The sequence below is a fragment of the Microcoleus sp. S13_C3 genome, from assembly GCF_036700905.1.
GTDB lineage: Bacteria > Cyanobacteriota > Cyanobacteriia > Cyanobacteriales > Microcoleaceae > Microcoleus.
In genome coordinates this window covers 1-41,285 of the sequence record NZ_JAUBPT010000031.1, presented here as the reverse complement: position 1 = coordinate 41,285, position 41,285 = coordinate 1, and the positions used below count along the sequence as shown (strand labels likewise).

Annotated in this window: 31 protein-coding genes and 1 pseudogene; 10 read left to right on the top strand and 22 right to left on the bottom strand. The window is 47.1% G+C overall.

What is annotated here, in order from left to right; all coding sequences use genetic code 11:
* Positions 1–62: 62 nt before the first annotated feature.
* Entirely contained in the window at positions 63–491 is a 429-nt protein-coding gene (locus tag QUA16_RS11455; RefSeq protein ID WP_333102906.1) for an NUDIX hydrolase, read from the bottom strand.
* Between the two features lie 145 nt (positions 492–636).
* The gene (locus QUA16_RS11450) at positions 637–1,848 is read right to left on the bottom strand and encodes a transposase (protein WP_333102907.1); all 1,212 of its coding nucleotides are present in this window, start codon (positions 1,846–1,848) and stop codon (positions 637–639) included.
* 249 nt (positions 1,849–2,097) lie between these two features.
* On the opposite strand from QUA16_RS11450, the gene QUA16_RS11445 reads away from it, so the two are divergent.
* Both QUA16_RS11445 and QUA16_RS11440 read left to right on the top strand, forming a co-directional pair.
* On the top strand, positions 2,098–3,018 hold the full coding sequence (locus QUA16_RS11445; protein WP_333102908.1) for an alpha/beta hydrolase-fold protein: 921 nt from the start codon (positions 2,098–2,100) through the stop codon (positions 3,016–3,018).
* An 11-nt stretch (positions 3,019–3,029) separates the two neighbouring features.
* Entirely contained in the window at positions 3,030–4,709 is a 1,680-nt protein-coding gene (locus QUA16_RS11440; RefSeq protein ID WP_333102909.1) for a phosphatidylglycerol lysyltransferase domain-containing protein, read from the top strand.
* A 235-nt stretch (positions 4,710–4,944) separates the two neighbouring features.
* Here the strand turns inward: QUA16_RS11440 and QUA16_RS11435 are convergent, their stop codons facing one another.
* The 8 genes from QUA16_RS11435 to QUA16_RS36905 all read right to left on the bottom strand — a co-directional run bounded on the left by QUA16_RS11435 (position 4,945) and on the right by QUA16_RS36905 (position 14,696).
* Positions 4,945–6,171 carry a glycosyltransferase family 4 protein gene (locus QUA16_RS11435; RefSeq protein WP_333102910.1) on the bottom strand — a complete coding sequence of 409 codons (1,227 nt, stop codon included), beginning with the start codon at positions 6,169–6,171 and terminating at the stop codon, positions 4,945–4,947.
* Between the two features lie 26 nt (positions 6,172–6,197).
* Entirely contained in the window at positions 6,198–7,769 is a 1,572-nt protein-coding gene (locus QUA16_RS11430) for an MFS transporter (RefSeq protein WP_333102911.1), read from the bottom strand.
* A 228-nt stretch (positions 7,770–7,997) separates the two neighbouring features.
* On the bottom strand, positions 7,998–8,873 hold the full coding sequence (gene recO / locus QUA16_RS11425) for a DNA repair protein RecO (RefSeq protein ID WP_333102912.1): 876 nt from the start codon (positions 8,871–8,873) through the stop codon (positions 7,998–8,000).
* Positions 8,874–9,574: 701 nt separating this feature from the next.
* The gene (gene deoC, locus QUA16_RS11420) at positions 9,575–10,252 is read right to left on the bottom strand and encodes a deoxyribose-phosphate aldolase (RefSeq protein ID WP_333102913.1); all 678 of its coding nucleotides are present in this window, start codon (positions 10,250–10,252) and stop codon (positions 9,575–9,577) included.
* A 267-nt stretch (positions 10,253–10,519) separates the two neighbouring features.
* Entirely contained in the window at positions 10,520–10,669 is a 150-nt protein-coding gene (locus tag QUA16_RS11415) for a hypothetical protein (protein ID WP_333102915.1), read from the bottom strand.
* Positions 10,670–10,691: 22 nt separating this feature from the next.
* On the bottom strand, positions 10,692–11,738 hold the full coding sequence (locus QUA16_RS11410; RefSeq protein ID WP_333102916.1) for a chemotaxis response regulator protein-glutamate methylesterase: 1,047 nt from the start codon (positions 11,736–11,738) through the stop codon (positions 10,692–10,694).
* Positions 11,739–12,060: 322 nt separating this feature from the next.
* Complete coding sequence (locus tag QUA16_RS11405) at positions 12,061–14,304, bottom strand: hybrid sensor histidine kinase/response regulator (RefSeq protein ID WP_333102917.1); 2,244 nt, start codon at positions 14,302–14,304, stop codon at positions 12,061–12,063.
* 2 nt (positions 14,305–14,306) lie between these two features.
* The gene (locus QUA16_RS36905; RefSeq protein ID WP_445252171.1) at positions 14,307–14,696 is read right to left on the bottom strand and encodes a chemotaxis protein CheW; all 390 of its coding nucleotides are present in this window, start codon (positions 14,694–14,696) and stop codon (positions 14,307–14,309) included.
* A gap of 601 nt (positions 14,697–15,297) precedes the next feature.
* On the opposite strand from QUA16_RS36905, the gene QUA16_RS11395 reads away from it, so the two are divergent.
* Entirely contained in the window at positions 15,298–16,548 is a 1,251-nt protein-coding gene (locus tag QUA16_RS11395; RefSeq protein ID WP_333102919.1) for a transposase, read from the top strand.
* A gap of 37 nt (positions 16,549–16,585) precedes the next feature.
* Here QUA16_RS11395 and QUA16_RS11390 read toward each other — a convergent pair whose 3' ends face one another.
* The 6 genes from QUA16_RS11390 to QUA16_RS11365 all read right to left on the bottom strand — a co-directional run bounded on the left by QUA16_RS11390 (position 16,586) and on the right by QUA16_RS11365 (position 23,339).
* Positions 16,586–18,292, bottom strand: coding sequence for a methyl-accepting chemotaxis protein (locus tag QUA16_RS11390; protein WP_333102920.1), 1,707 nt, complete (start codon positions 18,290–18,292; stop codon positions 16,586–16,588).
* Positions 18,293–18,307: 15 nt separating this feature from the next.
* A complete protein-coding gene (locus tag QUA16_RS11385) occupies positions 18,308–19,603 on the bottom strand; it encodes a CheR family methyltransferase (protein ID WP_333102921.1) in 1,296 nt (431 codons plus the stop codon).
* A gap of 8 nt (positions 19,604–19,611) precedes the next feature.
* Entirely contained in the window at positions 19,612–21,210 is a 1,599-nt protein-coding gene (locus tag QUA16_RS11380; protein WP_333102922.1) for a methyl-accepting chemotaxis protein, read from the bottom strand.
* An 80-nt stretch (positions 21,211–21,290) separates the two neighbouring features.
* Complete coding sequence (locus QUA16_RS11375) at positions 21,291–21,749, bottom strand: chemotaxis protein CheW (RefSeq protein WP_333102924.1); 459 nt, start codon at positions 21,747–21,749, stop codon at positions 21,291–21,293.
* Between the two features lie 131 nt (positions 21,750–21,880).
* Entirely contained in the window at positions 21,881–22,933 is a 1,053-nt protein-coding gene (locus tag QUA16_RS11370) for a hypothetical protein (RefSeq protein WP_333102925.1), read from the bottom strand.
* Between the two features lie 79 nt (positions 22,934–23,012).
* Positions 23,013–23,339, bottom strand: a complete 327-nt coding sequence (locus tag QUA16_RS11365; RefSeq protein WP_333181139.1) for a hypothetical protein — start codon at positions 23,337–23,339, stop codon at positions 23,013–23,015.
* 354 nt (positions 23,340–23,693) lie between these two features.
* Between QUA16_RS11365 and QUA16_RS11360 the strand changes: the two genes are divergently transcribed.
* Both QUA16_RS11360 and QUA16_RS11355 read left to right on the top strand, forming a co-directional pair.
* Positions 23,694–24,056 (top strand): hypothetical protein, encoded by a 363-nt coding sequence (locus QUA16_RS11360; RefSeq protein WP_333102927.1) that lies wholly within the window; start codon positions 23,694–23,696, stop codon positions 24,054–24,056.
* Between the two features lie 352 nt (positions 24,057–24,408).
* Positions 24,409–25,431 (top strand): tetratricopeptide repeat protein, encoded by a 1,023-nt coding sequence (locus QUA16_RS11355; RefSeq protein ID WP_333102928.1) that lies wholly within the window; start codon positions 24,409–24,411, stop codon positions 25,429–25,431.
* An 88-nt stretch (positions 25,432–25,519) separates the two neighbouring features.
* Here QUA16_RS11355 and QUA16_RS11350 read toward each other — a convergent pair whose 3' ends face one another.
* The 4 genes from QUA16_RS11350 to QUA16_RS36900 form a co-directional block, all read right to left on the bottom strand.
* Complete coding sequence (locus QUA16_RS11350; protein ID WP_333102929.1) at positions 25,520–26,266, bottom strand: hypothetical protein; 747 nt, start codon at positions 26,264–26,266, stop codon at positions 25,520–25,522.
* 722 nt (positions 26,267–26,988) lie between these two features.
* Positions 26,989–27,711 (bottom strand): pyridoxine 5'-phosphate synthase, encoded by a 723-nt coding sequence (locus tag QUA16_RS11345; RefSeq protein ID WP_333102930.1) that lies wholly within the window; start codon positions 27,709–27,711, stop codon positions 26,989–26,991.
* A 190-nt stretch (positions 27,712–27,901) separates the two neighbouring features.
* Positions 27,902–28,687, bottom strand: coding sequence for a nucleotidyltransferase domain-containing protein (locus QUA16_RS11340; protein ID WP_333102931.1), 786 nt, complete (start codon positions 28,685–28,687; stop codon positions 27,902–27,904).
* 4 nt (positions 28,688–28,691) lie between these two features.
* Positions 28,692–28,844, bottom strand: coding sequence for a DUF1272 domain-containing protein (locus tag QUA16_RS36900; protein ID WP_445252172.1), 153 nt, complete (start codon positions 28,842–28,844; stop codon positions 28,692–28,694).
* A gap of 270 nt (positions 28,845–29,114) precedes the next feature.
* Here QUA16_RS36900 and QUA16_RS11335 point away from each other — a divergent pair, with 270 nt between their 5' ends.
* The 4 genes from QUA16_RS11335 to QUA16_RS11315 all read left to right on the top strand — a co-directional run bounded on the left by QUA16_RS11335 (position 29,115) and on the right by QUA16_RS11315 (position 32,668).
* Positions 29,115–29,975: a Tab2/Atab2 family RNA-binding protein gene (locus QUA16_RS11335; RefSeq protein WP_333102933.1), complete on the top strand. Its 861-nt coding sequence runs from the start codon at positions 29,115–29,117 to the stop codon at positions 29,973–29,975.
* Positions 29,976–30,161: 186 nt separating this feature from the next.
* Positions 30,162–31,457 carry a TldD/PmbA family protein gene (locus QUA16_RS11325; protein WP_333102934.1) on the top strand — a complete coding sequence of 432 codons (1,296 nt, stop codon included), beginning with the start codon at positions 30,162–30,164 and terminating at the stop codon, positions 31,455–31,457.
* Positions 31,458–31,575: 118 nt separating this feature from the next.
* Positions 31,576–31,710, top strand: coding sequence for a hypothetical protein (locus tag QUA16_RS11320; protein ID WP_333102935.1), 135 nt, complete (start codon positions 31,576–31,578; stop codon positions 31,708–31,710).
* 1 nt (position 31,711) lies between these two features.
* Positions 31,712–32,668 carry a GDSL-type esterase/lipase family protein gene (locus QUA16_RS11315; RefSeq protein ID WP_333102936.1) on the top strand — a complete coding sequence of 319 codons (957 nt, stop codon included), beginning with the start codon at positions 31,712–31,714 and terminating at the stop codon, positions 32,666–32,668.
* A 165-nt stretch (positions 32,669–32,833) separates the two neighbouring features.
* On the opposite strand, the gene QUA16_RS11310 is transcribed toward QUA16_RS11315, so the two are convergent.
* On the bottom strand, positions 32,834–38,302 hold the full coding sequence (locus QUA16_RS11310; protein WP_333102937.1) for a S8 family serine peptidase: 5,469 nt from the start codon (positions 38,300–38,302) through the stop codon (positions 32,834–32,836).
* Positions 38,303–38,960: 658 nt separating this feature from the next.
* Between QUA16_RS11310 and QUA16_RS11305 the strand changes: the two are divergent.
* Positions 38,961–39,398, top strand: a pseudogene (locus QUA16_RS11305) (chloride channel protein); the annotation flags it as partial.
* A gap of 184 nt (positions 39,399–39,582) precedes the next feature.
* On the opposite strand, the gene QUA16_RS11300 reads toward QUA16_RS11305, so the two are convergent.
* Positions 39,583–41,285, bottom strand: a 1,703-nt coding sequence (locus QUA16_RS11300) for a calcium-binding protein (RefSeq protein ID WP_333181138.1), incomplete at its 5' end; no start/stop codon positions are given.

Sequence of the window (41,285 nt, the reverse complement as noted above, 5' to 3'; positions counted from 1 at the left end):
TCTTGCCTGTTGCTGACATTATTGCAAGATGTGAAATGAACAAAGAAACAAAAACTCCCCTCCTACAAACGCGGCCGCAATCCATAATGACGGTAACGCCAATAATCTCGTAAAATGCGATCGTGATCGAAACACAATTGATCGGGAATCTGCCAAGATTCAAAAAATTGTAAATTTTTAGCATCGTCGGCGGCTTGAGGTTCACCCGTTGCAGAAGCCAAGAATACAATACTGATAGTGTGTTCGCGGGCGTCGCGATTGGGATCAGAATAAACGTAAAATTGCTCAATTAATTCTACATTCAAGCTCGTTTCTTCTAAAGCTTCGCGTTTTGCCGCCGTTTCTACCGATTCGCCGTAATCGACAAAGCCGCCGGGAAGTGCCCAGCCGTAGGGAATATTGCGGCGTTCGATGAGTACGATCGGCCGGTGCGGGCGATCGGCTAATTCGATGATAATATCAACTGTAGGAGCGGGATTTTTGTAAGTCATACCTTTTTAGATTAAAGAATTGAATAATGTATCGTTGCAGTTTAACTGTGGAACGGGCATCTTGCCCGTTACTGAGAATGCTGCACAATGTGCGATCGACCTCACCTACAGTTCTACAATATACTTGCATTTGACACTCCCCTGGCTAAAGCCGAGGGGATTCTTGATTCGCAGAATCAACTTGCCGATGCAGAATTACTTCAACATCGGTAGCGGTCAACTCTCCACAAGCGTTCGGATCTCTGATCCAAGTTCCGACGTGCCCCGCCGTACTCAATCCCCGACTTAGGATTACTTTAGCTGCGTTGTGATCGCGATCTAATACACATCCACACCGACAAGCGTGAGTTCGCGTTGATAGACTTTTCTTAACAATGGTTCCGCAGCTAGAGCATTCTTGACTCGTCCCGTGGGCTGGCACGGCAATCGTAATCCTTCCGAATACTTTACCGAAATATTCCATCCACACTCGAAACATATACCAAGATGCGTCGTTAATCGATTTAGCTAAGCAGTGATTCTTCACCATGTTTTTGATTCTCAAATCTTCATAGACTACACAGTCGTTGGACTGGATAACACATCTTGCCAATTTCACAGCAAAATCTTTACGCTGTCTACTTATTTTGAGGTGGCGTTTTCCTAGAATCCCTCTAGCTTTTTTTCTATTTTTTGAGCCTTTGACTCGCTTTGAAAGCCGCCTTTGGGCTTTCTTTAGTCTGCGCTCTCCTTTGCCCAGAAAACGCGGATTTTCGACTGTAACACCATTAGAGTCTGTGTAGAACTCTTTGAGCCCCACATCTAATCCAATAGCATTACCTGTAACTTCAATCTTCTCGGAACGGTCAACTTGAACGCAAAACTGGATGTAGTATCCATCGGCTCGTTTGACTAAGCGCACTCGCTTAATTTGGCTAAGCTGATAGAAATGTAAGTCTCGCGTTCCTTTCAGCTTGAGTTTTCCGATGCCTTTTTTATCGGTAAAAGTGATAGATTTTCGGTCAGTTGCCATCCGCCACCCGGTCGTTTTATATTCGACCGACCGATTGTCTTTCTGAAACTGCGGAAAACCCTTTTTCCCGGAAATTTTCTTTTTACAGTTGTCGTAGAATCGGGCGATTGCCGACCACGCTCTTTCTGCGCTTGATTGTCGAGCCATGCTGTTGAGTTCATCGCAAAACGTCCATTCTTTAGCTAAAACAGCACTGTACTTATTCAAGTCATACTTGTTGACTTTTGGGTTTTCCATCCAAAAGCGCAATGCTTTGTTACGGATGAATTGTACTGTTCTAATTGCTTCGTCTACAGCGGCAAATTGCTGCTTTTTTCCGTATGCTTTGAATTCAAAAACTAGCATGACTTCGACCTCATCACGATATCCTTATGCTAACAACATCGGTTTAATATCGCTTGAGTTGTTCACAAAGCTTTACACGTAAGTTTCGTATACTATAAAGTTAGTCGTAAAAACTGGGTTCTCACAAAGGAACTGGGAGGCTAAACCCTCCTTCTGCCTTTCATCCCAGGACTAAAGTCACGGGGTTTTCATGCTTGATTGTTATAATGTACGGATTGCGATCGCAGACAAAAAAGAGAGATTGAAAGTATGCCTAAGTGGCTGGGAAAAGTTTTAGGTATGGGTGCGGGTACAATCCTCCTCCTCGGTGCGACTGGATACTGGTACGTTTTTATTGCCGGAGCACCTCAGTTAGACCCTCCGAAAGTAGTGGCTGATGCTGACTTAAATTTTCAACTCAAAACATACAAAAGTGCAGCTATGAATTCAGAGCGCACCTACGGCTTAATTTTGCCCCCTGGGTACGCAAAAAATCCCCAACAGCGCTATCCAGTGATTTTTTTGCTGCACGGCGGCCACGGAGACGCCCGCGCTTATCAGGACAAAGCTGCTGTTACTTCTGTGCTTCACGATTTATATAAAAGCAAAAGATTGCCGCCATCAATTGTAATTACTCCTGACGGGAACGACAAGCGGGGAACGAGTCCTTTGTGGGACCCGCAGTATTTTGACGGGCCCAACGGTAAGGTGGGAAGCGCGATCGGCTCCGAGTTAGTGTCGATCGTAAAATCGCGCTACAGAACGCTGGAAGACCCCAAATTCTGGGCAATGGGAGGACAATCTTCGGGGGGTTGGGGAGCTTTTAATATCGGTTTGCGCTACTTGAATAATTTTAATATTCTGTTCAGCCACAGCGGTTATTTTACAGATCAAAGCGGCAAGGCTAACAGTCCTAAATATTTAGTGGAAAAACTTTCTGTTAAAGATAAGCAGCAGTTGCGCGCTTATTTGGATGCGGGGGAAGGAGACGAAAATTTTCTGATTTCCACTCAAAAGTTTCACGAACAATTAAACGGTTTGGGTATAGCCAACGAGTTTAACAAATTTCCGGGAGGGCACGGGATTGTTGGCCCGGATGTCGGTTGGAATTATTGGCACAAGCATCTAGCCGATTCTTTGAGCTATGTTGGAAAACAGTTTAAAATATCACTGGCAACACAGAAAAATTAGAAAGGTCAACAGTGTTACCCCAAAAAACTAGGATTGGACTCTGGACTGCATCATTTTTAACCGGATTGGTAGGAGTTATTAACCTGCTGTCTGCTGTAACTCCCACTTTACCCGATCGCCGAAGTTGGCTAGAACCATTTTTTCCTTTTCCCGTGCGTGCGGGAGGGCATTTTTTTGCAGCAGTTATCGGATTTATGCTGCTAACTCTGGCAACTAATTTGTTGCGGCGCAAGCGGATTGCTTGGTTGCTGACTGTGGGATTGTTAATCGTTTCTATTGCAATTCATTTAGTCAAGGGATTGGATGTTGAAGAAAGCTTGCTTTCTGGGGTGCTGCTGTTTCAGTTGTTGGTGATGCGAAAGACGTTTACGGCTAAATCAGATCGCCCTTCAATCGCTCAAGGAATCCGGGTTTTGCTGGGGGCTTTGCTGTTTACGCTGGCTTACGGAACGGCGGGTTTTTACATTCTGGATCGGAGTTTTCAAGTTAACGGACAAGCGGTTAATTTCGATTGGGACGATGCTATATTCCAGACTTTTGCCATGTTTTTTACGGCGGACAATGCGGGGTTGGTTCCGCAAAACCGGTTTGCTAACTTTTTTGCCGATTCGATTTATGCTGTGGGTACGGTAACGCTTGGTTACGCACTTTTGATGCTGCTGCGGCCGGTGCTGCTGCGAGATTCGGCAAGTATTTCGGAACGAAATAAAGCTCAAGAAGTTGTAGCAAAATACGGGCGGACAACGCTAGCGAGACTGGCATTGCTTCAGGATAAATCTTATTATTTTAGTCCTTCGGGAAAAACTACGATCGCCTATGTGCCCAAAGGTAGAGGTGCGATTGCTTTGGGAGACCCCATCGGACCTGCTGAAGACCGCAAAGAAGCAATTCTAGGATTTCAAGAATTTTGCGATCGCAATGATTGGTATCCAGCATTTTATCAAACTTTGCCCCAGGATCTAGAAATGTATTCTACTCTCGGTTTTCGAGTGGTGCAAATTGGCGAAGAAGCTATTGTCAATCTCAAAAGTTTTACTCTCAAAGGCAAGAGCAATCAAAACTTGAGAACTGCTATCAACAGACTTACAAAAGCAGGCCATCAAATCGAATTTTACGAACCTCCTTTAAGTCCCGAATTGATGCGACAAATGAAACTCGTGAGCGACGAGTGGCTGCAAATGGTTCAGGGTGCGGAAAAAAAGTTTTCTGTGGGTTGGTTTGACGAGGTATATTTGCGGGAAACTCGCGCCGTAGCTATCCACACTCCCGACGGTAGAATTAGTGCTTTTGCTAATATGATATCGGCGGGAGATGGGGTAGTTGGAGTGGATTTAATGCGGCGTCGCACTGAGGTGGAAAATGGCACGATGGAGTGTTTGTTTGCTTCGATGTTGCAGCATTGTCAAGAATTGGGATATGAAGAATTTGATTTGGGTTTGTCGGCTTTGGCGGGAGTGGGAGAAGCTGAGAAATGTGGGCGGTTGGAAAGGGTTTTGATTTATCTTTCGGATCACTTGAGCAAGTTTTATAATTTTAAGGGACTGCACAGTTTTAAAGAGAAGTTTGGACCCCGGTGGGAACCGCGTTATTTTGTTTATCCGAGTTTGGGAAGTTTGCCGGATGTTGTGGTGGCTTTGATTCGGGCCGATTCGGGCGATCGACTTTTGGATTATTTGCGCCCGGGAGGGTAGGCAACGAGCAATGTTGACTGGTTCCCAGGATATGCCTGGGAACCCATATAAGCGAGGCTCTGCCTCGACTGGAAAATGGAGGCAGAGCCTCCGGATCTGCGTTACCTGGCTGGAGCCTGGTAACGAGTAAACGAGTAAAAGTCATTTGCAAAGGAAGAAGGAAGGCACGAGACGAATTTTGACACGGATACACGGATTAATTTCAACGGGTTCGGAGTTCCTTCTTCCTGCTGAATTATGCTAAACCGCGAAGTGGCACCCGCTGCTTTTGCAAAACCTCAGAGTACAGCTTTTCCAACTCAGTAATATTCTGACTGAGAGTGTATCGCTCCATCGCCCGTTGGCGTGCTTTTTGACCAAGCAGCATTCCCAACTCAGGATGATCGCAAAACAGTGGCAGCAAGGTTTGCAACTGACTTCGTACCCGCTGAGTGTTCAAAACTATCCCCGCGCCTTCCTCCAATGCCTCGCCGTCAGCACCGGCATCGGTTGCCAAACAAGCTAAACCGCAGGCCATCGCTTCCAGCAGCGACAGCGACAGTCCCTCCACCAAAGAAGGCAAAATAAATACGTCAGCACCCCGGAGGATTTCGATCCGGCGTTCCTCCTCGGCAACAAATCCGAGCCACACAATGCCATCATCTTCGCCGTAAAACAGTTGCAGCGAGGCGGCAAGGGGCCCGTCGCCTACGATCGCCAATACGTTCCCAGGGCCAAAATTACAGTGTTTCCAGGCCTTGAGCATCGACTCGACATTTTTCTCCTGGGCAATGCGGCCTTGGTAAACAAAAACTCGATCGGCCTTTAATTCCGACTTCAAGCCCGAAGGCCCTGGAGAATATTTAACAGCATCCACACCGTTGGGAATCACAGCCACTCGTTCCTGTGGCACTCCCAACTTCACCAATATATCCCGCTGAATCTGAGAAAAAACGATCGTCGAGTCGTAGTTGGCCAAAAACGGAGCGTACAGTTGATACATCAGGTGTTGGGTTCCCGATGTCAAATTCCGCAATTTGCGATCGAACGGCGGGTGAAAAGTCGCCACCAGAGGCAAATTCAATTCTTGACAAATTTCCGGCAGCAGAAAGTCTAGAGGCGAAAGCGTCAGGGAAGCGTGAACCACATCGGGTTTCAGCCGCCGCAGAGATTTCATCAGCACTGTGCGGGACTTGAGAGTCGGAATCGTATAAATTTGGGATTTGTAGTGACAGGGTAAAGAGACTTCGTTGCAACTGGCGGACGAAAGCGAAGTGGTATATGAGGTTTGAGTAATTCCCTTTCCCCATGAACCATTTGCCATGTTCCACCCCGTACTGTTCCTGTCCAGTGAGTCCGCCTCTTGGGCAAAGTGCAGGAAACTGACCTGGTATCCCCGGTCTAATAGTGCGTTGGTGACTTCCCTGGAGTAAGTGACGTTACCGCAAAAAGGTGATTTTTTTCCTAGCCAAGCGATGTGCATTCCAGTAAATCAGAGTTTGTTATTTTTTAGATTCGATCGACTTTGCTATTACTGCTACGGAAAATATACCAGGTTAAGACACCCCCACCCATCGCTAATCCTGCTAAAGCCAAAAATACTGTCGGCAAACCCAGAAATGTTTCCGCTACCCCGGCCAAAGCCAACGGTAAACTCAAAGCGATATTAGTGGCATTGTTTTGCAGCCCGAAGACTTTTCCCCGCATTTCTTCTGGGGTTTCTGCTTGAATTGTAGTCTGCATCGGCACTCCCACCAATGAGGCAAATAAACCCAACAGGGTAATGAACAGCACCGACAGCCACAAATGGTCTGTAAATGCAGAAAGGCCCATCAAAGCAAGTGCCATGCCAACAGATCCGATTAAACTCAGTTGGGAGTGAGAAAATTTATGGCCGAGATAGCCGACTGTCGTCGCCCCAGCAGCCATGCCAACGCCCACCGCCGCCAGCAAAAAGCCAAATTGTGATGCTTTCATACCGGGGAGGATTTCTGCCAGCCGAACTGCTAGAACTGCCAAGGCTGCAAAAATGGAAAATAGAATAATTAGTTGAATTAAAGCATTGCGAACTTTGGGTTGATCGTTGATGTAACGCAGGCCATCTCGCAAATCTGCTAGGGGGTGCGGCGGTTCGTGTTCGACTTCGTTTTTTTCGCCTGTTTTCATCGACAGCAAGAGCACTCCGGCGAAGGCGTAACTTCCCCCTACTACTAATTCTTTGCCGATGCCGAGTCCGCCGCCGAGGTTGGAAAATAGGGTGTCGGCTAAAGCTAGTAAGGGTTCTCCCACTGCGAAGCCAATAATCACCGAACCCATCATGGTTGTGGTGTAGAGGGAGTTTGCCGATAGCAGGTGGCGGCGTTCCACAATTAGGGGAATCACTGACTGTTCTGCTGGGGCGAAAAATTGAGTTAGAGTCGAGACTAGGAATGTCACTAGCAGCAGCAAGCAGAATCCCAGCGGCAGTTGACCGAGTTCCCACCCGTCAGAAAGCCACAGCAGCACGGGCAATGTTAAAACAAAGCCTCCCCGCAGCAGGTTTGTGGCGACGAGCACTGCTTTTTTCGACCACCGATCGACATACACGCCTGCAGCCGCCCCGAACAGCACTGCGGGAATGGTAAAGGCGATCATGATTGCCGATACCCACCTACTGATAGTTTGATCTGGCGCTTGAAAGCGGCTGGCCACGAGGGCGATCGTCAGTACGAGATAAACTTTATCTGCTAGTTGCGAAAAAACTTGCCCACTCCACAATGCTAGAAAATTGGGGTTTTTGAGCACTGGCAGAAATCCCGTTTGTTTTTCGGGAATTTCGGCTACTGCCTCGGAGAGTTCTGCTGCTGGCTCTGGTGTGGGAACCGGTGAGATTGCTTCGGGTTGTGGGCTTTTGCCGTTGCTTGACTCTGTTTCGGGAGTTGTGGGATATTTACCCATTTCTGGGTCTGGGACGTTGCTCCATTGTCGATCGGCCAAGACCGGCTCGGAGCGAAAATCGGGAAAATTTTCTCGTTCTTCCATTTTGTGGTGGGTCACAGCTAATACAGATATTCTCAAATCAGAATCAGACAGTCGCATCATAGGATTTGGGGTGGATGGCCTGGGATGGTGCAGGTTGGGGGGATGGGAATTTGAAATTGAGGTGTTAACCCCTAAGTTTATTAATCTCGTAACTTTATCTTTATCTATTATCTGATGTCGCAACAACCTTGAGAATTTACCTGAAAAGACCCGCAGGTTCGGGTATCCGGCAGGCTGGGGGTGCGATGTTCGATCGCCCCTTCACCTATTTAAATCCACACTCTAAATTTAAAACTCAAAACTCTCTAGGTAGGTGTCTATCGAGCTTCCCGATCGAATCGTGCAACCTAAATGATACTGGGCATATTGTCGCAAAATATTTTCTACTGATACCCAAGTTGTTCGATCGGCAATCCCCTCTCCTAGTTCTGGACTAGCCAACTGTTGCAACGCTGCTAATTCCTTAGCATTTATCTCAAAATTTGTCAAGTGTTTGCTGCCATTCGTTTGCCGGGAACGGGAAGCGGATTTGTATAAGCTACCGATTTCTGAAGAGAGTTCTGCTTCTAGGTTAGCTAGCTCGGACAAGCTGAAGGTTCCCCCAGAGGGTATACTAAACCCGGTTTGCCAGTTCGGATCGGTGAAATTGGGGATGAGCGGCCCTCTGGTGGCGCAGCAGACTTGGACTTGCGGCGCGAGGCCGGCTAAGGCTAGCAAGTGAAAAATGCCGTGGGTGAGGTGAGCAATCAGCACGGCGGCAGATTGGATTTCTGTGCGATCGGACAAACGCTCCAAACGGCTCAAATGTTCGCCCAGCAACCAAAAGAGTTCTTCTTGGGGCTCATCGGAAAGGGCGCTGGCGATCGCCAATTCGGCCAGATATTGCGCGGCTGCGAGTTTCCCTAGGTTGCGGCTCAAACCCGGATGGGATTGTACCGTGTCGGCTTGGGTAATTTTGTCGAGCGATCGGCCTTTGGCAATTAGCAATTCGTTAACGACAAATAATTCGCTTCTACCGCCAATGGTCGATCGTTGTTTGCGAACACCCGGTGCTACGGCTCGAATTAAGCCGAATTCCCGTGTCAAAATTGTCAGCACTCGATCGGATTCGCCGATGGGCGCACTCTTAAGATTGATTCCAGTTGCTTTGTAAGTTCTAATCATTTGTTAGTTGACTGTTGACTGTTGACTGTTAACTGTTGGCTGTTAACCGTTAACTGTTGGCTGTTGGCTGTTAACCTTTAGCTTTTTGTTTTAGTGACTTAAGATAGGCATTAAGTTTTGATAAAACTTCCTTCAATAACGGATGCACTCCATCGCTATTTTTTTGACTTAAAAGATTACGCTCGTAGGCAATTCTTAACCAGTGTCTTATTTAGTTTAATGAACCTATGGTCATTTTTACGGAACGCTGATTCTCTTGATAACTAGGGATTCCATGTCCTTCGCTAATATTAGCACCAACCTTATCAGCCGATCTCACGATTTATTGATCCATCGTATCCCTCGTAAAGTAGTCCCATCTTTTAACAATAAACCATATTTCTTTTGAGATTACTTTTGCTAATTGATAAACTTGTAGCTGGGGAACTTGTCCCTATTAACTCCTTGAAACAATTGATGATAAACAATTGATTAATTGCCCATGAATACCCATCATATCATTTCCGGTAACACTCATACATGATGTTGACGGTTGACTGTTGACGCCGTGAACAGTGAACAGTGAACAGTGAACAGGAATTTACTATTCCGATGAAGAGTGGATTTGATATCAACAGTTAACAGCCAACAGTTAACAGTCAACAGTCAACAGTCAACAGTCAACAGTCAACAGCCAACTGTCAACAGCCAACTGTCAACTGTCAACGATTATCTAAATTATCGCGCTGGCGGAGTAATTCAGGGCCACGAGAAGTCCCCAAACGAGTTGCCCCAGCTATTACCAAATCTAGAGCTTGTTCATGAGTACGAATTCCGCCGGCAGCTTTAATCCCAATCCGTCCCTTCGTAACTTCCTTCAGCAGTCGCACATCGTCAACTTTCGCCGGGCCAAAAAAGCCAGTGTTGGTTTTGATGTAGGCGGCACCAGCTTCCATACAAATCTCAGCCGCTAATTGTTTTTCGGCATCGGAAAGAAGCGAACTTTCGATAATTGCTTTAATGGTGAGATTAGTTTCTTCGCAAATTTGGGCTAATTCCCGGTGGAATTCGTCGATTCTTCCAGCTTTCAACAATCCTAAGTTAACGGAGACATCTAACTCTACGGCTCCATTATCTGCTGCTTCTAGAGCTTCGTAAACTTTCACCGTTGAAGTCGAAGCACCGGTGGGAAAACCTATAACTGTACAGACTTTGGGACGTTTGCCGTGCAGCAGCTCAACTGCTTGTCGGACGTAGGCGGGATACACGCAAACTGTGACAAAGCCAAATCTCTCTGCTTGTTGGCAACAGTGTTCTACTTGCTCTGGCGTGGCGGTGGGGTCGATCAGGCCGTAGTCGATCAAGGGGGCAATATCGATGTCTGCCTGGTTTGCAGCCATTGCTGTTTTTTCTCCAAAGTAACTACTTTATTTATTATTATACAAAATAAACGGGATGCGGAAAACTTACGTTTCTTTCCGGCTGGAATTTAAGCGACTAGGAGGGCTTCAGTAAGCGAGTGTTCTTTGATATTTTATTTAAGCGATGATCTAATAAAACTCTTGAGAAAAAACCTATGGTCGTTTTTGGTAAAAAAAACTGGTGACTTTACAGTGGATTGTCTAGTCTACCAAATTTGTATCACTCATCTACTTCTTGGGAGCATCTCATATTTGTAAAAACACTTCTTCTGGCTCCTTCCTTCTTCCTTCTTCCTCTTTTCTCCTGGCTCCTGACTCCTGGCTCCTAACTCCAATTTTTAGCGGAGGGCTGCTTTCATTGAGATGCTCCCTACTTCTTTCTCTTGGCTTAATCATTGTTTACATTGAGAATACCGAGTTATTTGAACAAAACTCGCTGAATTAACCGATCGGCGATCGCTTCAGGAGGCAGAACTTCAACCGCTGCATTTAGCTGAACTGCCGCTTTGGGCATTCCATATACAACACAACTTTTCTCATCCTGAGCAATCGTGTGCCATCCGCGCGATCGCAAAAGGCTCATTCCGTCAGCACCGTCTTGTCCCATCCCAGTCAGTAACACAGCGGTTTCCTTGTGGTTACAGTATTGGGCAAGACTCTTAAAGAACACATTTACTGATGGGCGGTAGGGATAGTCAATCGGTTCTTTTGTGTAGTGCAGAGTGAAATCAGAACGAAGACTGAGGTGATCGTTAGTACCTGCAACTAAAACAATACCTTTCTCCAGCCGATCGCCTATTTTAGCTACTTTCACTGTCAAGGGTGTTTGTTGATTGAGCCAATCCACCAGCCCCGCCGAAAACTGCAGATCGACATGTTGAATAATCGCAATAGCCGCACCAAAGTTTGCTGGTAGGCGGGAGAGAATGGTGGCTAGAGCTTTGGGGCCACCTGTTGAGGAACCGATCGCCACTAGCGGAGGGAGTAGGCTCGAAGGTGTGGAGAATGAAGTAAATTTTGAAGTTTGGGATTTTGGAGTTGAGGATTGAGATGATTTGCCAATTAGCTTACTAAGAGTCGCAATTTTTGTCAGTAACGGTTGGGCAAACTCTGGATTTCCTGGGATTCCTAAGACGGGAGTGTTCACTGCATCACGGGCACCATGCCCCATTGCCTCAAAAACCTTCCCGGCATTCTTTCCGACGCTTGCAGTCACAATCAGAATCATACAGGGAGACTGTTTCATGATCTGGCTGGTGGCTTCCACACCGTCCATGATTGGCATGAATAGATCCATCAAAATTAAGTCGGGGGTGTCTTTGGCGCAGTGGGCAACCGCATCTGCACCATCCCGTGCAATCCATGCCACTTCATAACCTGGAACGGTTAGCAGCACTCGCTTGAGGGCTTCCACTGCCATAGCCATATCATTGACAATCGCAATTCTCATTATAACTACAGGCATTATTTGACCGTGGATGTATCCACTGTAAATCTTTCCGTAGGAAAATCATAAATTTTAGCCTACCCTTCATCCTTATAGCAATCCTAAATCATTTGTGAATTTCTTACTCCCGAACTGCGGGTTCGGGGAGGGTTGGGGTGGGGTAAAAAATTTACGACTCATATCATGTCCGATCTATTGACCATAATATCCCGGCCGGGCGGGTTTTTGAGATTGTCAATTATTGGCAGATATTGTTAGTGAACCCGCCCCTACCTGATGAATGGTAATCGACCGGACATGATATCATTTAGGATTGCTATAGCTAACTCAGATTCCCTGGCTATTGTCCAATCAGATCGACGATCGCATTAACTAATGTGTCGTCATGGAAGCTGCTTTTGGTGATGTAATAGTCTGCCCCAGCTTCCATACCCTGAATACGATCGTCTTCGGCATCGCGGTATGACACGATAATCACCGGAAGCAACTTAAATTTGGGATGGTCTTTGATTTGCTTGACAAGTTCAATGCCATTCATACGAGGCATATCGATGTCGCTCAATACAAGGTCGTAAGGATTGCTCCGAATGGCTATCCAAGCATCCATTCCGTTTACAGCAACATCCACATCGTAGCCTCGATTTTGCAGCAGCTTTCGGGTCATTTCGCGGACAGTAATGGAATCATCCACAACTAAAATGCGTTGGCGAGCGTTGCCTTTTGCTTTTTTTGCTTTGTTAACATCAACAGGTCTCATTTGACCCCTGTTGAGGATGTTGTCAATGGATTGCACCAAATCAGAAACATCCATAATTAAAACTGGCAAGCCATTATCCATTAGAGCAGAGGCACTAATATCCCGAACTTTACCCAAACGCGGATCGAGTGGACGCACCACTAAATCCCGTTCACCTAAAAACTTGTCTATAACCAAGCCATAAGCGTTGGATTGATCGCTGATCGCAACTACACAGATCGCATCATCGGAGGATAAAGCCTCCGGTAAATCCAGAACATGGCTCGCTGCAATCAACCCGATATTTTGACCATCTTTAGTGAAATATTGGCGACCTTCCACAACATAAATGTCCGATTTGTCGAGTTTGACAATCTGCTCCACTCGTGCTAAGGGAAAGGCATAAGGTTCACCAGAAATCTCGACAATTAGCGTCCTGACAACTGAGAGCGTCAGGGGAAGTTGAAAGTGAAAATTAGTACCCTTTCGGAATTGAGATGTGGCGCGAATGGTTCCACCAACCTCTTGCACCATACTTTTGACAATATCTAATCCCACACCACGTCCTGAAATTTCAGTCACTTGTTCGGCTGTAGAAAATCCAGGTAGAAACAGAAACTCGATGATTTCAGCATCGCTAAGTTGAGCAGTAGTTTTGGCTGAACCTAAATTCCGATCGATAATCTTTTGGCGCATCCGATCGATATCAATTCCTCTTCCGTCATCGGAAATGGTAATTACCAGCATACCGCCACGATGAAATGATTCTAGGCGAACTGTTCCCTCCATCGGTTTGCCTGCTGCCTCTCGCTCGTATGGCGGTTCGATTCCGTGATCGATCGCATTGCGAATCATGTGAGTCAGGGGCGCTTCCAGTTTCTTGAGGATGTCACGATCGACCGGGGTTGACTGACCGACAATCTCTAGCTTGACCTGCTTATTCAATCCTCGTGCTAGGTCACGAACCATGCGAGGAAAGCTTTGTACTCCATCAATAAATGGACGCATGTGGGAGGCAATCACTTCCCGGTAAAGCCGATCGCTCAAGTTGGTTGTGCGACGAGCATATAGTTCCAGTTCACCCAAGCGATCGGTGAGCATTTCCCGACATTCTTGTGCTTTACGTCGAGCAGTATGCAGAACTTGCTGGCTTTCTGAATTAATTGGAGTGTTCGCTAATGTAGTATGAACCGTTTCTAGAAGTCTGGCAAGCTCTAATTGACGAGATTTGAGGGCAGTAAAGGAATCGGCAAAAGGTTGCAGCCAATTTGCCTCAACCAGCGATTCACCCGCCAACCCCATAATCCGGTTCAAATTTTCTGCCGTGACTCGCACCACCCTATCAGTTGGGGTTGCGAGCGTCTGGGCCGTGGCAATTTCCTGACCCTCGCTTGGGCTGAGCGCTGAGTTTTGATCGACTGGAACCAGGGACATTGAGCGAGCAGCCCTAAAATTTGGAGGTAGCAGAGCCACGATCGCCTCATAACACCTCTCAAACTCTCCAGTTGTTTGGGCCAACCATTCAACTAAATCGACTTCCATTACCTGACTAAGCCCTTGAAGCAAATCAACGCTTTGCAGTAACACATCAATTTGGTCGGAACCTAACGTGATGATCTGGCTCTGCGCTGCCACAAAGCAATCTTCCATCCAATGCGCCAGAGTAGTGACCGCATCTAGAGAAACAATTCGAGCAGCACCTTTAATCGAGTGAGCTCCCCGCATCAGCGCTTCCAGAGCCTCATCAGATTGCGGGTTAGCTTCCAAGATCAGTAGTCCCTGAGTCAGGATCGCAACCTGCGTCTCAACTTCCTGACGAAATAGCTCCAGCATAGAATCATCGCTCATGGTCAAAAAACCTTGTGACTTAGGGTGTAAAAGAATAGTTCAGAGTCCAAAAAGTTGATCTTCTTGCCTTGCCAAGTAACTACCCCTTTGGTGTAAGCTTCCGATGCTTTGGAAATGACAACAGGAGTATCTTTGAACTCATTGAGATGAAAGCGGTAAGTTCCATGAACCTCATCCACTGGAAATACCCACTTGTTTTCATTCTTTCCAGCCACAATCATTCGTTGCGGATTAATCGTATTGGAGAAATCTGGTGATTCGGCGAGAGGCTCTAGACCGAGTAAGTCTCTGAGCGAAATACAGAGAAGTGTTTCACCGCGAATGTTGACCAACCCCAAAAATACAGAGTTACTGCGATGAGGGACGGTATGAATGGCATAAGGATGAGTCACTTCTTGCAAGATGTTGACTGGCAATGCTAACCGTTCATTACCAAGACGAAAAATGATTATAGAAAGGGTATCTGTGGCGCGAACTAGCGTCCCTTCTCCCATTCCAGTCTGCTGTGTGGAAGCTTCTGACAATATGTCTGTCCATTCTTTAAGATACTCAGGTGGAGCATTGCGCTCTAGCAAGCTGCGTCCCGCCGCCGAGTAAACCTTGCAGTTGCGACAGTGAATAACCGTCTTCAGTTCGCCACAGGTGCGATCGCCCATCACCCCAATCTGATTCCAGCAATCGTTCAGGGTGGGATGGTCAAATTCAGAATCGTCTGGTATGGGTACCGTATTCAAATAACTTTCCATTGTTGAATTTCTCAATTTTCAAGTTCTATAGCGCGTCACGCGCAAACCCCGGTCTTTCCCGCAGGGTATGAAACGCAGTTGCAGCCGTTTGAAGGCTGCCAGTAATCTGCTGTATTTACCTTTTGACCCATCAATGTATTTTCTAACAGTTTCCATAAATCTTTTTTTGACAACCTTGCCATAAATTACTTGCTCTTGTTGGCTAATGGTGTATAGTTAATATATCACAAAAACTAAGAGGTGTGAAATGTTTGGCTGTCAACAGGTTCTAATTAAACCTGATGAAAAACTAAAAGCGGTTTTGGAGTATATTTGCGGAGAGTCGAACAAGTTGCATAATTGTGCTGTTTATTATGCTCGTCAAATATATTTTAAGTGTCATATTTACGTCCGCCCGTTTGACTTGATTAACGAACTGAAGCTTAATCCTCATTACCGGGCGTTATGTGCTCAAGCTGCTCAACAGACTTGTGGCGCTGTTGGTGAATCAGTAAAGTCTTTTAAAGGCTTGATTAAGCTATTTCGAGAGGGCGAATTAGAATCTCGACCTAAATTCCCTAATTACCGTACAAAAGACGGACTAAATATTGTTACCTACCCCAAACAAGCATTAGGAAATAAACTAAGTAAGAATCAAATTGTCATCCCATTAGGTAGAAAAGTCAAAACTTGGTTTGGCTTAAGTAATTTCCACATTGAAATGCCGTCAAACCTCGACTATGCTGAGATCAGAGAACTAAAAATTTTACCCCGCAATGGTCAATTTTACGCTGAGTTTATTTACAAAACGATAGCCATTAAAGCAGGTATTGACATCGAAAAAGCTCTAGGGATTGACCACGGAATTGATAACTGGCTAACTTGCGTTAGTAATGCCGGGACGAGCTTCATTATTGACGGGAAGAACTTAAAATCTATCAACCAGTGGTACAACAAGCGAGTCGCAAGACTAATGGATGGTAAGCCCAATGGATTTTGGTCACACCAGTTAGCACGTTTAACAGAAAAACGCAATCGTCAAATGCGAGATGCGGTGAATAAAGCGGCTCGATTAGTCGTCAATCACTGTATCGATCGAGGCATTGGTCGCGTTATCTTTGGTTGGAATAAGGGTCAGAAACAAAATATCAATATGGGGGCTAATAATAATCAAAAGTTTGTCCAAATCCCTACAGCAAGACTCAAAAATAGAATTGCTCAACTGTGTGAGCAGTACGGAGTTAAGTTCATTGAGACCGAAGAATCTTACACTTCCAAAGCCTCATTTGTTGACCGTGATTTCTTGCCTACAATTGGTGCAAAACCCGATGGGTGGAAAGAATCTGGCAAGCGAGTGAAACGTGGTTTGTATCGAACTGGCTCGCAAAATTGGTACATCAATGCCGATTGCAATGGTGCCGCCAATATCATTAGAAAAGTAGCGACGATGCTAGGACTTGACCTGGGCGGAGTTGGTAGGGGCGTTTTGACAGCGCCTTTAAGAATTACTATTTGGTAGTTTCTTAAGAATCCCCGCGCGTTCACGCCCGGGAGTGTCAAGCCATCACTTTGAATCGCGCAATCTCTGTCTTTAAGCTATGAGTAGCTTCGTCAAGTTCTTCTAAGGCGTGATTGGTTTCTCGCAACGAGCCTGCGGTCTGCTGAGATGCTTGGCTCAGATGCTCCATCGCTTCGCTAATTTGTTGCGCTCCCTGAGATTGTTCATCGACGCTCTGACTAACCTGCTCAAAGCGTGGGGTCAATCCCTGCATCTGCTGAATGACTTCAGTAACTTGATCGCTAATTTTGTCTACATCTTCGACGCTATGAGCGACAGACTTCGTAAACTTACCCATCTCTATTACCCCGATAGAAACTGCCGATTGCATCTCCTTAATCATCTGCTCAATTTCTAGCGTGGCAACAGCGGTTTGATCTGCCAATCGGCGAATCTCTCGTGCTACGACCGCAAAGCCTGCCCCGTATTCTCCGGCTCTCTCGGCTTCCAGTGCTGCATTGAGCGAAAGTAAGTTGGTTTGATCTGCCACAACCGTTATTGTTGTCACGACTCGGCTGATATTGTTTGCTCGTTGGTTCATAACTTCCAGTTTGGAAGACACAACGTGAGTCGCTTCTAACAACTGACGCATCACAGAATCGATGTGGTTTAAATCATTTATGCTATTGTCTGCTGCTACTGTCGTCTGTTCAGCCATTGCAGAGATCTGCTCCATTGTTTTTACCAATTGCCTGGATGTCGCGGCAATTTCATGAGCCGTTGCACTCACTTCATTTGTTGAAGCAACCTGTTCTGTAACCGTTGCTTCCAGGTTTCTTCCAGACGCCGTAATTTGGTCGGCAGAACTGCTGATTTGATTACCTGACTTTTGAATGCGATTGACTAGGGCATTCAGGTCTTTGTTCATGGTGTAAAAGGCATTCTGCAATTGACCAACTTCATCTTCCTGGTCAGCGAGGGAAATTTGGCTGGTTAAGTCTCCTGCTGAAATCTTTTGGGCAATGTCAACTACCCCTGCAATTTTGGCTCCTAAAGGTTTGGCGATCGTGTTACTAAAGAAAATTCCAAATAACAGCGCAGTTCCCGGACCAATCAGGATTGCCACAAATGCCCAAAAGCCTACTTGAGAAACATCTTTCGCCGATACACGTTCTGTTTCCGCTGTCGAATCCTCATTCATTTCCAACACCTTCAAAAGTGTATTGGTGGCGTCTGTGAAGGGTTGACGGTTTACCTGAACTTGCTTCTCAAGCTCTTTGTAGCCAGCGATCGCCGAACCAGCGTTCCCCCCTGAATTTTCAAATAGATTGAAAACTCCCAGTCTCTCGAACTGGAGATTACGCCTCACAAATTCCTCATGGGCTTTCTTCCACGCATCCCACGTATTCAAAAACTCTTTATATGCCTTCTGTTCAGCCTCAGACTTAGGAGCCGCTTCGTACTGTTGAAACCCTTCCTGAATTTGCTTCCAGGCGTTATCCATGCGATCGATCTCTGCCTGCCGCGCATCTTTGTTTAGATTGATATTCAGCAAGCCCCGTTCTGATGATTCGATCTGGGTTTTTCCTTCGTTAATTTTCCACAAGCCGGAGATGCTGGGCACACTATTGCTGGCTAGGGAGTCGATGTGCTTACTCAAGCGAGAGCTGCCGCTCAGACCTACCAGTGCTACAATCAGCACCAAAATCCCCATGAACATGAACGCGAAAATTAGGCGTGCCTGCATGGATAGATTTTTGAACATATCAGGTTTCCCCCTCTAAGCTTCTGTTTTGAGACGGTGCTGCAAGCGCTGAATTCGCTGCTGAATGATTTTTGCCCCTACTGTATCGCCTTGATTTTCCTTCAATAAGGCGAGGTGAACTAACGCTTCATAAGAGGTTGGCTCCAAGTATATAGCACGTTGAAAACATCGCTCTGCTTGGGCATTCTGCTGGTGGGCTTGATACAGTTCTCCCAAGAGAGTGTAGGCAGCCGCACTCGTTGGATGACGGGCAAGATAGGAGTTACAAAGGGTGATTGCTTCTGCCGATCGCCCGTCATCCGCTAACTTTTTCACTGTTTGTAAATCAAGAGACGATGTGGGTTGAGGGCTTAAATCCTTTGAACTTGCAGATGGATCAGATTCTTTGATTTGCTCAGTGTCGGGCGCAGAGTAATTTTTCAATCCTAAAGATTGCTTGGCAAGGGTTTGAGGAGTTATTAGTTGAGATGGCACCTGTCTCAGTTGAGTAATATTGAGGGGTGCCAGTTTTGGAAGCGATGGTTTCGACTTTTGATAAGCAAAGGTGAAAGGTTGACGGACAGAGGCGTACTGGTGTGCGACAATTTTTCCAGTGTCAGAGGCTCCAACAAACAGTAACCCTCCTGGTATGAGTAGGCGATCGATCGCTGCTAATACCTCTGAGCACGTTTCTGATTGCAGGTAGATCAACAAGTTGCGACAGAAGATGATGTCGTATTTCTTTTGAATCAGCGTCAGGCAGGTCATGACATTCCCCTGCTGAAAATTGACGAGCCCCCTAACGGGCTGGCATAGTTCGTAACCCTCCGCCGTTTGCTGAAAGTAGCGCTCTCGCCCTGTCCCAGCATCGCCGCGAAAGGAGTTTTTGGTGTAGACTGCGCGCTTTGCCTTGGCCAGGGATCTATGACTAATGTCAATCGCATCGATCGCGAACTGTTTCGGATGCAGACCCGCTTCTAGTAGCGCGATCGCCATTGAGTAAGGTTCTTCGCCCGTAGAGGATGGAACACTCAGCAGTTGGAGCGTCTTGCGGTTTGGCGAGCGCAGCCATTCCGAGGTAACGTAGGTTTTTAGGTAATCAAACGGTTTGCCATCCCGGAAAAACCAGGTCTCTGGTACGATGAGTAATTCGATCAGCTCCTCTAATTCGGAAGCGGAGGTTTGTAACCGTGCCCAATAGCTCTTCAGGTCAGGCAATTTACAGGCGACTCGACGATTGTCGGCTGCTCTGGCAATCCGGTTGGAGCCAATTGTATCGGGGTCTAAGCCTATAGTTTTGCTCAGTAATGTCGCGATCGCAGATAGTACCATCTGTAAGCCTAAGCGGTTTTGAATCGAGAAATTTCTAATCGTAATCCATTTGCTGCCTCATCAAGCTGCACTACAGCACTGTTCGTCTCCCGTAAAGCGTCCACCGTCTGCTGAGATGCTTGACTCAGGTGCCCCATTGCTTCACTAATCTGTTGTGATCCCATCGATTGCTCCTCAATGCTCTGGCTCACCTGCTCAAAGCGTGGGGTCAATCCTTGCACCTGCTGAATTACTTGAGCAATTTGATCGCTAATCTTGCTGACATCCGCAACGCTATCAACAACAGATTTATTAAACTTATCCATTTCCATTACGCCAGTAGAAACTGCCGACTGCATCTCCTTAATCATTTGGGCAATTTCCAGAGTGGCGACAGCGGTTTGGTCAGCCAATCGGCGGATCTCCCGTGCTACAACCGCGAAACCAGCCCCGTATTCTCCAGCTTTTTCTGCCTCTATCGCAGCATTTAAGGACAGCAGGTTGGTCTGATCGGCAACCTTGTTAATTGTGGTCACAACACTGTTAATATTGTTTGCCTTTTCATTCATCACCCCAAGTTTAGTGGCAATGGAAGTAGTCGCATTTGAAAGTTGGCGCATTACCGTTTCCATCCGGTTTAAGTCATTTTGACTGGCACCTGCAGCAATTGCTGTAGACTGCGCCATCAGCTCAACCTGGTCCATCACCTTGACTAGCTCTCTAGAAGTGGCGGCAATCTCCTGCGAGGTTGCACTCACTTCATTAGTTGAGGCAAGCTGTTCTGTAACAGTGGCTTCTAACTCTTTACCCGCTGCTGCAATCTGAGTTGCGGAAGTGCTAATTTGCACTCCCGATTTTTGCATCTGGAGAATCAGCGAATTCAGCTTTTTGGACATATAGTGAAATGCTGTCATCAACTTGCCAACTTCGCTAGCATCATTGTTTAGCTCAATTGTTTGCTGTAAATTTCCATCAGCAATCTGCTCTGCTGCTTGCACTACCCTTGGAAGCTCTCGTCGGATGGGTGCAGCAACCAACCATGCGCTTATCAGCGTGGCAACCATTGTCAACAACGTACCCAGCACGATCAGTAAACTCTGAAACTGCTTGGCTTTCTCGGCTTCCTGTAAATTGTCTGTCAGTCTGGCTTGAAGAAGTTTATTCACCCTACTCCGGCTTTCGTCAAGTCTGGCAACACGGGGAATTAAAAGTTCTCGTTTCGCCTCATCCATTTTATTGGCATCGACTAGCGGATAAACACCCGCTGCAACGCGATCGTACTCATCACCAATCTGGACGAGTGCGTTGATTGCTTCTCGCACCTGTGGCTCAACAATCTTTTCCAATTCCTGCTTGTGAACAAGCATGTCTTCTTGGGCTTTAGTATAAGTCCCGCGATAGTATTGGTCCTTGGGATAAAGAGCATATCCTCGGATACTGGCAATAACCCTAGAGATATCATAAGCATACGCATCTACATTATTTATGTTTTCAGCGACTTGCTTTGAGTTGGTCTGCAATTTAACTAAGTGGTCAATGCCTGAAAACAGCATGGAACCAAGCACAATCAGGAACAGTATGGGAACTGAGAAGCCCAATATGATGCGGCTAGTGATAGAGTTCAACATGGTAAGTGGGGGGGTATAAATTAATACTGGTAGGGTAATTGAATTAACAGCAGGTTCCATTCAAGGCTGAATCTTTATGATTAAGTTTCTTCACCCATCAACAAGTAATTATGTCGCTCATCGCTAAAAAGCCGCTCAAGCTGGACACATTGAATTATCCGTTTTTCATCGACAATCGTGCCGCTTAAGTAGGGTGCTTCCTCAACCCGAATGCTGGAATCCCTAATATCTTTGTTTGAGATACTGAGTGTCTCGGTCACTCGCTCTGCCATCAGTCCTAAGTATTGTACCAATTCGTTCTGGCGGGGATATTTCACGATGATGATGCGGGTACTAAGGTGCGATCGACTCGGTGTACCTTGGATCAAATGGCACAAATCGATCACGGGCAAGACTACTCCACGGTAGTTAAACAAACCGGCCACGTATTCTGGTACGTGCTTTACCTTTCTGAGATTGACTCGTGGAATTACCTCAACAATGTACGAACTGTCGATCGCGTAGAGGTCATTTCCAGCGTAGAAAAGTAGAATTAGCACTTGTAACGATCAGTTTTTATTAGGGATGACTGAATATTTTTAGACTATAAACTTGTTCAAGGTTAGCACATGAGCACCAAATGAGCAAGCAATAAATTATTTCGTAGTCTTTTGTGAACTGGCGTTTTTATCTAACCCACGATCGCCGCATGAGAAATGACAACAATATTAACAACAACGAATGATCCAGCCAGGATCGGAACAGCAAGGCGGCGCCTAAAATACCGTGACAAATCCGACTGGTCTGCTTCACTTAAAAATCGAGTGTAGACCAGCACAATTGCTGTTATGAAGATGTAAATGATGGCGATGATGTGGATGAAATCAATCAGGGTGACAGAATTGCTACTACCCAAATCCGAGGTCGCTGCTTGCAGATTTACTATAACTGCAAACAAATTACCCACAAGGATGCCCATTAATTCTTCATCCAGCAACAATGCCATTATTGAGAGTGCAACAGCAGCATAAACTCCCATCACAAGTTTAAAAAAGCTAACTTTACTCTCGCGGTTGATTGTAATTGAAATAACTAAGCGCGATCGGGAATTTAGTTCTCTTTTTATTCCCGGACTACCAAAGCTTGTTCTATAAGGGAAATTCTCTTGAGAGATTCTAAAATCTCTAATTTCCCAACCTTCCAAATCTAGGTCTTTCGGATAACCTGTGTTCGCAAAATCTGGGGCGTGAACGAAGCTGGAAGCATCTAATTGTGTTTCCTCAAGGGGAATTTGCAATACATGGCGATCGAAGGGATAATTTTTTGTGTCCCAGTTGTGATATAAAGTTGCGCTAATCTCTTCTTCAGACCAGAATACGTTTTTATTTGCTTTAAATGTATCCGACAAATTTTCGCTTCGGGAAAAAGTTGTGTAATTCTTGTTAACTTCCTTGCTATTGACAACCTTCAGGCTTTCCAAAGGTTTTGGAGTCTCAAAAGGACAAACGCTCCAAACCCAGAAATTTGCAGTAAACGACTTCTCTGCTGGATGAAAATCTCGCAAGGATGTCAAGTAAACTCCAATTTGACAAGTTTTTGGAGATGTAACAGTCTGTGCCTGAACGGGCAAAGTTTGATTGAGCCAGCAGCTAAAAACCGCGATCGCCAAGCAACCAATTAGGGGTAGTCCCTTGACAACTCCTCTAACCGCAGGATGATGCTGTTTAGAAATATACCCCCTCACTCATCAACTCCCTTGCTAAGCAACCCCTGATTGTACCACCTAACGATGCTTGCAAAAAGTTGATTAATTGTTTTAAAGTTTACGATCGCCACATAGGAGATGACGCGCTCTGAACGATAAACGAAATTGTCAAGACCAGAAATAAAAGGCGACTGTCTAGCCACATTGCCTGCTTTGCTTGCCCTGCTTCTGCTGTTAATCGGAAAAAGACGGTGGCAAGAGCGCCTGCAAAGATATAGACCGCGACAATGTGAATTCGATCGACCAGCTTCAGGCTCTCCGTGCGCCCCAAAACCGACTCAGAACCCCGCATATTGACCAATGCCGAAAACAAACAACCCCCCAGTAAACTCGTCCGGGCGCTAACCAAACTGGGCTTTCCAATTTCATAGAAGAAAGATAGCATCGCCGAGCGCTAAAGCGACGTACACCCTGGTAGTCAACTTAAAGAAGCTTACATATTTGACCCGCTGGATTGGGATCAAAACAGTCAAGCGAGAGTAGACCCTGGACCTCGGCGGGCAAAAATGCGCTCCTTCGCTGCTGCCAGTAACTCTTCTAGGGCTTGGCAAAGCTAATTAATTTGACAAAATTATATTTTGGTATCTGCCTTTAGATACATTTTGGCTCTTTCTTTAGGTATACTTTGTTAAAAGGACTTACGGTAGAGCCTGCGTCAGCTACGCTAGGGCAGAGCCTGGTAGCGGCTACTGTTTTTACTTTTAGTAGTGCTTTAAAAATATAAAAGCCAGTGCCAAGCATGAATCATTTAGAACTCGAACAAGAAATTGGGAAGATGGCTAGAGCGATGATGACTCGCAATAGCTTAATTGGTAAGGATTTGATTGCGGATCTCAGAGGGCGGGTGTCTGTTGACAGTTTAGCTGCTTTGATGATTGTCAGTATTGAGCGTTTGATTTGGTATGACTGCGAGTCCGTGATCTGGAGTTTGAGTTATTTGATTCCTGCTGACGTGATGGAAGAAATTCGCCGGATTACTGCCCTGGTTGTTTGCCAGCGCTTGATGGGCAAGGGTTTTCTGCTGGGGAAAGATTTTAGTATTGATGCAACAGGCCAGTTGCTGTTGAGTGAGAATGCTAAAACAGCGGTTGTGGTTGCTTGAATTGGGCAACCAGAAGTAGAAGCTATTAGCACTAGCAGATTTGCAGTTAGACTTGGGGCGCCCTAGGACTTTTTGTGTAACTGCAAACCTAATTCGGGATGCGGTAAATAGTTGCGTGATTCACGCAGAGTTAAGATTCGCAGCAGCTCTAAAAAACGATGAGTGCGGTTAGCTAACAGAGCTTTTTACGAGAGGAAAATAGTTAGTTTCGACCGCAAATTGTTGAGGTTGTTACTGGCACTGTGTACGGGGGATCGCCCTGTATCAAATTTTTCAGATTTTTAGTGGAATTACAGTTTTACTCCAGGTATGATTTCATGTAGAATCATCCCTAAGATAGATACAAAATATTATGAACTTAATTCAAAACTTGGAAGCGGCTTGGTACTACCATCTGGGTTCGCGCCACCTCGAAGCTAACGACGATCATGGTGCTCTGGCGAACTTTAACAGAGCTTTGAAGTTGCAATCAGATCATTATAAGGCTTGGTTCGGCCGAGGTATGGCTCTGGGGAAATTAGAACGGCACTTAGAGGCGCTGAAGAGTTTTGATGAGGCCTTGGCGGTGGAGCCGAATGCGAGCTTTGGCTGGCACAACCGGGCTATTGCTTTAGGAAAGTTGGGGCGCCCTTTGGAGGCTCTCAACAGTTTTGACCGGGCTCTGGAGTTCAGTCCGTGCGCGGCAAGTATTTGGCACAACCGGGGACTGACGCTGATCGATATGGGACTGTACCAGAAGGCGGTTCTGAGTTTCGATCGCTGTTTAAATTTGTACCCGGAGGCTGCTTGGGCGTGGTACAACCGAGGTAATGCCCTGTTGGAACTTAAGCTTTACTATCAGGCGCTCAACAGTTTTGAGCGGGCGATCGAGTTTAAGCCTGATGACGCGAAGGCTTGGTACAATCGCGGTATAGCTGCGAACTCTATGGGACTTTACAAACAAGCAGTGGCTAGTTTTAGCCGATCGATCGCTCTACAACCGGGCAGAGCTGATGCTGTGGGCGAACGGAGAGTTGCTTTGGAGAAATTAGTAGGTTTAAATCAGAGAAATGCCAAGTTCACTCCCACATCTGAGCGTCCCTTTGAAGATTATTTAATTTGGTACAACCGAGGCGTGGAATTGGCGCGAAAAGGCTGCTACTCTGAGGCGATTGCTTGCTACGAAACAGTTTTAGAAATACATCCTGATTTTGCTAACGCTTTTTACAATAAAGCTTGCTGTTATGCGCTACTGGGATTTGCTGATTTGGCCCTTGACAATTTGCAGCGGGCTGTTGAGTTTATCCCTAATTTATACCGAGAGCTAGCTTTAGCTGACCCGGATTTAAGCTGCATTTGGAAACAAGAACGTTTTGAAGCCCTGATCCAAGGTTGATGTTACACAAAAAACAGCTCGCCAATGGGGCGAGCTATTTTTTTTGTGGCGCAAATTCGATCGCCCGACTGTATTTGTGCAATCTTTGCTATTGCACAGAAACTCGGATTGAGGACTTGACCGGCCTCTTGGCAACTACGATTACCCGGTAAGTGCCGGATTCCGGTAGTTGAGCAAAAGTTTGACCTTCGCCTTGATCCAGGAGTTGTCCCATCGGAGATTCGATCGCCAGATCTAGATTTTTGTTGCTAGCTGTCACCCTAATTGTCTGTCCCTGCTGGCCTTGAACCGTGATAGGCTGGATTTGGTAGCCGGACATTTTGAGTTTGATTGTGGCTTGTTTTTCCTTGAATGCTATGGGAATTGCGCGATCGGGCCTATAAGTCCACTTGGCGTTAAAGTCGCGTCCGAGTACGAAGCTGGTGGTTTCACCTTTCGGGGTAACTCGCACGCGGTAGATGCCGGACTCTGGCAACTGGCCCATCCACTGATTGTCTGCTTTTTCAATAACCCCCATATTTTCACCATTGGGACTGTACAGTTCGGCTGTCAGTTGTCCCGCCCACAGGGAGAGAGTGAGTTCTCGCCCTTTGACGCCTTCAAAAATATAGGTGGTGGGTTGGTTGATGGTTTCTCGGATTTCCGAGGTTGACATTCGCTTGATCGGTTCGAGGTTGGGAACTGATTCAGAGGTAACGGGTTTGTTAAGGGTTTCTGTAATTTCCGAAGCAGCCATCAGCTCGCTCGGTGCAATTTTTGGGGCTACTGGGCTGGCAAATACTGATTTTGCCGCCATCATGAGTAGCATTCCTGTCAGTAAAATTAGTTTTTTCATGTCGCACTTCCGAGGGGGTAAGGAATTGTATATGGTTACTTGTGTTTGCCTGTTTTCACCGGATCAAATCTGGCGATCGCACAGAGGCTACAGGAGGATATAGGATACACGCAAATATCCCGTACTTGCACAAAACCTGCTGGTAGCAAATTGGCAGTGCGGGAGCTAAGTAGTAGCCTCAGTTTGTCGGGACATTTTAATGATACTCCTTACGGATAATATCATCACAGAATATTAGTAATTTGGTCTAGGAAAATTAAAGCTTTTTCCGAGGTTCTTGCTAAAGAAATGCCCACACGCAAAAAACACGGTGTCTTGGCTCTGGGAGGAGCGTTGCTACTAGAACACGGCTAGCACCCCCACGGGGGGGGTTACGGCCCCTAGTGTTACTTCATTCTTTACCGAAAGCATCCAGGATACAAGCCCCCGGATTCATCCGTCGAGAAATAAAAAACCTGTATCCGATGAAACTTGCCCCCCGCATTTATCCGTGGGGTCAATGCTTCAATTCTAAAATCTAAAATCTAAAATCTAAAATCGATTGACGATCGCCTAATTATCTAGGTCGCTGCGAACCCCACCTTACCATATTTGTACCGTGTCTAACCATTTTTTGCGTAAGTTTTGATACTGTATGTTTGGAGGGCGGATTTAGCTCTTATCTCTGACCCAAACGAGTTTCTCCCTGCCAAATCCGCCCTCCTACACTAGGTTAATTTGTACTACGAATCAGCCAGAATTTTTAGGTAAGCTTGTACTGTTTTGGACAACCCCATTTCTAGCGCTTCCGCAATTAAAGCATGACCGATCGATACTTCTAGTATATCAGGAATCGAGCAAAATTTAGCTAAGTTTTGCAAATTTAAATCATGTCCGGCATTCACCCCTAAACCTGCTGATTGAGCGGCTTTAGCTGCTAAGACATATTGTTGAAAAACAGATTCTACTCTCCCTTCGCGAAAAGCAGTTGCGTAGGGTTCCGTATACAGTTCTACTCTGTCTGCTCCCACTTCTTTTGCTAGCGGCATGAGAGCAGCATCTGCGTCCATAAACAAGCTGACTCTGATGCCGTTGTCTTTTAATTTTTGAATGATTGGTAAGAGCCGATCGCGATTTTCGGGAATATTCCAACCGCTATCCGATGTTAGCACGTCTGGAGCATCCGGCACCAAGGTACACTGAGCCGGTTTTACGTCGCACACTATATCCATAAATGGTGGCTGAAACGGATTTCCTTCGATGTTGAACTCAACGGTTAGCATTTTGGCTAATTCGTAAACATCGGCGGCTTTGATATGCCTTTCGTCGGGGCGGGGATGGACTGTAACGCCATGAGCTCCGGCAGCAATTACTGTTTTTGCGGCTTCGGTAACACTGGGGATACCGATGTTTCGAGAGTTTCTGAGGAGGGCAATTCTGTTGATGTTGACGCTGAGTTTTGTCATGGGATGTTAATCTTTAAGGTTGATATCACATCTTGCATCTTTCTCAAGAACGGGCAAGATGCCCGTTCCACAAAGAGTAGATTTTCCTGTGGAACAGGCATCTTGCCTGTTCAAAAAAGGAGTATTGACAATGGTGCAAGATATAAGTTGATAATACTATATTAATCGCTTTCGGAACGAAACTTTGAGCCTAGGGCGGTAGTGTTAGGGCATTGTCAGAGGAAAAATTAGCTTGTGCAAGCGGTAAACTTTCTGCAAAAAAAGCCTCCGCTATTGCCTGTTTTACTGCCAAATCTTCAAGGTTGGCAATGCAGAAAAGCGGTGCGACGCGATCGACTATTTCGCGCGGAAAATCTCGGCTAAAATATTTTAGTTCAAAGTCGTATCTGTGGGGACGGTAAATCATGCCCAACAGTTCGACTAAGGGTAGAAGCGTCCAATTGTGATAGTTGCCGATCGCATCTACTAAATGTCCGCGATAAATCTCTTTTTTAACCAGAGGTTGCAGCAAATCGAAACGGATTTTAATTTCGTTGAATCTCGACTGCATTGTAGATAAATGCTTGCTTCGATCCAAAGGATGCGGAACAATTAGATTAACTTTCTCAAAGGCGATCGGTACATTTCCGTGTCTCTCTATTTCCAGAAAATCGTTGCGGCTGCTGCGCCGAAAAACGGCGAAATCAATTAGCAAGAAGGGCGGGGTTTCTTTCAGTCGCCAGAAACACTGCGATTGACCGTGCCAAGCGGGTTCGGGAACTCGATATTTGAGTTCTATCTCGCCAACTTCTGCGAGGGCTTGTTCAACAATCTCAAATGTTTCTTCCACGCAATTATCTTCAACCACAACGGCAATATCGAGGTCTGACCACTCGTCGGTGTATCCGTGGGCTGCGGAACCTCCTTGCCACAAAGCGAGAACAAAATCTAAAGGTTGTAAGGTAGAAACAATCTTTTCGAGAATGATTTGTCTCATGGAATCAAGCTATACTGTTTGTTTTCCCTGGCTTGCACAAGTTTAACAAACGATCGCGGGTTGAGATTGCTCCGCCACAGTTCTCCGAAGAGTTGCTAATGCGTCCGGTTGTGCACTGCTGCCAAAAATTACACGGGAAGCTGCAGGGGAAAGCCACAATCTTTGGGAAAGTGCGATCGCCCTTGAAAGTGAAAATCAGCCTTATATTGTCAGAATCCAGGGCTGTTTCATTCTCAGGGAAATCATCGTTTTGTAGGGGTAGTGCCAAGAATGCCTACCCCTCCACGGACGAGGGAATCGGTGTTTCAAATATTGGGGCAGCCACGGGGGGCAGCCCCTACAAGAGAATGAAACAGCCCTGTGTCAGAATCAGAAACTTGCCCGCTGTCCGGTAACATGAGAAAGGATTAATTTTTAACAGCGCGGCATGGCTACTATTTGGGAACTCGACTTTTACAGCCGTCCAATCATAGACGAGCGAGAGAAAAAAAAATGGGAAGTGTTGATCTGCGAAAGCCCGCTGAATGTAGGCGACAAGGCCGAATCTCTGTTTCGCTACTCGCAATTCTGCTCCAGTTCTACCGTAAATTCCCTGTGGCTGGCGGGTGCAATTAAAGATGCGATCGCCGCAGCACCGAAACGACCCGAAAAAATCCGCTTTTTCCGCCGCCAAATGGCGAACATGATTACCAAAGCCTGCGATGACTTGGACATTCCCGCCGCCTGCAGCCGCCGCACCCTCGCCCTTAGCCTGTGGCTGGAAGAACGGATGCAAGAGGTTTATCCCGCCGAACCGGGCTATCAACCGGTTGTGAACCCGAGCGTTCAATTTATACCCGAAACGCCTGTTGCGCTGCCGGATGCTTTAATCGGCGAAAAATGGGCGTTTGTGAGTTTGCCGATCGCAGCTTTTGACGAAATGTCCGAGTGGGATATCGGATTTGGCGAAGCTTTCGGACTGCCGATGACACGCCTCGCCCCAGAAACGCAAATTCCGGGACTAATTATCTACTCGTCGAGAGCAACAGCCCTGGCAGGTTGGATGTCGGGTTTAGAGTTGGCTTTTCTGAAATTTGAGAGCGGCCCACCCGCTAGGCTGGTATTAGATACGGGAGCTAACGATCGCTGGATTTTAGCTAATCTTAGAGACGCAGCAACTGAGAGAGAAGCGAAAGGATTTGAAGCCGCCAAAAACCAAGCAAAAAAAGTACATTTCTTAGCAATTCAGTCGAATCCCGAATCGGAATCTTTTGCAGGATTTTGGCTGCTGCACGAACTAAGTATTTAGTTGTTAGTTGTTAATTGTTAATTGTTATTTGTTATTTGTTATTTGTTATTTGTTATTTGTAGATTATGGGTTGTGACTTCCAATAACCAAGAACTAATAACCAAGAACTAATAACCAATAACCAATAACCAATAACCAATAACCAATAACCAATAACCAATAACCAATAACCAACCACCGACAACAATGACCAATCACCAATCAGCAGAACAACTGCTAGAACTAGCCACCAAAGCAGGTGCAGAAGCTGCTGAGGTGTTGGAATCGCAATCCCTCTCGCGGCCGGTCTTTTTTGAAGCAAACCGCCTCAAACAGCTAGAAACCGCCCAAGCAGAAGGCATTGCCCTGCGGCTGTGGCGAGATGGGCGGCCGGGTTTGGCGGTGGCCTACGGGCCCGTGGAACTGCAAATTTTGGTGGACAGGGCGATCGCACTTTCGCAACTTAACGAACCGGAAACCATCGAACTCGGCACCGGTGAGAAAGTTGTTTATCCCGATCGCGGAGTGTCGGTGCCGGCCGAACAGCTAGTAAACTGGGGAAAAGAGGCGATCGCGATCGTCCGCGAAGCCTATCCAGAAAGCCTCTGCACCGCCGAACTCGACTGCGAAATCGAGAGCACCCGCTTGGTGAACACCAAAGGCTTGGATTCCAGTCACACCGACACCACTCTCAGCGGCTATTTATCAGCAGAATTAGTGCGGGGAGAAGATTTCCTCAACATTTGGGAAGGCGAAACCGAACGCGGCACCCTCGACTTAAATACCAGCGCCAAGCGGGTTTTGCAGCGTTTAGAATGGGCGAAAGACAATGTAGCCCCCGCCACGGGCCGGGTGCCGGTGCTATTTACAGCCAAAGCCGCCGATTTATTATGGGGGACTGTCTGTGCGGCGTTGAACGGCAAACAGGTACTCGAAGGCGCTTCGCCTTGGAACGATCGATTAGGCCAACAAGTGACATCGCCGCTTGTCACCCTCTCGCAGCAGCCGGATATCGGGCCCTATAGCTGTCCTTTTGATGACGAAGGTACTCCCACGCGGGCGATCGTCTTTATCAACAGCGGAGTGTTGCAGCTATTTTATACCGATCGCACCACCGGTCGAGCCTTGGGCAGTGGCACCACCGGCAACGGATTTCGCCCGGGTTTGGGCAGCTATCCCACGCCGAGTTTGTTCAATGTTTTGATTAAACCAGGTTCGCTTTCGCTAATAGATTTAATCGCTAAATTAGACGACGGAATTGTAGTCGATCAAATGCTTGGCGGCAGTGCCGGAATTTCCGGCGATTTTTCAATTAATGTCGATCTCGGCTACCGAGTCAAAAAAGGTCAAATAGTCGGCAGAATCAAAGACACAATGGTAGCTGGCAACGTTTACAGCGTCCTCAAACAATTAGTAGAATTGGGAGGAGACGCTGAGTGGAACGGTTCTTGCCAAACACCATCTCTAATTGTAGAAGGATTGTCCGTCATCGGCAAGAATTAAAGTCAGTTGGCCGTTGTCAGTTGTCAGTTGGCGGTTGGCAGTTGGCGGTTGGCAGTTGGCAGTTGGCAGTTGGCAGTTGTTAGTTGTCAGTTGTTAGTTGTTAGTTGTTAGTTGTCAGTTGTCATCAATCATCAATTATCAGTTAACAGTCAACAGTCAACAGTCAACAGTCAACAGTCAACAGTCAACAGTCAACAGTCAACAGTCAACAGTCAACAGTCAACAATTCTCCATTCCCACTTCCCATACATAATATGCGTATTTGTTTTATCGGCGATTCTTTTGTAAACGGTACTTGCGATCCCAAATGTCTCGGTTGGACAGGACGGGTTTGCGCGGCCGCTTGCGGACAAGGACACGATATTACCTACTACAATTTAGGAATAAGGGGACAAACCAGTGCCGATATAGGAACTCGTTGGTTCAACGAAGTTTCTTGCCGCTTACCTCACTATGGCGACGGCAGAATAGTATTTTCCTTTGGTGTCAACGACACTTACCGAGAAAACGAAAAAAATCGCATAGAAGTTGAAAAATCAATTGAAAATGCTCGCTCTATTCTCACGTCAGCCCAAGAAATATTTCCAGTATTAATGGTAGGGCCACCCCCAGTTATCGATGCCGATCGCACAAAGCGGATTGCCAACTTATCCGAACAGTTTTCCCAAGTTTGCCACGAGTTAAATGTGCCTTATCTAGATGTTTGCACCCCGCTGCAAAACTCGGAAATTTGGCATAAAGAACTTACCGAAAATGACGTTTCCCATCCCCGCGCAGCCGGTTACGCTGAATTGGCTAAAATAGTTCACAATTGGGACGATTGGAAAGCTTGGTTTAAAAATATCAATATATCAGATAAAGAGACAGTAACGCTGTTCCGAGCCGTCGGCAAAAAAGAAATGGAACTGATTAAAGAAAGCGATTTTCTGGCATTTCCGCCGCGACTGTCTTTTCAGCCTATTTTTTATCCCGTACTCCACAAAGCATATGCCATACAAATTGCACGAGATTGGAATACAAGAGATGCAGCATCGGGATATTTCGGCTATGTAACCCGGTTTCGAGTTTTGGCTGAATTCTTAAAAAAATATCCCGTCCAAACTGTCGGCAGTTCGATTCATCAAGAATATTGGATTCCGGCAGAAGAATTGGCTCAATTCAATCAAAACATTGTGGGAAAAATTGAAATTTTTGCGGAATATCAACCGTAGAATAGGAGGAAATCATCCTTGAATTCAATCGGTTTGAAGTGATAAATTTTGACTGGTACGGCACTCTGAATAGAGTGGGAAAGGGTAAAAAAACGCAGATCAACGCAAAATGGTAAAATTCATCTGCGTTAATCTACGTGTATCTGCGGTTAAAAAAAGCCGCTTCTAAATGAAAGTGAAATAAGGTTGATCGAGATTCAAATCCATCACCCCTTGCACCGTGGCAATTAAATCATCGGATTCACCGGGTTTCTTGAGGAAAATGCTAGTCGCATTCCCCGAAACCGACAGCGAATAATTGGCCTTAATTCCCGAAAGGACGATCGCATCCTCAGCAGACTTAAAGTCACTAATCACAGCATTACCATCACCAGAGTAGTAGATTTTATTACTATCTCCCAGCAAGAAACGGTCTTTACCTTCCCCGCCAGTCAAAGTATCAAACTCCCCAACTCCGGGATTAGTAGCACTCGGATCGATACCGCCTAAAGTATCATCTCCTTCGCCACCGCTAACAACATCATTACCGCTGCCACCGAGCAAGAAATCATTACCTAACTGACCGAAAATGCTGTCATCTCCAGCATCACCGCCGAGAGAATCATCACCCTTGCCACCCCAAATTATATCGTTACCGTCTCCTCCCAAAACAACATCCAAGCCTTTATTTGCGTACAGCGAATCATTACCGCCGCCACCTAAGATACTGTCAGAAGCTTTACCGCCGTAAACAATATCATTGCCATTTCCAGCATCGATAAAGTCGTTACCAGCATTGCCCAATAGCGAATCTTCGCCGTCATTGCCAAGGATATTATCACCACCATCTAAGCCGGAAATCGTATCGTTTCCAGCTAAACCATCCAATGCGTCACCTTGCGGAGTTCCGAAGAACAAATCGCTAAGCTGCCCGCCGTTGAAAGTAGAATCAACGGTAGTATTCGGACTCGGAATCGGAATGCTAGGCGTTAAAATTTGGGGGCCGCGAGGTGTGGGAGTTGGGGTAGGTGTGGGTAGGGGTACGGGTAGAGATGGAGGAACAAAGCGATCGAGAATAGTATTTCCCGACAAACCTGCAACAGTTTCGATAAATCCGCTGCCGGGGCCATTGTTGGTTGGAGAATCGAAGAAATTGAGAATTTCGATGTCATCTGCGGCGTTGATTTTACCGTCTTTGTTGATGTCTACTAGCAAGGTAGTACCGCTGCGATCGACTCCAACTTTACTGGGACTTAGAAATAAAGCTGCGGTAACACCCGTGACAACCAGGCTGTCAGTGCCGGCACCTGCTTGAATCTTGCTACCAGCGGCTGTTGCGGGGTCGAGGATAAAGGTATCGTTGCCGCCACCACCGGTGAGGATGTCGGCACCGCCGTTACCGATTAAGGTTTCGTCGCTGCTGCTGCCGGTGATGGTATCGGCGAAAGTTGTGCCGATGATGACTTCGATACCGGTGAGAGTATCAGTACCTTCGGCGGTGGAACTTCCCCCTGCGAGATTGATATTGACGGGACTGGGGAGAGTAGCATAAGACACAGTATCGATACCGGCACCGCCGACAATACTGTCATTCCCCAAACCGCCGTCGAGATAGTCATCGCCATCGCCGCCGTCGAGAGTATCATTGCCCTCTCCGCCGAACAGTGAGTCATTGCCGGCACCGCCGAAGAGACTGTCGTTACCTTCTTCGCCCTCGAGATAATCGTTGCCGTCTCCTCCATTGAGAATGTCATCGCCCTCATAGGCCCAGAGAATGTCGTCACCGGCACCGCCAAGCAAAGTATCATTACCTTCGCCACCGTCGAGATAGTCATTGTCATCGCCGCCGTCGAGATAGTCGTTGCCAATTCCCGTACCGAGAAATACGTCACCCTCCACCTCACTAATCACAATGAACTCGTCGCCCAACAACACATCATTGCCAGCGTTGCCGAACAGCGAATCATTGCCTTGATTGCCCTCAATCTCATCGTCGCCGGCCAATCCGTCAATGCTGTCATTGCCACTGCCACCTGGAAGGAAATCATCTTCAGGAGTCGCCTTCAGCGGGAAACTCTGGAGAATATCGAGCCCTTTGAGATTGCCAACTTGTTCGATAAAACCATCTCCTTTTTCCAGATTTGGTTCAGCGAAGAAGTCGAAAATCAACAAGTCGTCAGCAGGTGTAAACACCCCATCTTTGTTGAGGTCAATTTGCAAGTCGGTATCGAATTCGCCGCCCCGCGTGACGCCTGCCGTACCGGCGGCCAAGCCGATCGCCAGCGTGAGACCATTGAGAGTTATAGTATCGGTGCCGTTGTCGTCAGCAATGATGCTGCCCCCTGCGGAAGTAGCATTTAACACGTAGAAGTCATTGCCGATGCCGCCAAATAGGATATCTGCACCACCGCCACCTTCTAGGGTATCGTTACCGTCATCTCCATAGAGTGCGTCATTGCCAACGCCGCCGTTGAGGCTGTCGTTATCTGCGCCGCCGCTTAGTTCGTCATTGCCGTCACCGCCTTCTAGGGTATCGTTGCCGTCACCCCCATCTGCAAGATCCTTGCCGTCACCGCCAGAAATAGAGTCATTACCTTCGTCGCCATTTAAGTAGTCATCGCCGGCATCTCCTGTGAGGGAGTCGGCACCGCTGCCGCCGGAAACTCCGTCATCGCCGTCGCCGCCGGAGAGCAAATTATTGCCGAATTCATCTTGTAAGATGTCATTTCCTGCGCCGCCAATTAGGCTGTCGTTACCTTCGCCACCATCTAGGAAGTCATCTCCGCTATCTCCTGTGAGGGTGTCGGCACCGCTGCCGCCGAAAACTCCGTCATCGCCGTCGCCGCCGGAGAGCAAATTATTGCCCAACTCATCTTGTAAGATGTCATTTCCTGCGCCGCCAATTAGGCTGTCGTTACCTTCGTCACCCTTTTCGTCACCCTTTAAGTAGTCATCTCCGTCGCTGCCAGAGAGGGAGTCATTTCCTGCATAACCCAAGATTATATCCTTACCTCCGAGGCCATCGATGGTGTCGTTTTGAGCGCTACCTTCGAGGAAATCATTGCCAGCAGTAGCTATTAAACTTGGAGTCGGAGTTCCCGTGGGAGTTGGAGTCGGTGTTCCCGTGGGAGTTGGAGTCGGGAAAATGTCACTACCAAGCAGGTTGCCGACCTTTAGGAAGCGGCCGCTACCAGACAAGTTAAAGTCTTCTATGGTCAAATCATCCCGCGATTTTACCTGGCCGTCGGCGTTGATGTCGATCAGCAAATCGTTGCCTTTTTGGGCAATCCCGTTCTGCCCTACTGCCAGCGTTGTTGTCAGGGTGGCGTTGCTGAGGATTAAATTATTGGCGACGCCACCAACATTTTTAATTCTGCTGCCTTTGGCTGTCTTGGCATCGAGGATGTAAGTAGTGTCTCCGATGCCTCCCACTAGGGAGTCGCTACCGCCGCCGCCGATGAGGGTGTCGCCGGCACCGGAGGCGACGAGGGTGTCGTTGCCGCGGCCGCCCCAGAGGGTGTTGGCTGCTTCGTTGCCGACTATTGAGTCATTTCCTTCGCCAGCAAAGGCATTTTCGATGATGCTGCCGGCGCCGATGGTGAGGGTTTGAGGAGGGAGTTCTTCTCCTGTAACTGTGCGGCCTGGTAGGGTACTTTTTCCACCTGGCGCTAGGTTGAGAATAACATTGTCAGTGATGGCGGCAACGTTGATGATGTCGTTGCCGCCGTTGGTGTCGCTGAGAGTTTTGCGTGGATCGTTTGCAGCGGTGAAACTGGCGAACTCGTTGGTATAGATGTAGGTGTTGTCGTTAATGATGTCGTCGCCGTACAGCCGTAAAGTTGCGCCTTTGAGTTTGCCGATATTGTTGCCGCTGGTGGAAATTGTTTGGTTTTGATACGTGAACGGTTGACCCGTATTTATGGGGTCGTTGGTGGGGCTATTATCGGAAATGTTCAGCGTCCAATCGCCAAGGCCGGTTTCTCCCCAGTGGCGGGCGCTGCTGAAGGTGTAGTTGAGGGTTGTGCCTTTGAAACCGGTATCGTCTTTTCCATCTTGCGTGTTCGGTGCCTGGGTGTAGTAAGGGACACGATCGAGAATGACACTCTCAGTCTTGTCGGGAGATATCAGCTTAACTACTAAGTCTTGAAATTGACCGTGCTCGATATTCAAGTCTAGTTCGAGCTTGTCGATGTTGATGCCTTGATTAATTTTGAAAGTTTGATTAATGCCTGCGGGGTTATTGTCGGGGATATCTACCCCCGATACTGGCAGGGTCAAATTGGCAATTTGAACTTTCTCATTTGCCGCAGTTGCCGCTTCATATTTGCCAGTTCCCGATCGCGGCTGCCAAGTTTCAGCCAACCGCACTGCTGCTGTGGCATCGACTAATCCGAAGCCGTAGTCGTGATTGACATGGAGTCCGCCGCCGTTCCAGTTTTTAGTGCCGTTGAATGTCCAAGTATCTTTCGGAATTTTCCCACCTGCATACTCTCTGCTTTCAACGGGTTTATTGTCGGGGTCATTTTTGCGGGCTGAGTAAGCCAGGATTTCCTGAACGTCGCGGTAGCCGAGTTTGGGATTGGCTTCCAAGATTAAGGCTGCAACGCCGGCAACCATCGGCGCCGCTGCTGATGTGCCGCTAAAGCTTGCGTCGTAGTTGGGGTCGCTAAAATTGAGCTGATTATTTTCTCCATTATTTTTTCCTGTCCCAATTATTTTTCCTGTCCCAATTATTTTTCCTCGCCCAATTGTTTTTCCTGTCCCAATTATTTTTCCTCCTGAGATCGGTGCTTTCTCTCCCTTGTTGCCATCATTGTCGCTAGGATCTTCTGTAGAGCTACTGCGGCTGTTGTAGCCATCCTTGCCGCTACGATCGACGGTAGCGATACTGCCGGGACTGTCGCCGAAGGCTGAGACTAACAGCGGCGCACCCGGATTGCTGTATGGGGCCACAACTCCTTGATTGTCGATCGCTGCTACGGCAATTACATAGCGATTGTTCTCGTAATTACCTGAGTTGACATTTCTCCCCCGCTGTTGTGCTGTGGGCGATAGTGGGTTAACGTGTTCACGCTCGTTTCCCCCGGACCACGTAAATACCGTGCCTAACTCTCCACGACCTTTAGTAACCGCGTTTTCGATAGCTTTGCCGGGATCGGGGGCTATTTTGAAGTTGCCGTCTTTAACTTGAAAGTGGGTGCTGCCACCCCAGCTATTGTTGGAAACGTCGAAATCAACTTGGCTTTGCAGGCTAGGGGTTTCATTATTATTGTTGAAACTGCCGATGCTCTTTACTCCGTAAGCAACGCCGACGGTGCCGAACTCATTTGCTTGTGCTGCAATAATGCCAGCTACAGCGGTGCCATGATTATCCTCACCTTCCGCCTCTAAACCTGTTGTTGTTCTGGGTTGCAGGTCTTCGTGCTTGAGCTCAACACCGCCATCAACGACGCCTACTTTGATGCCTTTGCCGGTATACTGCGGCCACAGAGGGACTACGTTGAGATCCATGCCGGGATTTGGCTCAATTTTGTTGCCGGCGACGTTTGTCTGTCCTGTGTTGAACAGCCACCACTGCTCTTGAAATAACCGCCGATCGTCGGGCTTGTTTGGGTCTGCATTTAATTCTTTGAGCAATTTGGATAGATCGGTCATCACAAGCCTCACACTGATAATTTTCTAAACTGTTTCTCAAAGCCACGGACATGGCGAGAGGTCGCTCGCGATTCTTCGCTGAGACTAGCGATCGATATCCGCATCCCCCCTAAGATATACTTTGTCATACATCTGTGGCGATCGCTCAAGTAATTTACCGGAAAGAAAAATTACTTGTTAAAGTTCACAAATATCCAACTGCATAGAACCGAAGCGATCGCGGGTTTAGTTTCGCGATCTCTATTATTTCTGCCGGCGGCTGTTTGTATAAGTCGGAAAAGTCGGATCTTCCAGTCAGATAAGTCGGAAAAGTCGGATCTTTGGCGATGAGAGCGGTTGAGGATCGACTTTTGAGAGTTATTGTGTTAAGGCAATTGAATTTGTCAAATGGGCGAAAGAATCCTCAGCAAAGTGAGTCTCAACAAATCAGGGAAGTAGTTCTTCCGTACTTGTGATGCTAAATCGACTGCTATAAGCTCTTCGACTACTTGCGAGCGATCGCTGGCAAGAACTCAAATGGGTTCTATAAACATATAGAATTAATTAGCGTTTATTTGCGCGTGAACCTCCGGTTAAAAAGTAGTTATATTTTGCCAAGTAGAACTATTTTTGCTAAAGTGAGATCGACCAGACAATTCTCAGGTCATCTACGCTATTTATGCCTTATATAACTATCCCTAAACAATTTAGGGAACCTTCCAGGGTCATCAAATCTCAACTTTTTTTACGACCGAAACGCCTCGCTATTTTTGAAGCTTGTCTGATCGGTTTAATTTCTGGACTCGCTGGGGTTTTGCTCAAGTCAGGAGTCGGATGGCTCGGCAGTTGGCGAGTTGCTACCTCGACATTAATTCCAGCTTGGATCTTGCTTCCGGCTGTCGGTTTATTTGGCGGGTTGCTGACAGGTTTCTTGGTGGAGCGTTTTGCTCCGGAAACTGCCGGAAGTGGCATTCCTCACGTCAAAGCTGCTCTCGGCGGCGTCAATCTTGCCTTAGATTTGCGAGTAGCTGTCGCCAAACTTCTGACCACTATTTTAGCAGTTGGTTCCGGTTTAACTTTAGGAAGACAAGGCCCAACTGTGCAAACAGGGTGCGCTCGCCGACTTTCAGAAAGCCGCCGACTTAATTTCAGCAACAAGGATATGTACCAACAGGCGCTAACAATAATTAGAAAACTTCAAGGGACGCCATCAATTCGTTAACAACCCATAAAAACGCAGATATTTTTACCAAATATCTGCGTTTTTATGGGTGCATCTGCGGTTAAAAATCCCTCAAATCCTAAATGAAAGTGAAATAAGGTTGATCGAGATTCAAATCAGTCACCCCTTGCACCGTGGCAATTAAATCATCGGATTCACCGGGTTTTTTGAGGAAAATGCTAGTCGCATTCCCCGAAACCGACAGCGAATAATTGGCCTTAATTCCCGAAAGGACGATCGCATCCTCAGCAGATTTAAAGTCACTAATCACAGCATTACCATCACCAGAGTAGTAGATTTTATTACTATCTCCCAGCAAGAAACGGTCTTTACCTTCCCCGCCAGTCAAAGTATCAAACTCCCCAACTCCGGGATTAGTAGCACTCGGAGCCATACCTGCTAAGGTATCATCTCCTTCGCCACCGCTGACAACATCATTACCGTTGCCACCCAGCAAGAAATCCTTATCTAACTGACCGAAAATGCTGTCATCTCCAGCATCACCGCCGAGAGAATCATCGCCCTTCCCGCCAAAAATTATATCGTTACCGTCTCCTCCCAAAGCAACATCCAAGCCTTTATTTGCGTACAGCGAATCATTACCGCCGCCACCTAAAATGGTATCGGAAGCTTTACCGCCGTAAACAATATCATTGCCATTTCCAGCATCGATAAAGTCGGTGCCAGCATTGCCCAATAGCGAATCTTCGCCGTCATTGCCAAGGATATTATCAGCACCATCTAAGCCGGAAATCGTATCGTTTCCAGCTAAACCATCCAGTGCGTCAGCTTGCGGAGTTCCGAAGAACAAATCGCTAAGCGGCCCGCCACTGAAAGTAGAATCAACGGTAGTATTCGCACTCGGAATCCCAATGGCCGGTGTTAAAATTTGGGGGCCACGAGGTGTGGGAGTTGGGGTAGGTGTGGGTGTGGGTAAGGGTACGGGTAGAGATGGAGGAACAAAGCGATCGAGAATAGTATTTCCCGACAAACCTGCAACAGTTTCGATAAATCCGCTGCCGGGGCGATTGCTGCTGGGAGAATCGAAGAAATTGAGAATTTCGATGTCATCTGCGGCGTTGATTTTACCGTCTTTGTTGATGTCTACTAGCAAGCTAGTACCGCTGCGATCGACTCCAACTTTACCGGGACTTAGAAATAAAGCTGCGGTAACATCCGTGACAACCAGGCTGTCAGTGCCGGCACCTGCTTGAATCTTGCTACCAGCGGATTGTGTGGGGTCGAGGATAAAGGTATCGTTGCCGCCGCCACCGGTGAGGATGTCGGCGCCGCCGTTGCCGGTTAAGGTTTCGTCGCTGCTGCTGCCGGTGATGGTATCGGCGAAAGTTGTGCCGATGATAACTTCAATGTTTTTGATGTTGCCGGTGGCGAGGTTGATATTGACTGGTGATGTAGAAGTGCCGTAGGAAAGGGTATCTATTCCTGCACCGCCATCGATGCTGTCGTTGCCGGGGCCGCCGACAATGTTGTCGTTGCCTAAGCCGCCGTCAATGCTGTCATTGCCTTCTCCGCCGTCGAGGGTGTCATCGCCTGCGCCGCCGTCGAGGGTGTCATTGCCATCGCCGCCGTCGAGGGTGTCATTGCCTGCGCCGCCATCCAGAGGGTCATCGCCTGCGCCGCCGTCGAGGGTGTCATTGCCATCGCCGCCGTCGAGGGTGTCATTGCCTGCGCCGCCATCCAGAGGGTCATCGCCTGCGCCGCCGTCGAGGGTGTCATTGCCATCGCCGCCGTCGAGGGTGTCATTGCCTGCGCCGCCATCCA

Bases quoted from the DNA above. Each gene is read 5' to 3' on its own strand.
- QUA16_RS11445 (WP_333102908.1), top strand. From the start codon at position 2,098: ATGCCTAAGTGGCTGGGAAAAGTTTTAGGTATGGGTGCGGGTACAATC.
- QUA16_RS11335 (WP_333102933.1), top strand. From the start codon at position 29,115: ATGGCTACTATTTGGGAACTCGACTTTTACAGCCGTCCAATCATAGAC.
- QUA16_RS11430 (WP_333102911.1), bottom strand. From the start codon at position 7,769: ATGATGCGACTGTCTGATTCTGATTTGAGAATATCTGTATTAGCTGTG.
- QUA16_RS11380 (WP_333102922.1), bottom strand. From the start codon at position 21,210: ATGTTGAACTCTATCACTAGCCGCATCATATTGGGCTTCTCAGTTCCC.
- QUA16_RS11390 (WP_333102920.1), bottom strand. From the start codon at position 18,292: ATGTTCAAAAATCTATCCATGCAGGCACGCCTAATTTTCGCGTTCATG.
- QUA16_RS11325 (WP_333102934.1), top strand. From the start codon at position 30,162: ATGACCAATCACCAATCAGCAGAACAACTGCTAGAACTAGCCACCAAA.
- QUA16_RS11365 (WP_333181139.1), bottom strand. From the start codon at position 23,339: ATGCTATCTTTCTTCTATGAAATTGGAAAGCCCAGTTTGGTTAGCGCC.
- deoC (WP_333102913.1), bottom strand. From the start codon at position 10,252: ATGGCTGCAAACCAGGCAGACATCGATATTGCCCCCTTGATCGACTAC.
- QUA16_RS11395 (WP_333102919.1), top strand. From the start codon at position 15,298: ATGTTTGGCTGTCAACAGGTTCTAATTAAACCTGATGAAAAACTAAAA.
- QUA16_RS11350 (WP_333102929.1), bottom strand. From the start codon at position 26,266: ATGAAAAAACTAATTTTACTGACAGGAATGCTACTCATGATGGCGGCA.
- QUA16_RS11345 (WP_333102930.1), bottom strand. From the start codon at position 27,711: ATGACAAAACTCAGCGTCAACATCAACAGAATTGCCCTCCTCAGAAAC.
- QUA16_RS11315 (WP_333102936.1), top strand. From the start codon at position 31,712: ATGCGTATTTGTTTTATCGGCGATTCTTTTGTAAACGGTACTTGCGAT.
- QUA16_RS11450 (WP_333102907.1), bottom strand. From the start codon at position 1,848: ATGCTAGTTTTTGAATTCAAAGCATACGGAAAAAAGCAGCAATTTGCC.
- QUA16_RS11410 (WP_333102916.1), bottom strand. From the start codon at position 11,738: ATGCCTGTAGTTATAATGAGAATTGCGATTGTCAATGATATGGCTATG.
- QUA16_RS11405 (WP_333102917.1), bottom strand. From the start codon at position 14,304: ATGAGCGATGATTCTATGCTGGAGCTATTTCGTCAGGAAGTTGAGACG.
- QUA16_RS11385 (WP_333102921.1), bottom strand. From the start codon at position 19,603: ATGGTACTATCTGCGATCGCGACATTACTGAGCAAAACTATAGGCTTA.
- QUA16_RS11435 (WP_333102910.1), bottom strand. From the start codon at position 6,171: ATGCACATCGCTTGGCTAGGAAAAAAATCACCTTTTTGCGGTAACGTC.
- QUA16_RS11360 (WP_333102927.1), top strand. From the start codon at position 23,694: ATGAATCATTTAGAACTCGAACAAGAAATTGGGAAGATGGCTAGAGCG.
- QUA16_RS11415 (WP_333102915.1), bottom strand. From the start codon at position 10,669: ATGATTAAGCCAAGAGAAAGAAGTAGGGAGCATCTCAATGAAAGCAGC.
- QUA16_RS11455 (WP_333102906.1), bottom strand. From the start codon at position 491: ATGACTTACAAAAATCCCGCTCCTACAGTTGATATTATCATCGAATTA.
- QUA16_RS11310 (WP_333102937.1), bottom strand. From the start codon at position 38,302: ATGACCGATCTATCCAAATTGCTCAAAGAATTAAATGCAGACCCAAAC.
- recO (WP_333102912.1), bottom strand. From the start codon at position 8,873: ATGATTAGAACTTACAAAGCAACTGGAATCAATCTTAAGAGTGCGCCC.
- QUA16_RS11355 (WP_333102928.1), top strand. From the start codon at position 24,409: ATGAACTTAATTCAAAACTTGGAAGCGGCTTGGTACTACCATCTGGGT.
- QUA16_RS11340 (WP_333102931.1), bottom strand. From the start codon at position 28,687: ATGAGACAAATCATTCTCGAAAAGATTGTTTCTACCTTACAACCTTTA.